This is a genomic window from Nocardia vaccinii NBRC 15922, assembly GCF_001613305.1.
In the GTDB taxonomy this organism is placed as follows: Bacteria; Actinomycetota; Actinomycetes; order Mycobacteriales; family Mycobacteriaceae; genus Nocardia; species Nocardia vaccinii.
In genome coordinates this window covers 1-57,671 of the sequence record NZ_BDCC01000017.1, presented here as the reverse complement: position 1 = coordinate 57,671, position 57,671 = coordinate 1, and the positions used below count along the sequence as shown (strand labels likewise).

Sequence of the window (57,671 nt, the reverse complement as noted above, 5' to 3'; positions counted from 1 at the left end):
GAGGTGTGGAACACCTACGGTCCCACCGAGGCCACGGTGGTGGCCTGCGCTGCCCTGCTCACCGGGCAGGGGCCCGTGCGGATCGGATTGCCGCTGGACGGTTGGGATCTGGCCGTGGTCGACCCGGTCTCGGGAGAGCCGGTGGCCGACGGGGATTCCGGCGAGCTGGTGATCGGCGGCGTCGGCTTGGCCCGTTATCTCGATGTCGCCAAGGACGCCGAGAAGTACGCTCCCATGCCGGCTCTCGGCTGGCAGCGCGCATATCGCAGCGGTGATCTGGTCCGCTTCGACGGCACCGGGCTGCTCTTCCTGGGCCGCGCCGACGATCAGGTCAAGATCGGCGGCCGCCGGATCGAACTCGGCGAGATCGATACCGCATTGCAGAATCTGCCCGGCGTCAGCGGGGCGGCGTGCGCGGTGCGGACCACGAAGGCGGGCAACCGGATTCTGGTCGGGTACCTGGCCAGCGCCGCCCCGGACTTCGATGTCCAGGCCGCTCGCGCGCACCTGGCCGAACAGCTGCCCGCACCCCTGGTGCCGCGTCTGGCGGTCCTCGACGAACTGCCGACCCGGACCTCGGGCAAGGTCGACCGCAATGCCCTGCCCTGGCCGCTGCCCGGTGCCGGCTCGGAACCCGGACCCGCGAGCGAACTCGAAGGCACCGCGCAATGGCTTGCGGGACTGTGGAATTCGATACTCGGCGCGGAGGCCAACGACCCGCGGGCCGATTTCTTCGACCTCGGCGGCGGATCGCTGTCGGCCGCGCAGTTGGTGACCGCGCTGCGCGAGCGTTTTCCCGAGGTGACCGTCGCGGACCTCTACGACCACCCTCGACTCGGCGCGCTCGCGGAGCGGCTCGACGCCGCGGCGCCGGCGGCAACGGTGCTACCGCGCTCCGTGGAACCCACACCGCGCTGGGCACAGTGGACACAGGTGCTCACGCTGGTGCCGCTGACGACGCTGACCGGATTGCAGTGGGTGACTTGGCTGGGCATCGTCACCAATATCGCCGGCTGGTCCGGTTCGCTGCCGTGGCTGCCGGTGCTGTCGTGGTGGTGGCTGGTGGTGGGATTCGTCTTGTTCATCACCCCGCTGGGCCGCATGTCGATCTGCGTGGCCGGGGCCAGGACGCTGCTGTGGGGTGTGCGGCCCGGCAGTTATCCGCGTGGCGGCGCGGTCCATCTTCGACTGTGGGCGGCGGTGCGATTGTCCGAGGCCAGCGGTGCGGAGAACCTGTCCGGCGCGCCGTGGATGGTGCCGTTCGCGCGGGCGCTGGGCGCCAAGGTCGGCGAGGGCGTGGACCTGCACACGCTGCCGCCGGTCACCGGCATGCTCGAACTCGGCGACGGCTGTAGCGTCGAACCCGAGGTCGATCTGTCCGGGCACTGGATCGATGGCGATGTGGTGCACATCGGCGGTATCCGGATCGGCGCGGGTGCGGTGATCGGCTCGCGCTCGACGCTGCTACCCGGTGCGGTGATCGGCAAGAATGCCGTCGTGGCGCCGGGGTCCGCGGTGTTCGGAAAGGTGAAGGCGGCCCAGGAGTGGGCGGGTTCGCCCGCGGTGAAGATCGGCAAAGCCGAACATCCCTGGCCGGCGCGCACCCCCGCGCGGGCCGCGCACTGGGTGATCGCCTTCGGCCTGACCTCGATGGCGCTGGCCGCGATGCCGGTGCTGGGTCTCGCGGTCGGCGGTCTGCTGCTGGCCTGGTGGATTCGCGACGATCGCACGGGTGCGGCCGCCCTCGGGCACGCCTATGCGATGCTGCCGGTCGCCACGGTGCTGAGTCTGGCGGTCTTCGCCGCGGCGACCGTCGTCGCGGTGCGGCTGCTGAGCATCGGCCTGCAGGAGGGCTACTACCCGGTCCGAAGCCGGGTCGGCTGGCAGGTGTGGACCACCGAACGCCTGATGGACTCCGCGCGAACGTTCCTGTTCCCGCTGTACGCGAGCCTGCTGACGCCGGTGTGGCTGCGTCTGCTCGGCGCGGATATCGGCAAGGGCGTGGAGGCCTCGACGGTGCTGTTGCTGCCCAAGTTCACCACCGTCGCGGACGGCGCGTTCCTGGCCGACGACACCATGATCGCCAGTTACGAACTGGGCGGCGGCTGGATGCGCATCGGTGCGGCGAAGGTGGGCAAGCGGGCCTTCCTGGGTAACTCGGGTATGACCGCACCGGGCCGCCGGGTGCCGAAGAACGGTCTGGTCGCGGTCCTGTCGGCCGCGCCGGAGAAGGCCAAGGCGGGCTCGTCGTGGCTGGGCAGCCCGCCGGTTCGGTTGCGGCGCGCCGCCGGTGACTCCGATACCGCGCGCACCTTCGATCCGCCCGCGCGGCTGCGGGTGGCGCGCGGCATCGTCGAGACCTGCCGGTTGCTCCCGGTGATGGTGACCTTCGGCATCGGTCTGGGCGTGCTGTTCACCCTGGCCTGGGCCGCCGCGACCGTCGGATACTGGTTCGCGGCACTGGCTTCCGGTGTGGTCCTGCTCCTTGCCGGTGTATTCGCCGGTGCCTGTGCGGTGACCGCGAAATGGCTGCTGATCGGCCGGATCGAGCAGGTGGAGCATCCGCTGTGGAGTTCGTTCGTCTGGCGCAACGAGGTGTCGGACGCCTTCGTGGAAACCGTTGCCGCGCCGTGGTTCGCCCGCGCGGCCACCGGCACCGCGGTGATGAACATCTGGCTGCGCGGCCTGGGCGCGAAGATCGGCCGCGGTGTGTGGTGCGAATCCTATTGGCTCCCCGAGGCGGATCTGGTGACGCTCGGCGACGGCGCGACCGTGGAACGCGGATGTGTAGTGCAGACACACCTGTTTCATGATCGGATCATGGCCATGGATACGGTGACACTCGAGGCGGGGGCCACGCTGGGCCCGCACTGCGTGGCGTTGCCCGCGGCGCGGATCGGCTCCGGTGCGACGGTCGGCCCGGCATCGCTGGTGATGCGCGGTGATACGGTTCCCGATTCGACCCGGTGGCAGGGCAATCCGATCGCGCCGTGGCCGGACAGGCAGGGGCGTCGTTGATGGTGGACAAGTTCTACCTGCCGCCCATCGACGAATATCTCCCGCAGAACGGCAATCGCGGCTACCGGGTCTCCCGGTACGAGCTGGATCTGGTCTACAAGGTGTCCAGCAACCGGCTCTCCGGCCGCGCGACGATCACCGCCGTGACGACCGCGGTGCAGCCGCGGTTCGCGCTGGACCTGTCGCAATCACTCGGTGTGACAAAGGTTTTCGTGAACGGGGCCAAGGCCGCGAAGTACACCCATCATCGCGGCAAACTCACCGTCACTCCTGCGCAGAAGGTGCCCTCGGGCGGCGCCCTGGTCATCGCGGTGCAATACGGGGGCACGCCCGCGCCGGTGCGCGGACCGTGGGGTGAGGTCGGCTGGGAGGAGTTGACCGAGGGTGCGCTGGTGGCCAGTCAGCCCAATGGGGCCGCGTCCTGGTTCCCGTGCGACGACCACCCGAGTTCCAAAGCCAGCTACCGGATTTCGATCACCACGGACTCGCCCTACTACGCCGTCGCCAACGGCGCGCTGGTGCGTAAGCAGACCAAGGCCAGCCAGACCACCTGGGTGTACGACCAGCCCGAGCCGATGGCGAGTTATCTGGCGACGATCCAGATCGGGCCGTATCGCAAGTATCGGGTCGGTTCGGTGCACGACGACGTGTCGATGCAGGCCGTGCTGCCCGCGCGTCTGCGGGCGAACTTCGATCACGACTTCGGCCGGCAGCCGCGGATGATGGCCGAGTTCACCGAGCGTTTCGGACCGTATCCGTTCGGGTCGTACACGGTTGTGGTCACCGACGACGACCTCGAGATTCCGATCGAGGCGCAGGGGATGTCCATTTTCGGAGCGAACCACTGCGACGGTCGGCGCGGGGCCGAACGCCTGGTCGCGCACGAGCTGGCGCACCAGTGGTTCGGCAACAGCCTGACCGTGGGGCAGTGGCGCGACATCTGGCTGCACGAGGGTTTCGCCTGTTATGCCGAGTGGATCTGGTCCGAGGCCAGTGGCGGCCCGAGCGCCGACGATCTCGCCCGCGCGGCACGGCACGACCTCGCCCGCTCACCGCAGGACATCGTGATCGGCGATCCGGGCCCTCGGCTGATGTTCGACGACCGCGTCTACAAGCGCGGCGCGCTGACCCTGCACGCCCTGCGGCTGTCCCTCGGCGATCCCGGATTCTCGAGTTTGTTGCGGGAATGGACTGCGCGCTACCGGCATTCGACGGTCAGCACCGAGGACTTCGCCGATCTGGCCGGGCGGTACAGCACCGCATCGCTGCGGCCGCTGTGGAACCGGTGGTTGTACGACACCGCGCTGCCGGAGCTGCCCGCGCCCGGCGTGGCGAGGTAGCGCGCGAGCTGATCGTCACCGCGGTCGCTCAGGCGTCGGGGACGTTGCGCGCCAGCTCGTCCAGCCATGCGGTCGCGGCGGCGTCGCTGGGTGCGCGCCAATCACCGCGCGGGGACAGCGATCCGCCCGAGCCGACTTTCGGCGCGTTGGGCAGCGTCGAGCGTTTGAACTGGCTGGTCTGGACGAAGCGCCGAAGGAATTCCGCGAGCCAGTGTTTGATCGTGGGCAGATCGTATTCGTGCCGGTCGGCCTCGGGAATCAGATCAGGCCACGGACCGCGGGTGCGGTCGGACCAGGCGTGCCGGGCCAGATAGGCGATCCGGCTGGGCAGATAGCCGAATCGCAGCAGGTAGTACAGATGGAAGTCCTGCAGTTCGTACGGCCCGACCATCGCCTCCGAACTCTGGCCGGGCTGGTCCTGTGCTGCCGGATCATCCTGTGCCGCAACGGGTACGAGTTCGGGGGAGATCTCGGTCTCCAGGATCGAACGCAACACCTCGTCCGCGTCCGGGCCGAGTTCGCCGGTCCGTACCGCCCAGGCGATCAGGTATTTGATCAGGGTCTTGGGCACCGAGGCGTTGACGCTGTAGTGCGCCATATGATCTCCGACGCCGAAGGTGCACCAGCCCAGCGCCAGTTCGCTCAGATCACCGGTGCCGATGACGATCGCGCCGTTCTGATTGGCGAGGCGGAACAGGTGCGAGGTGCGTTCTCCGGCCTGGACGTTCTCGTAGGTAACGTCGTACTGCGGAATACCCTGGGCCGCAGGGTGATCCAGATCCCGTAGCATCTGGGTGGCCGAGGGCCGGATATCGATCTCGTGCGCCGAGACGCCCAGCGCCCGCATCAGCCGATGCGCATCGGTGCGTGTGCGTGAACCGGTGGCGAAGCCGGGCATGGTGTACGCCAGCACATTCGAGCGCGGCAGGCCCAGCCGGTCCATCGTCTTCACCGCGACGATCAGCGCCAATGTCGAATCCAGTCCGCCGGACACGCCGATCACCACGCGCTGTGATCCGGTCGCGGCCAGTCGGGTGCTCAGGCCCGTCACCTGGATGTGGTGCACCTCCGCGCAGCGTTCGTCGCGGACCGCGGAATCGGCCGGCACATAAGGAAATCGGGGAATGGTCCGGCGCAACGTGAGCGCATGGGCCGGCACCGGCAGCTCCACCTCGATGCGCCGCATATCCGCCAGCCGTTCGCGGTGATCGTGCACGTTGTCGGCGAAACTGGTCATCCGCAGCCGGTCCGCGGCCAGTCGGCGCAGATCCAGATCCGCGGTCACCAGCTGCGGGGTCTCGGTGAAACGCTCGCCCTCGGCGAGCAATTCGCCGTTTTCGCACACCAGAGCCTGACCGTCCCAGGCCAAATCGGTGGTGGATTCGCCGAATCCGGCGGCCGAATACAGATAGGCCGCCACATACCGAGCGGAATGCGAGGCGCACAGCTGCCTGCGATAGTCGGCCTTGCCGATGACGATATTGCTCGCCGACAGGTTCACCAGTACGGTGGCCCCGGCCAGGGCTGCGAAACCGCTGGGCGGCAAGGGAACCCAGCCGTCCTCGCAGATCTCCAGGTGAAAGACCAAACCCGGGACGTTCGTCGCGGCGAAGAGCAGATCCGCCCCGAACGGAACGCGCTGTCCCGCCACGGTGATGTCCTTGTCGAGCGCCTCGCGCGCGGCGGCGAACTGCCGCTTCTCGTAGAACTCGCGATAATTGGGCAGATAACTCTTGGGCGCCACCCCGAGAATCCGGCCCCGATCGATCACGATCCCGCAGTTGAACAGCCGCCCCTGCGCCCGCACCGGCGCACCCACCAGGAGCACCGTCTCGATCCCGGCGCTCTCCTCGACGATCCGCCGCAGCGCCTGTTCGACGGCGTGATCGAGTGCGTCGGAATGGAACAGGTCGTCGGCGGTGTAGGCGGACAGCCCCAGTTCGGGGAATACCGTCAGCACCGCCCCGTCCGCGGCAGCGCGCCGCGCGAGCGTCACGGTCTGCTCGGCGTTGTGGGCCGGATCGGCGACACGCACCTGCGGCACCGCCACGGCCACCCGCGCGAACCCGTGCCGATACAGTGAATCGAACGGCAACTGCATTTCACCAACCCCTTACCCGCGGTGCGGTGATCATGATCGCCTTGAAATCTACGGCATCCACGCCGTGTCACGACCGCTACCACTAGGGCGCCGGGCTGCCACCGCTACATATCACCCTCCGCCATTTCCGCGGCGCCGCCCCGCAGCCGACGCTCCGACCGGCGGCCGCGCCAGTACGACACCCCCGCGCCGACCGCCGTCAGGACCGCCGCATAGGCCAACTGCCCGCCGCCGAACGAGACCGCGGCGACGACGGCCAGCACCCCCGCGACGAGCAGACCCAGCACCCGGCGCCATCCGGTGAACAGTCGCGCGTACGCCAGCGCGCACAGCAGGTACAGCAGGAAGAAGTTCTTCCCCGCCACCGACAGCAGTCCACCGAGCGTCGCCCAGCCCCGTACGCTGCTCGCGATCACGACGAAAAACACTGCCGCGCAGGCTAGTACGGCGATCCGTGGATTGCCTCCACCGGAAATGCGGGCCAGCGGCCGCGGCAGCAGGCCTTCCCGGGCGCTGGACATGACCAGCCGGGACGCCCCCCATATCGCCCCGGCCAGATTCGCCAGGATGATCACCACCCCGAGCAGCGCGACCACCCCTCCGGCCGCCGGGGAGCCGATGCGGGTGACGATCGCCTGGATCGGCGCACTGTCCGTGGTGGCCGCGTGCGCGGACAGCAGGCTCTGCACTCCCAGCGCCAGCATCAGATACATGGCGGTGACGATCAGGAAGCTGATCACCACCACGCGCGGGAAATCGCGGCGCGGATGCACATACTCCTCGGTGGTGAACGACAGCATCTCCCAGCCGGTGAAGGCGAAGTAGACCACGCCGATCGCACCCGCTCCCGTGACCACCGCCGACGCGCTCGCCGGCGGCAGATGTCCGGCCGGGGAGGTATGTGCCAGCGCGAGCACGCCGACGGCCAGCAGGCCGGTGGTGAGGACGATCGCGAGCGCGATTTGCACACCGGTCGACAGCCGCACCCCCGCGAATACGATGGCCGCGGCGACGGCCAGCAGTACGGCCGCGGCCAGCGGGATCGGGATGCCGCTCAGTCCGGGCAGTACGGTGAGATATCCCGCTCCGGTCAGTGCGATCGATGGGATGCCCAGGCCGAACGTGCCGATCGTGAGTAGTTCCACGCCTGCCGCCGAATGCCGCCCGAAGGCCATTTGGACGAATCCGGCGACCCCGCCCGCGCCCGGATACCGCGCGCCGAGCCGGGCGAACACGATCAACAGCGGCACGGTGACCGCCGCCGCCAGCACCCAGGCATACAGCGCCGCATTTCCGGCCTGCCGATAGGCGATGCCGGGCGAGACCAGCGCACCGCTGCCCACCACGATCGTGATGGCCAGTGCGGTCGCGCCCGGCAATTTCAGATGTCCCCGCAGCCGAGCCCCCTCGGTGGTGTCCGAGGGGGCTACCGCGGCTGTGTCGCCGGTGGTCATTGCGACGTCCGCGCGAACGACGGTGCGGGGCATGGCCGTTCGACGGGATCGAGGAATGTCGTCACCGCCGCCCGCCCGTTCTGCGGCCGGATCATGTACACCGCCCCCCGCGGGCCCGCCACCGAACCGTGCCGGGTGCCCTTGGGCAGGGTTATCCACGTGCCGCGTTCGCAATGCCGATGTCGATAGCGGCCGTTGTCGTCGATCCAGAACAGCAGAGCCTCACCGCGCATGATGAAAAGCTCCTCGTCCAGGCTGTGGTGATGCCATTCGTGCACCTTCCCGGGTTGATCGTGCTGCAATTCGAAACTTCCTTGTTCGGGGAGCAATTCCAGGAGTGCGGAACCCAGCCGCGGCACTGCGTCGAAGCTGAACGACGGGCTCATTTCGCCTCCTTCGCCTCGTGCGTGAACGGACAGCGGCCCGAGCCCGGGCCCCGGTTGTCGTCGTCCAGGAAGTACTGCGTCCACTCGCGGTTCCGCGAATCGCCGAAATTGCCCAGCAGCGGAGTCGGCGGTACCTCGTCGTAGGCGCGCAGCCGCTGGCGAATGATGGTGCGCGCGTTCCGGCCTTGCGCGCTGTCCGGTGTGAGGTCGTCGAAGACGAACCTCGGCTGGAAGGTGATGGCGAAGTATTCGAAATAGCGACTCTGCCGTCGGGCGTGCGCCGGCGTGTTCGCGACCACGAACAGCGGCATTCCCGCGAAACTGAACTCCCAGAACGGATCATCGGCATCGGTGGCGATGTCCGGGGGCCAGGGATCGGTGTCGGCGGTATGCAATCCCTGCAGCACCTCCCAGAACAGGCGCTCGTAATCGGCGATCGAATGGTGCTCGGCGCTCGGCTCGAAAAAGGCCACCAGCGAGGTTCGTTTGCCGAGCGAGGGTGCGACTCCGGCGTATTCGGTCAGAGCCTGCGCGAGGGTGCGAACGCCGGTGTCCGCGGGGACGAAGGTGTACCGCAGCGAGCCGCGGCGCACCGCGTCGACGCCGAATATGCAGGGGAACAGTCGATTCCGATCGAGCATGCGGCGATTGAAGCAGTCTAGAGCGTTCTGCTCCCAGACGCGGATGCGAGGCTCGGTCGGCTCGCTCAGCAGGCTGGTGGCAGTGGCGTATTCAGGAGTCACCGTGGACCTTTCGCGCTCAAGCACGGACAGAGGCAACAGCCCCTGTGGTACGCCAACCACGAGCATCATTTCTGATCGCGTTGTCCCACAGTGATATTCAAATCGGCCAAATGTGATCCATTAACGGTCACTTGTCCGGGCGGCCGGCGCGCGCCGCGGTCTCGGCCGCACCCGCCCACGAGAAACGGCCCGCTTTGGTCTAATCACAGGCATGTACGTCGCGGCAGTGCTGATCTACGACGGTATGTGGGCCTTCGACTTCGGGGTGGCGGTCGAGGTCTGGGGCATCGACCGGACCGACGCGGGGGGACCGGCCTTCGAGTTGCGCCGCTGCTCGGTCGCGGCACGCACGGTGGACGGCGACTCCGGGATCTCGGTGCGCGCCACCCACGACCTCGAGGGCCTGCGTACCGCGGACCTGATCCTGGCGCCCGGCCGCAACGACGATACGGCCCCGATCGATCCGTGCATCGCGGACGCGCTGCGCGAGGCGGTCGATCGGGGTGTGCCGGTCGTCGGCCTGTGCGGCGGCGCGTTCACCCTGGCCCAGGCCGGAATCCTGGACGGCCGCCGGGCGACCACCCACTGGCTGCTCATCGACCGGATGCGGGAGTTGTTTCCCGCCGTCCGGGTGGAACAGGAGGATCTGTACATCGAGGACCACGGCATCTGGACCTCGGCGGGCACCGCGTCACTGATCGATCTGTGCCTCCATCTGGTGCGGATCACCCACGGTGCGAAGGCCGCGACGCTGATCGCGCACCGCATGGTCACCCCACCCCACCGCTCGGGCAGTCAACGCCCGTACATCGACACCCCGCTGCCTCCGGACCATCGAACCCCCGATCCCTTTGCGACAGTGATGGATTGGGCGAAGGTCAATCTCCAGCAACGTCTCACCGCCCGCCAGCTGGCCGAGATGGCCCATATGTCCGAGCGCACCTTCACTCGCCGCTTCACCCAGGTCACCGGTGCCAGTCCACAGCAATGGCTCCGCCATCAACGCCTGCTGCAGGCGCAGCATCTGCTGGAGAGCACTCACCTGTCGGTCCAGACCGTAGCCCTGCGAACAGGTTTCGGCTCACCCGCCCTGCTTCGCCGTCACTTCACCAACCATTTCTCCACCACCCCCACCGCCTACCGCCGCGAATTCCAGAATGCGCCGAACAGCGCCGGAACATCCACTTCCGGCGACGCCTGATTCAGCGGTGCGGTGCGCGAGCCGATGCGCTCGCAGGGCGGCCGAACGCTATTCGCGGGAGGTTTGTTCGCGCAGGCGAGCCAGGGTTTTCGCGAGAATCCGGGAGACGTGCATCTGCGAGATGCCCATGCGCTGCGCGATCTGCGTCTGGGTCATCGATTCGAAGAAGCGCATGGTCAGGATGCGACGCTCGCGTTCGGGGAGGCCGGCCAGCAGCGGGCGGATCGCCACGTACTCCTCGACCCGGTCGAACTGCGATTCCTCCTCGCCCAGGGTGTCCAGCAGCGAGGCCTCGGTATCGCGACCCACCGACACCGCGTCGATCGAACTGGGCTGGTAGGCGTTACCGGCGATGACCGCCTGGGTCACCTCGTCCGGATCGATGTCGAGTTCGGCGGCGATCTCCTTGGCGGTGGGGGAGCGGCCCAGCGACTGCGACAGCGCGTCGATCGCCGAGCCGATGCGCAGGTGAGTCTCCTTGACCCGGCGGGGAACTCGCATCGCCCAGGTGTTGTCGCGGAAATAGCGCCGCACCTCGCCCATGATCGTGGGCACCGCGAAGGACAGGAAATTCGAGCCGCGCGAGATGTCGAACCGGTCCACCGCGTGCACCAGACCGACCCGGGCGACCTGGGTGAGATCGTCGAAAGGCTCACCGCGGCCGCTGAATTTGCGCGCGATGTGATCGGCCAGCGGGATGCACCGGCTGATCAGCTGGCTGCGTAGCTCCGCACGCCGGTCGCTGCCCTCCTCGGCTGCGGCCAGACGCTCGAAAAGGATTGCGACATCGTCGTATCCGGAGACGGACTGGGTGACCTCCTCGACCTCGTCGGCGGCCACCTCCTCCTCGGACGTGGTCTCCTCGGGTTCCCGGGCTGCACGGCCGTGGGTGGCGGTCGAGTTCTCGGGGGCTTGCGGGTCGCGAGAGTCCACGGCGTCGCCGGATCCGAGCACGGTGTCCTCGTCCGCCACTATGCCTTCCCCCGGGCCCGCCGGAATTCCACGATCGTCGGGTAGCCGGAAGCGGTCTGGTCGAAGGGATCCTGGGTGGCCTGCACCTCGTCGGTGAGGGTGCGCAGCACATGCCAGCCGAAGCTGCGTTCGTCGGGTAGGCCCTGCGTGGCGGCGATACCGCGCACGCGCACCAACAGATCCGTGTCGCCGACGGAGAACCGGCATTGCAGTGTGGTGTCGGGGGCCGCGAGGCCGATCAGCGTCGAGCACACCTCGTCGACCGCGAGCCGGACGTCGGCCACCTCGTCCAGGGTGAAATCGCTGAGTAGAACCAGGGTTTCGGCGAGCCCGCGAACAATCGGGAGTTGCGACACGGCCGCGGCCACGCCGATCTCCACCGGGGTGCCACGCAATCCCTGTTCCGCCGAAATATTGATCACAAGGTGAAGGCTACCCACACAACCCGGCCGCAATCGAATCCGTGCCCGAATTGCGGCACTCGTCCGCGAGGTCGAAGCCCCAGCGGTCGCGGGCGGCCGGAACGGTGGGCGGGCTGCGACGGCCGGGCCGGGCGCACGATGACGGGCCGCTACACTTCGCGCTGTGTCCGCCTCCGATACCTCCAGCACCGAGACCGCCACCCGCACCGCCACGGATTTCCGCCGTCCGGCCCCGATGATCGCGCCTTCGATCCTGTCCGCCGACTTCGCCAATCTCGCCAGGGATACCGCGGAGGTCGCGGGCGCGGACTGGGTGCACGTCGATGTGATGGACAACCATTTCGTGCCGAATCTGACCCTCGGCCTGCCCGTGGTGCAGAGCCTGCTGAAGGCGACGGATCTGCCGCTGGACTGCCATCTGATGATCACCGATCCGGGCCGCTGGGCTCCGCCCTACGCGGAGGCCGGTGCGTACAACGTCACCTTCCACGCCGAGGCGACCGATGATCCGGTCGCGGTGGCGCGCGATATCCGCGCGGCGGGCGGTAAGGCCGGGCTGGCGGTGAAGCCGAACACCCCGATCGAGCCGTACCTGGAGATCCTGCGAAGTTTCGACACGCTGCTGGTGATGAGTGTCGAGCCGGGTTTCGGCGGGCAGTCGTTCATCGCACACGTGCTGGACAAGGCGCGCACCGTGCGCCGGCTGGTGGACTCCGGCGAGCTGCGCCTGATCGTCGAGATCGACGGCGGCATCAATATGGACACCATCGAGCTGTCCGCCGAGGCGGGCGTGGATTGTTTCGTCGCCGGATCCGCGGTCTACGGCACGTCCGATCGCGCGGCGACCGTGGAAGCCTTGCGCCGCAAGGCGATCGAAGCCGCCGGCTAGTCGGCTCGATCACCGCTGCCGGGTGTGCGGCCGGGCCGACCCGCCGGATGCGGTGCGGGTGGCCTCGATCACCGTGTCCAGCGACGGCACCGCATCGGACCGGCCCGGCGGCTGAATCCAGACGCGGTATCCGGTGCGCTCGTCGTCGGCCGAGGGCAGCACCACCGGGCTGCCCGCGCAGGCCACGGTCGTGTAGAGCCGGAACAATTCGGCCGCGACCGCGGTGCTCGGGGTGCCCGGACCCGTGATGAACGTCCATCGATGCGCGCGCGGATGGTGGACGATCGGTCCGGTGATGCCGGCCCGGCTCAGTTGCTGCCGAACGTGTTCGCCGAGGTCCTCGGGCATGGTGACGGCGCCGTAGCGCGCGCCGACCTCGAGCAGGATGTGGTGCGACGCCGGATCGACCGATGCCGGCAGGTGAGCTTCACAGCGATATCGCACGCAGCGATTTTCGAGTGCTGAATCGAGAATCGTGGTCACGCCGCACCCCCGTCTGTGTAGTCGTTCAACCTTGATCCGGCCCGTACGAGCCTCAACCTTTCCTTCGTCGAAACGCGGAAATGAACCATGGGAACCAACTGCATAACAATGCTGCTTCCGATCGGTTCGAAACGCAAGTGTGAGGTGTGAGCGCGTCACGAACTGGGTAAATAGCCGGTTGGAGTTGTGCTGCGACCCAGAATATCGATCCGTTGATTCGGGAAATGCTCGAATTGGAGGCCGCAGCCTCGATGAATCGCGTAATTCGCGATTTGTTTCCCGATTCTCTCGCGAATTCCGCGGCTGTATTCGGCGAACTCCGGGACGTTTCGGCCGCGGCGTCGGCTTCTGCCCGATTCGCCGGGGTGGCGGTCCCGAACCCGCGGAGCGGGACGGCCCGGTATCGCGGCCGGACCGGCCTGGTTAGGCTGGGGACATCCCGTTCCGGCAGGGAATATCGCCCGCCGTCCGGGCTGTTGCCGAAGGCGAGTACCGGGGTAGAAGGAGAGCGGGCATGTTCACAGGCATCGTCGAGGAACTCGGCGAAATCGTGGCGGCCGAGCCGCTGGCCGATGCGGCGCGGCTGACCATCCGCGGCAAGCTGGTGACCTCCGATGCCCGGCACGGCGACTCCATCGCCGTCAACGGCGTATGCCTGACCGTTGTCGACATCGTCGACGGCGACAGCTTCACCACCGACGTGATGGGCGAGACGCTCAACCGGTCGAGCATCGGCAAACTCGATCTCGGTGCGAAGGTGAATCTCGAGCGCGCCGCCGCGGTCGACAGCCGCCTCGGCGGGCATATCGTGCAGGGCCACGTCGACGGCACCGGCACCATCCTCTCGCGCAGCCCGCAGGAGAACTGGGAGGTCGTGCGCGTCTCGGTGCCCGACGCGCTGGCCCGCTACGTCGTGGAGAAGGGCTCGATCACCATCGACGGCATCTCGTTGACGGTGTCGGGACTGGGCGCGGACGCCGAAGGTGAACCTGGTCACCTCGATTGGCTCGAGGTCTCGCTCATCCCGACCACCCGCGAGCTCACCACGCTGGGGTCCGCCCCGGTAGGGACAACGGTCAACCTCGAGGTGGACATCATCGCGAAGTATGTGGAGCGCCTCATGCAGCGCGGATAGTTCGGGTGGCGAACCACCCAGCCGGGCAACGCCGTACTGTAATTGGCATCCATATCGAGACGGAGCACAGCAGACGTGACCAGGTTCGACACCATCGAGCGCGCAGTCGCCGATATCGCCGCCGGTAAAGCGGTCGTCGTCGTCGACGACGAGGGCCGGGAGAACGAGGGCGACCTCATCTTCGCCGCGGAGAAAGCCACCCCCGAACTGGTGGCCTTCATGATCCGCTACACCTCCGGTTACATCTGTGTGCCGCTGACGGGAACCGATTGCGACCGCCTCGGCCTGCCGCCGATGTACTCGATCAACCAGGACAAGCACGGCACCGCCTACACCGTCTCGGTGGATGCGCGCGAAGGGGTCACCACGGGTATCTCCGGCGCGGATCGCGCGCGGACCATGCGCCTGCTCGCCGATCCGTCGGCCACGGCCGATCAGTTCAACCGGCCCGGACATGTGGTTCCATTGCGCGCCAAGGAAGGTGGGGTCCTGCGCCGCCCCGGGCACACCGAGGCCGCGGTGGATCTGGCTCGCCTGGCCGGGCTCTCGCCGGCGGGCGTCATCTGCGAGATCGTCAGCCAGAAGAACGAGGGCGATATGGCCCGCACCGAGGAGTTGCGGGTCTTCGCCGACGAACACGAGCTGGCGTTGATCTCCATCGCCGACATGATCGCCTGGCGCCGCAAGCACGAGAAGCAGGTCGAGCGGATCGCCGAGGCGCGAATCCCCACCCGCTACGGCGATTTCAGGGCCGTCGGCTACAAGAGCATCTACGACGAGGTCGAGCACGTCGCGCTGGTGCTGGGCGACGTCGCGGTGGACGGCGGCGAGGACGTGCTGGTGCGGGTGCATTCGGAATGCCTCACCGGTGACGTGTTCGGATCGCTGCGCTGCGACTGCGGCCCGCAGCTGCACGCGGCCATGGAGATGGTCGCCGCCGAGGGCCGCGGCGTGGTGCTCTACATGCGTGGGCACGAGGGCCGCGGCATCGGGCTGATGCACAAGCTGCAGGCCTACCAGTTGCAGGACAACGGCCACGACACCGTCGATGCGAATATCGAGCTGGGCCTGCCCGCCGATGCCCGCGACTACGGCACCGGCGCGCAGATCCTGGTCGATCTCGGCATCACCTCGATGCGCCTGCTGACCAACAATCCGGCCAAGCGCGTCGGCCTGGACGGCTACGGGCTGAGCATCACCGAGCGGGTGCCGATGCCGGTGCGCGCCAACGCCGAGAACCTGCGGTACCTGCGCACCAAGCGCGACCGCATGGGCCACGATCTGGTCGGGCTCGACGACCTGGACCTGGGCGAGACCGCGCAGTAGAACCGCCGTGCCGTGTTGTGCGGCTACAGGAAGGAATGCAATGAGCGCAGCGCAGCGGAGTGAATCATGGATGCAGCGCGCACCGCGCACGACGGAGCCGAGCGCCAGCGAGGTGGAGTTGTGAGCGGTACCGGTGTACCTGCTTTCGAGCTCGACGACGCCAAGGATCTGAAGGTTGGCATCGTCGCGTCGCGGTGGCACAGCACGATCTGCGACACGCTGCTCGGCAACGCCGAGCGGGTGACCCGAGCGGCCGGTGTGGATCAGGTGACCATGGTGCGCTGCGCCGGGGCGATGGAACTTCCGGTGGTCGCGCAGGCGCTGGCCCGCACGCACGACGCGGTGATCGCGCTGGGCGTCGTGATCCGCGGTGAGACACCGCATTTCGAGTACGTCTGCGATGCGGTGACCGCCGGGCTCACTCGCGTCTCGCTCGACGAGGGGACCCCGGTCACCAACGGGGTGCTCACCGTGAACACCGAGGCGCAGGCGCTGGATCGGGCCGGGCTGCCGGAGTCCGCCGAGAACAAGGGTGAGCAGGCCGCCGCGGCCGCTCTGGACGCTGCGCTGACGTTGCGCGCGCTGCGGCAGGCAGCCGGCGTGCCCGCGTCCGGCCCCGAGGCGGCAGCGGAGCGCAACCACGCAGGGCCCGCGGGCATGCTCCAGGAACTCTGATCCGATGACGCCGGTCGTCCGAATCTGGAAACGCACTCCGCAGGCGTCGGCCGAATCTGCCGACGCGGGTTGGGATCTGGAGGTGCGCCCGCGGCGCGCGGTGCGGACTTCCCGCATCGTCGCCGCGGTGATCGCCGTCGTGTTCGTCCTCGCCGGAGTGCTGTCGAACCACAGCCGCACCGGGGTGAATTTCCGCGGCGCGGATCAGGTGGCGGTCATCGTGTTCGGGCTGCTGCTGGCCGCCGCGGTACTCCTGCTGACCCGGCCGCGGGTGCGGGTCGGCGCGCGGGGTGTGGTCGTGCGTAACATCCTGGGAGACAACCAGTTCGCCTGGAAGGACATCCTCGGGGTGTCGATTCCGGACAAGAAGGCTTGGGCCAGGCTGGAATTGGTGGGCGACGAGTACGTGCCCATGCTGGCGATCCGGGTCAACGACAAGGATCACGCCGCGCGGGCTCTGGACCGTTTCCGCGAACTGGGCGCGAAATACACAGCGGCCCGAGAGAAGTAGGTTCGACTGCGGTCCGGGACGCCGCCGCGCCGGGCCCGGATTCGCCGAGTTCGTCAGGTCGGGGCATGTGCCGACGCTCGGCCGGCCGGCCCCACCCCGGTGGCTCCGCAACGATGGTGCGACCGGGCCTCGGCGTGGCGCACCGTCCAGGTAGGGCCGGTGCGGCCTCGCGATCTCGGATACGTCGCCGCTGGTGTCCTGGGCTCGGGTATTCGCCGGGCTTGCCCGCCTGTGCGCACAGGCGGGCAGCTGCTCAGTTGGTATCTCCCTCGACCGCACCCTCACGGCGCGGATCGGCCCCGCCGATCCAGCCGTCGGGCGTGCGTTTCAGGGCGCTGAGCCCACTGGATTGCTGAACCACGGACACCTGGTGGCCCATGGCGCGCAACTGCTGAACCAGCGGGTTGTGATCACCGTTGTCGGTGGCGTCGATATCCGGATCCTCACCGCCGATACCGGTGACCGGGGTGTTGGACGCCCCGAAATCGGCCAGCGAAACCGCCTGCTGCGGGTCCAGTCCCCAATCCAGCAGTCCGACAATGGTTTTCACGACGAACTGCGGAATCATGCCACCACCCGGCGAGCCCGTGACGTAGCTGAGCTGTCCGCGTGACCCGTCGGGCTTGCGGTCGAACACCAGCGTGGGGCTCATCGAGCTACGCGGGCGCTTCCCGGGTTGCACCCGATTGGCGACCGGAGTGCCGTCGGCGGCGGTGGGAGTCGCGCTGAAATCGGTGAGCTGGTTGTTCAGTACGAAGCCGTCGACGATGTGGAACGAGCCGAACGCCGATTCGACGGTGGTGGTCATCGTGGCGGCATTGCCGTATCGGTCCACCACCGAGATGTGGCTCGTACCGTGTTCGGGTTGCTGCGGCCCGGCCGCCACGGGAACCGGGCCGAAGTCGCCGGGCTGTGCGGTGCCCATGCTGTGCGCCGGATCAATCAGTGCCGCACGCTGTTTCAGATAATTCTCGTTCAGCAACGTGTCGGGCGAGTTGCCCGGGAGCGGGACGAAATCGGGATCGGCGACGTATTTGTCGCGGTCGGCGTATGCGAGACGTTCTGCCTCGGAGATCAGGTGCACCGCGCGGGCAGTGGGAATTCCGCCGTTGCGATCGAGGTGCTGTGGCGCGAGGGAGGCCATGTCGAAGTTCTGCAGGATGCCCAGGGCCGAGGCCACGGTGATACCGCCGGAGGACGGGCCGGGCATGCCGCACAATTCGTGTGTGCGATAGTCCGTGCAGATCGCGGTGCGTTTCTTCGCCTGGTAGTTGCTCAAATCCGCCAGGGCGAGCTGTCCGGGGGTGCGTCCCGCCGACGTGGTCGCGGTGGCCGCCACGATGTCCTGGGCGATCGAGCCGGTGTAGAAGGCGTTCGCGCCGGAGGAGGCGATCGCGCCCAGCGTCTTGGCCATCGCGGGGTTGGTGATGGTGGTGCCGGCGGGTTTCGGCGAGCCGTCGGGGCGCAGGAAATATGCCCTGGCATTGTCGTCGCGGGCGAGATCCGAAGCGGAGGCGGCGATTTCGGCGGCCATGCGCGGACTGATCGCGAATCCTCGATCGGCCAGATCGATTGCCGGAGTGAACAGGTCGCGCCAGGGCTTTTTGCCATGGTCGGCGTGTGCCCGCTCGAGCAGCCGCAGTACGCCGGGCACGCCGATGGACCGGCCGCTGGCGCGGGCGCTCGGCTGGGGTGTGGTCCGGTCGGCATCGCTCACCCAGCGCAGATAGTTCTCCGTCGCGGCGGCGGGCGCGGTCTCGCGGCCGTCGTAGGCGTCGACGCTCCTGGTCGCGGCGTCGTAGTAGAGCAGGAACGCCCCACCGCCGATGCCGGTGGCCTGCGGCTCAACCAGACCCAGCACCATCTGCACCGCCACCAGAGCGTCGGCGGCGGTCCCGCCCGCCGCGAGCACCCGGCATGCCGCCTGGGTGGCTATGGGATTGGCGGCCGATACGGCGAAGGTGTGGGTGCGCACCGGTGTCATATCGGTGCGGTATCCGGTGCCGACCTCCGGATTGTTGGCGATATCGCCGACTGCGGTCGGCGCGGCCGCGACGACGTGGGTGCCGTTCTGCGTATCGGCGCAAGGGCCGCTCGCGCCGCTGGACTGGTCCGAGCAACCTGTCAGCAGACCTGAGATGAGTAGCAGGGTGGCCGCGGTTGCGCTGGCGAGGTACCGAGTGCGCGTCATCATCGGACTGTATCGTCGAATCGGCGTCGCGGTGCTGCCAGAGCCGGGAAGCCAATTGCGTTGGCGCTCGGCTACTTTTGTGCGGGCGTCATTCAGCGCCGACACCACTGCCATCGAGCGGTAGCTGTGCCCGGCAGAGGTCGATATGCGTCACCTGGCTATCAACCGGGTAACCTCTGCCTTCGACCATCGACCGTGAAGGACCGAACTGTCATATGACCGAGGTACGGAGCAAGGATTTCCTCGGCGCGGAGGACAGCGGCTATCACAAGAGCCTCAAACCGCGTCAATTGCAGATGATCGCCATCGGCGGGGCGATCGGCACCGGGTTGTTCCTGGGCGCCGGTGGCCGCCTCGCCAGTGCCGGGCCGGGACTGTTCCTGGTCTACGGCGTATGTGGCATCTTCGTCTTCTTCATTCTGCGAGCCCTCGGGGAGCTGGTGCTGCACCGGCCCTCGTCCGGATCGTTCGTCTCCTACGCACGCGAGTTCTACGGGGAGAAGGCGGCCTTCATCGCGGGCTGGATGTACTTCCTGAACTGGTCGATGACCGGGATCGTGGATACCACCGCGATCGCGACATACTTCCACTACTGGGGCGGGTTCCGGTCCATCGCGCAGTGGGTTCTCGCGCTGATCGCGCTGGTCATCGTGCTGAGCATCAATCTGGTCTCGGTGAAGTGGTTCGGTGAGCTGGAGTTCTGGGCGGCGCTGGTGAAGGTCGTGGCCCTGGTCGCCTTCCTCCTGGTCGGCGTGGTCTTCCTGGCGGGACGGTTCACGATCCAGGGAGCCGGTACCGGCTTGGGGGTGATCGGCCACAGCGGCGGCTGGTTCCCGACCGGCGCGCTGCCGCTGGTCACCGTGACCTCCGGTGTCGTATTCGCCTATGCCGCAGTGGAAATGGTGGGAACCGCGGCCGGTGAGACTGCCGAACCGGAGAAGATCATGCCGCGGGCGATCAACTCGGTGATCATGCGTATCGCGGTGTTCTACGTGGGCTCACTGATTCTGCTGGCGCTGCTGCTACCCTACACCGCCTATTCCAAGGACGAGAGTCCGTTCGTCACCTTCTTCTCCAAACTCGGCGTGCCGCATGCCGGTTCGGTGATGAACTTCGTGGTGCTGACGGCCGCCTTCTCCAGTCTCAACGCCGGGCTCTACTCCACCGGACGCATTCTGCGCTCGATGTCGATGAACGGCAGCGCGCCGACGTTCACCAGCCGGATGAACCGCCGCGGCGTGCCCTACGGCGGGATCCTGCTGACCGCGGTGGTCGCGCTGTTCGGTATCGGGCTCAACTACCTGGTGCCCTCGCAGGCGTTCGAGATCGTGCTCAACGTGGCTTCGCTCGGCATCCTCGCGTCCTGGGCGACGATCGTGCTGTGCCAATTGCAGATGTGGCGGTGGTCGCGCGCCGGGCGGGTGCAACGGCCCAAGTTCCGCATGTTCGGCGCGCCCTACTCGGGCATCGCCACGCTGCTGTTCCTGGCGGCCGTGCTGGTATTGACGGCGTTCGATTATCCGGTCGGCACCTGGACCGTGGCCAGTCTCGTGATCATCGTCCCGGCGCTGGTCATCGGCTGGTTCGCCGCGCGCAAGCGGGTGCTGGCCATCGCGTATCAACGTGAGGGGTACACCGGGGAGTACCCCGTCGTCGCCAATATTCCTGTCGACGGTGAGGGGCGCTCCTAGGCCGGGACGGTGCGGTCGCTGCGGACCTGCCAGCGGCCGTCGGTGCGGGTCAGCCGGATCGGATGGTCGAAGCAGACGCTGATGTTCTCGCTGGTCAGCACGTCGTCGACCGGTCCCGCGGCGATTCGCCGGCCGTCGCGCAGCAGCATGGCGTGCGTGATGCCGGGCGGGAGTTCCTCGAGGTGGTGGGTGACCAGGATCGAGGCCAGTTCCGGATGCGCGGTCTGCAAGCGGCCGATCCGATCGATGAGCTGTTCGCGCCCGGCCACGTCGAGTCCGGTGGCGGGTTCGTCCAGGAGCAGCAGGCTCGGGTCGGCCATGAGAGCGCGCGCGATCAGCGCGCGGCCGCGTTCGCCCTGGGACAGGGTGGGCCAGCGCGCGTCGCGGCGATGGGCGACGCCGAGCAGCTCGATCAGCCGGTCCGCCTCGGCGATCTGCTCGGCGGTCGGCGTCCAGCGCTGCTGCAGATCGGCGGTGTTGGTCAGCCCCGTCAGCACGACCTCCCACACGCGCAACGGATAGGGCAGGGTGTGTCGCGGATCCACATGCCCGATCGAGGTGCGCAGCTCGCGCATGTCCACCCGGCCCAGTCGCTTGCCGAGCACCTCGACCGTGCCGCGGGTGGGATGTTCGAAGGCCCCGGCCATCTTCAACAGGGTGGTCTTGCCCGCGCCGTTGGGGCCCAGCAGCGCCCAGTGCTCGCCCGCGCGCACGGTGAGCGAGATATCGGACAGGATCGGGTTGCCGTTGCGCACGAAGTCGACGGCGCCGACCTGCAGGATGGGGGAGTCGACCATCTGTCCACGGTAACAAGTCCTCAGACAAGCTGATAGGTGATCTGGGTCATGGGATGACTTCGGTACGCTGTGCGGCGTGACCATTCGCGCGGTGCTGTTCGATTTCTCGGGGACGTTGTTCCGGCTCGAAGCCGATGAGAGCTGGGCTCCGGATCTGGTGACAGCCGACGGCCGTCCCCTCGACGTGGCCGAATCGGCCGAAATCCTGGACCGGTTGACCACGCCGGTCCATCAGGCCGTGCGGTTGGACGCGCACCATCAACAGGCCTGGGAGCAGCGGGATCTGGATCCGGCCCGGCACCGCGAGGTGTACCGGGAGGTGCTGCGGCAGAGCGGCGTGCTGGGCGACCCGGCACAGCGGCTGTACGCCCGCATGGTCGACCCGCTGATCTGGACACCCTACCCGGACGCCGGCAAGGTGCTGGAGGCGCTGTCGGGCAACGAGATTCACGTCGCCGTGGTCAGCAACATCCCGTTCGACATCCGGCCGGCCTTCCTCGCGCACGGCTGGGACCGGTACGTCGATGTGTACGCGCTGTCGTTCGAACTCGGCGCGATCAAACCGGATCGGCCGATCTTCGAACGCACGCTCGAGCTTCTGGGCGTTGCGCCCGAGGATGCCTTGATGGTGGGCGACAGCCGCGAGAATGACGGTGCCGCAACCGAACTCGGTTGCGCCTTCGAATGGGTGAACCCACTCCCCACCGCCGATCGCCGGACCGGGTTGCTGGACGCGCTGGCCCGGCACGACGTGCTCTGAAACCGTACCGCCATACCGCGGTCAACATCCGAGCTGATCGGCCAGATCCAGGAAATCCGTTGCGTTGATATCGAATTCGTCCGAGAATTCGATGTCGGCCAGGCTCGGATCGCCGAATTCCTCGGGCCGGGCGACGAACGCGGTCCCGAAGCCGAGCTCGGACGCCGCCCGCAGATCATATTTGTGACTGGCCACCATCATGATCCGCGCGGGTGGCAGACCGAGGTAGCCGGCAGCGGTGCGATAGGCCCGCGGATCGGGTTTGAACGCACCGGCCATCTCGGCGGCGAACACCGCGTGCCACGGGAAGTCGCAGTGCCGGGTGATGCTCACCACCGCGTCGACGTCGGCGTTGGACAGCGTCGCGAGGGTGAACGCCGTGCGCAGCCTGTTCAGTCCGGCGACGGCATCGGGCCAGGGGTCCAGCTTTTTCCACGCCGCGGTGAGTTGCGCGCGGCCGTCGGGATCCAGCTCGATCCCCTGTCCGGCGAGGATCTCATCGAGGGCCGCGCGATAGATCGACGCGACGCCGACCCATGCGCCGGTTCCGGCGTTGGCCCGCGTGCCGCGGAAATACGCTGCGCGCCAGTCGTTCACGAAACCGGCCCAGTCCCGGTCCGGGTAGTGCGGCCCCAGGATGTGCCTGCTCGCGCGGGTGATCGTGGAGTGGAAATCCGTGGCGGTGCCCTGGACGTCGAACAGCAGAGCCTGAGGCCGGTCGGTCATGTCGCGATCCTATTCGCCGGGCGGGCCGGCCGGCCGCACGCCGGGATCAGCGCGGCAGACGAGCCATCGCGCGTCCCGCCGAACGTCCGGAGAAGATGCATCCACCCAGGAAGGTGCCTTCCAGGGCGTTGTAGCCGTGCACGCCGCCGCCGCCGAATCCGGCGACCTCGCCCGCGGCGTACAGCCCCGCGAAAGGCGTTCCGTCCGAACCGATCACCTGGGAGTCCAGGTCGGTCTGGATGCCGCCGAGGGTCTTGCGGGTCAGGATGTTGAGCCGGACGCCGATCAGCGGGCCGTGCGCGGGGTCCAGGATGCGGTGCGGGGGCGCGACCCGGGCGATCTTGTCCCCGAGTGCCCGGCGCGCGTTGGCGATGGCCATGATCTGGGCGTCCTTGGTGTACTTGTTCGCCACCTCCCGGTCCCGCGCGACGATCTGGCGCTCGAGATCGGCGAGGTCGAGCTGCGGGCCGCGGGCGAGCTTGTTCATACCCGCGACCAACTCGGGCAGGGTATCGGCGACGACGAAGTCCACGCCGTGCCGCAGGAACGCATCGACCGGCGGGGTCGCTCCCTTGCTGAGACGGCTCTTGAGCAGCAGGCCGCGGTCCTTGCCGGTGATGTCCGGATTCTGCTCCGAACCCGAGAGCATGAATTCCTTCTCCACGATCGACTGGTTCAGCACGAACCACGAGTAGTCGCATCCGGTGGCCAGGATGTCGCGCATCGAGGCGTTGGTGTCGAAACCGGGGAACGACGGTGCGGGCAGGCGTTTTCCATTGGCGTCGAACCACATCGAGGACGGTCCGGGGATGATCCGGATAGCGTGGTCGGGCCAGATCGGGTCCCAGTTGTGCAGGCCCTCGGTGTAGTGCCACATCCGGTCGCGGTTCACGATCCGCCCGCCCGCCTGTTCGGTGATGCCGAGCATTCGCCCGTCGACGTGGGCGGGGACGCCGGGAATCATCGTCTCCGGACAGGGGCCGAGTCGTTCGGTGGGCCAGTTCCGGCGGATCAGATCGTGATTGTGTCCGATGCCGCCGGAGGAGACCAGCACCGTGGGTGCGCGGAATTCGAACTCGCCGACCACATTCCGCGAGGAGGCCTTACCGCGGTCGAGATCGGTGGGCTCGAGGATTCCGCCGCGCGCGCCGACCACCGCGCCGTCCTCGACGATCAGCTCGTCCGCTCGGTGCCGGAAGGCGAATTCGACCAGGCCGAGCTGTTCGGCGGCCAGGACCGGTTCCAGGAACACCCGCACGACCTCCGGTCCGGTGCCCCAGGTGAGATGGAAGCGCGGGACCGAATTACCGTGGCCGTCCGCGGCGGAACCGCCGCGTTCGGCCCAGCCCACCAGCGGGGTCACCCGCAGGCCCAGATCGTGCAGGTACTGCCGTTTCTCCGTGGCGGCGAACTCGACATAGGCGCGGGCCCAGCGGCGGCCCCACAGATCCTCGTCGTCGCGGTCGAATCCGGCCGAGCCCTGCCAGTCCTGCCAGGCCAGTTCGAACGAGTCCTTGATGCCGAGGCGGCGCTGTTCTGGGCTGTCCACGAAGAACAGTCCGCCCAGCGACCAGAACGCCTGTCCGCCGAGGTTGTTGCGATTCTCCTGATCCAGCACGAGCACCCGGCGTCCGGCGCGGGTGAGTTCGTAGGTGGCCACGAGTCCGGCTAGACCGGCCCCGATGACGATCGCGTCCGGCTGCGGTGACGATGCCACGGGAACTCCTCCGGGTCGGGTGCGCGGACGGGTGGCCGCGCATCGGATACATGAATGTATCGAACTGATCCCAACCTAGCAGACGAGTGGCCGCCGGTAGCCGGTTCTCCGGGTCCGGCTCGTGTCGATCTCGGCAGGTGGTGACCGGTCCGGCGAAATATGTCGGTAGCGCGTGGCATGGTGCGGTGGTGCGTACCATGACCGCCGCCGCGGCCCGCCGGACCGCCCTGGCCGCCCAGGGTTTCGGCGTGCCACGCCCTGCCTCGACCGATCGCCGCGCGGTGCTGCGCGTGCTGGAGAAAACACAGGTGCTGCAACTGGATTCGGTATCCGCGGCGGTACGGGCGCACTACGCACCGGTTTTCAGTCGCATCGGCTCCTACGACCGGTCGCTGCTGGACGAGGCCGCTTGGAGCCATGCCGCGCGACGTCCTCGTCGGCTGGTGGAGTACTGGGCGCACGAGGCCGCGATGATGCCGGTCGAGGACTGGCCGCTGCTGCGCTGGCGCATGGCCCGGTACCGCAACGGCCGGTGGGGTGGTGCGCGTCAGGTGCTCGAACGCAATCCCACGTTGCCCGAGGATGTGCTCGAGGTCGTGCGCGAGTTCGGCGCGTGCACGGCCGGGGAGGTGGAGAAGCATCTCGAACTGGATCGCCCGCGCAGCAAGGACCACTGGGGCTGGAACTACAGCGATACCAAGGTAGTGTGTGAGCAGTTGTTCGCCGTCGGGGAGTTGTCGGTGGGCAAGCGGGTCGGATTCCAGCGCCACTACGACCTCGCCGAGCGAGTTCTGCCACCGCGGGTGCTCGCTCGCGAGATCGATGAGCCCGACGCGGTGCGCGAACTCGTCCGCCGATCGGCCGTCGCCCTGGGCATCGGTACCGAACCGGACCTGCGCGACTACTACCGGCTGCATCGCAGCCAGACCGAACCGGCCATCGCCGATCTGGTGGATTCGGGTGAGCTGGAACAGGTTCGGGTGGACGGCTGGGATCGTCCGGCGTATCTGCGGGCCGGGGCGCGGGTGCCGAGGCGCGTCACCGGCGCGGCGCTGCTGTGCCCGTTCGATCCGCTGATCTTCTTCCGTCCGCGCACCGAGCGGATCTTCGACTTCCACTACCGGATCGAGATCTACACTCCCGAACCCAAACGCGTGCACGGTTATTACGTATTCGCCTTCCTGCTGGACGGTGAGTTGGTGGCACGGGTGGATCTGCGCGCCGAGCGTGCGTCCGGCCGGCTGCTGGTGCCCGGCGCCTTCGCCGAACCGGATCGCGGCACGCCGCACGTCGCCGCCGAACTGGCGCGGTCGCTGCGGGAGTTCGCCGACTGGCTGGAATTGGATGCGGTCGAGGTGGGGGAGCGCGGGGATCTGGCGGGTCTGCTGGCAGCGGTGGTGTCACCGGTCGGCCGAACCCGCGCATAATGCCGCCGCCGGTGCTACTTTCGGTGGATGTCGTGGAATCGGGGGCGGCGCAACGGAATTCTGCGTGGCGGCGCGATGCTGGCCACCGCGATACTTGTGCTGAGCGGCTGTGGCGGAGCGGCGAGCGGACCCTCCGGCGGGCAGGCCGCATCCGGCGCCTGGCCGCCGTCGCAGGGCCGCGGTAAATGCGCGGTCGGCAAGCAGGAGAACGTCCCCGCGACCATGCGCGACGGCGTCGTGCTGAAGGCCGACGTGTACCGGCCGAAGACGGTCGATCCGGTGCCGGTGATCCTGATGCGCACCCAGTACGGCAAGTCCGAGGCCCAGGTGAAGCCGTATCGTTTCCAGACCCCGGACTGGTTCGCCTCGCACTGCTATCTCGTTGTCGTGCAGGACATCCGGGGGCAGGGCGCATCGGGCGGCGGGTTCACCGAATTCGGCAACGACCGCAACGACGGATACGACTCGGTCGAATGGGCCGCGCGGCTGCCCGGCTCCAACGGCAAGGTCGGCATGTACGGATCTTCGTATGTAGGTGCCACACAATGGCTTTCGGCGGTCACCGCACCACCGCACCTGGTCACCATCGTGCCCTCGAACACCGCCTCGGACTATTACGACGGCTGGACCTACGAGGGCGGGGAATTCCGGCTGGCGTTCGTCGAGCCCTGGGCGATGGGGACGATCGCGGCTACCGCCGCGACCAATCGCGGCGATACTGCCACCGCGAAACAGTTGGCGGCCGATGAGGCGCAGTACACCCGCTGGATGGGATACCGGCCGTATCAGCAGTTCCCGCCGATGCATCCGGGCGATCCGGCCGTCGCGCCGTGGTTCTTCGACTGGATACGGCATTCCGCGCGCGACGACTACTGGAAGCAGTGGAGCATTCGCGACCACTATCCGGACGTGAAGGTTCCGGTGCTCGATTTCGAGGGCTGGTACGACGCATTCCTGGCGGGTGGCACCGAGAATTTCAGCGGGATGGCGCGGGCCGGCGGCACCCCGTGGGCCCGGAGCAATCAGCGGCTGGTCATCGGACCGTGGGACCACGTGGGCTGGGGACGTCCGGGCAGCGGCATATCCGCACCGATGCTCGCCGCGGCCGGACCCGCGGGCGACTGCCCGGTCAACGATCTGATGCTGGCCTGGTTCGACCACTTCCTGAAGGGGCAGGACAGCAAGGTCGCCGGGCAGCCCACGGTGGACTACTTCCTGATGGGTGCGAACAAGTGGAAGACCGCGTCCGCGTGGCCGCTGCCGAATACCCGCTGGACCACCTACTACCTGTCCGGTAGCGGCGGCAACGGCGTATCCGGGCGGCTGGGCGCGTTGAGCACCGCGCCGCCGAAGGATTCCCAGCAGCCGGACACCTACTCCTACGATCCGCTCGATCCGGTGCCCAGCGCCGGCGGACACTCCTGTTGCGGGGCGTCCTCCGGGCCGCAGGGGCCCTATGATCAGTACGTCGTCGAACAGCGCTCCGATGTGCTGACCTACACCACCGCTCCGCTGTCCGCCGACACCGAGCTCACCGGGCCGACCGAGGTGAAACTCTGGGCGTCGTCAACCGCCCCGGACACCGACTTCACCGCGAAACTGGTCGCCGTCGCGCCGGATGGGTCCACGGTCAACCTGAACGACGGGATCATCCGGACCCCGTTCCGCGATTCGGTCGACGATCCCACTCCGACCGTGCCCGGACAGCCGTATCAATACACGATCGAGGTCTGGCCGACCAGCTACCTGGTGAAGGCCGGTTCACGTATCCGGGTGGAGATCTCCAGCAGCGACTATCCGCAGTTCGCCCCGAATCCCAATACCGGTCAACCGTTCGGCGCGAATGCCGATACGCAGATCGCGACCCAGACCATCCTGCACGACGCCGCCCATCCCTCCTCGGTGGTGCTGCCGATCATTCCGCCGGGTGGGGCGACGTCGAGCCGATTCCCCATGGACGCTACGAGATAGCGTCGTTCAGGCGGCTTCGGTGGCGATCCGGTCCGCGCGTGCGAGTTCGGCTTCGGCCTCGGCTTGCCGTTCCCATCGCCCGGCCAGCCAGGCGCAGACGAACAACTGGATCTGGTGGAAGATCATCAGCGGCAGCACGATCAGGCCGATCGGGTGCCCGGCGAACAGGACCGTGGCCATCGGCAGTCCACTGGCCAGGCTCTTCTTCGAGCCGCAGAAGATCATCACGATGCGATCGCCGCGATCGAATCCGAACAGCCGGCTCGCGGCCGTGGTCAGCGCCAGCACCGTCGCGAGCACCGCGACGCACACCACGACCACCGCCAGCAGGGACAGCGGCGAAACGCCTCCCCAGACGTGCTCCACCATGCTGTCGCTGAACGCGGCGTAGACCACCAGGTAGACCGAACCGCGATCTACCACCTTGGTGACGGTGGCGTGGCGCATGAGCACCTGCAGCGGCCCACGCAAGACCTGTCCGGCCAGGAACGGCAGCAGCAGCTGCAATACGATCGCCAGGATCGATCCCGCCGACACCGTTGCCTGGCCGGTGGTGTCCATCAACAGCATGACCAGCAGCGGCGTGACGAACACCCCGAGCAGGTTGGACAGCGACGCGCTCACCACCGCGCCGGCCACATTGCCGCGCGCGATCGAGGTGAAGGCGATCGAGGACTGCACGGTCGAGGGCAGCAGGCACAGATAGAGCAGGCCGGTGTACAGGTCGTCGGTGAGCACCGAGGGGACCAGCAGTCGCAGCGTCAGCCCGATCAGCGGGAAAACCAGGTAGGTCACGGCCAGCACGCTCGAGTGCAGTCGCCAGTGCTTGAGCCCTTCCAGCGCCTCGCGCGGCTGCAAGCGGGCGCCGTACAGCAGGAACAGGATGCCGATCGCGATCTTGGTGGCCCAGCTCAGTACGTCGGCGGCCTCGCCGCGGGCGGGCAGGAGCGCGGCGACCAGGACGGCCACCAGCAGGCCCAGCATGAAGGCGTCGATCCGGAATTTGGCGAGAAGCTGCACAAAGGCACGATACGTTCTGGATGAATGATCGCGAAAGTTGTTCGAACCGATATCTCTGAACGCATATCATGATGAATATGTTCGATCCGGAGCAACTGCGCACCTTCCTGACCGTCGAGCGGGCCGGTGGCTTCACGGCCGCGGGGCGCATTCTGGGACTGCGCCAATCCACCGTCAGCGGCCATATCGCCAAACTCGAGCAGGCGGCCGGGCGGGCGCTGTTCCGCCGGGACACCCGCAATCTGGCGCTCACCGGGGACGGTGCGGCGATGGTCGGCTTCGCCCGCGGCATTCTCGATGCCCAGGCCCACGCCGAACGCTACTTCTCCGAATCCCGGCTGTCCGGGCTGATCCGCCTCGGCGCCTCGGACGATGTAGTGGCCCGGGAATTGCCCGATGTACTGCTGGAATTCCAGCGCAGCCATCCGGGGGTCGACCTGGAGCTGACGGTCGGGCTCAGCGAGACCCTGCGGACCCGGCTCGAGGCCGGGGAACTGGATCTGATGGTGGCCAAGCGGCGGCCGGGGGAGCGGCACGGCGAACTGCTGTGGCGCGACCGGCTGGTGTGGGCGGCGCGTTCGGGCGCGACAGGTTTCGCCGATCCGGTGCCGCTGGTGACCTATCCGCCGCCGAGCATGACCCGGGAGGCGGCGCTGCACGCACTCGAACAGGCGGGACGCACCTGGCGGATCGCCTGTGTCAGCGACAGCCAACTGGGCCTGCGGGCGGCGGTACTGGCCGGGCTGGGTGTCATCGTGCATGCGGAAAGCTTGCTTCCCGCAGGGCTTTTCGCCGTGGCGGACGATCGACTGCCGAAACTGGGCGATCTGGAGTTCGTGCTGCTGCGTCGCCGCAGCCGGTTGTCCGAGCCGGAGCGTGCGCTGTGCGATGCGATCGAGGCGGGCGCCCGGCGCGAACACGCGGCGGCGCCGCGCCGCGCCGGATGAGCGTGTCCGAGTGGGCGCGATCGCCTGTCGGTGTCCGTCGCTAATCTGGTTCCGTGGCAGATCCAGCGACGTACCGGCCCGCGCCGGGCACCATCCCCGTCGATCCCGGTGTGTACAAGTTCCGGGATTCCTTCGGGCAGGTCATCTACGTCGGCAAGGCCAAGAGCCTGCGCAGCCGGTTGAATTCGTATTTCGCGGATATCACCGCGCTGCATCCGCGTACCCGGCAGATGGTGACCACCGCCGCGAGCGTCGAGTGGACCGTGGTCTCCACCGAGGTGGAAGCCCTTCAGCTGGAATACAACTGGATCAAGGAGTTCGATCCGCGGTTCAACGTCCGCTACCGCGACGACAAGAGCTATCCCATGCTCGCGGTGAGTATGAACGAGGAGTATCCGCGGGTATTCGTCTATCGCGGCGCGCGCAAGAAGGGGGTGCGGTACTTCGGCCCGTACGCGCACGCCTGGGCGATCCGCGAGACGGTGGACCTACTGCTGCGGGTGTTCCCGGTGCGCACCTGCTCGGCCGGAGTCTTCAAGCGGCACAGTCAGATCGGCCGTCCCTGCCTGCTCGGCTACATCGATAAATGCTCCGCGCCGTGTATCGACCGGGTCAGCGCCGGGGAACACCGGCGCATCGCCGAGGACTTCTGCGATTTCCTGGCCGGTAAGACCGATCGGATGGTGCGCGAGCTGGAACGCCGGATGCACGCCGCGGCAGAGGATCTGGACTTCGAGACCGCAGCCCGCCTGCGCGACGACGTCCAGGCGCTCCGGCGCGCGCTGGAGAAGCAGGCCGTGGTGCTGGGCACCGGCACCGATGCCGATGTGGTCGCCTTCGCCACCGACGAACTCGAGGCGGCGGTGCAGATCTTCCACGTCCGCGACGGCCGGGTCCGTGGTCAGCGTGGCTGGGTGGTCGACAAATCGGGCGACGCGGTCGACCTCGTCGAGAACGGTGCCGCACAACCCGCCGACGATCGCGGTGCCGAGGCCCCCGGGGCGGATGGTGATTCCGCGGGTGATCGAGAATCCGCGGGCCCCGCCGACGCAGGGGCCTCGACGCAGCGAGGCGATGCTGCCGGGGACGGCGAATCGGGCGGTGAACTCGCCGCGTTGGTCGAGCAGTTCCTCACGCAGTTCTACGGTGAGCAGGCCGCGTTCGCCGAGCAGACTAGTGCGGAGCCCGCCGGTACGGTCGTGCCGCGGGAGGTGCTGGTGCCCGCGCTGCCCGGTGACCTCGAACAGGTGCAGGGCTGGCTTTCGGGTCTGCGCGGTTCGGCGGTGCAGCTGCGGGTGCCCCAGCGCGGGGACAAGAAGGCGTTGATGGAGACCGTCCAGCGCAACGCCGCCGAGGCCCTGGCCCAGCACAAGCTCAAGCGGGCCGGTGACCTGACCGCGAGATCGGCTGCGCTGCAAGGTATTCAGGACGCGCTCGAGCTCGACACCGCACCGCTGCGGATCGAGTGTGTGGACATCAGCCATGTGCAGGGCACCGATGTGGTCGCCTCCCTCGTCGTCTTCGAGGATGGGCTCGCGCGCAAATCCGAATACCGGCACTACGCGATCAAGGAGGCCGCGGGCGAAGGGCGCTCGGACGACGTCGCGAGCATCGCGGAGGTCACCCGCCGCAGGTTCCAGCGACTGCGCCGCGACCTGGAACTGCTCGAGGCCGAGGACAATCCCACGCCGGGCATCGATCCGAAGACCGGCAAACCCCGCAAGTTCTCCTATCCGCCCAATCTGTACGTCGTCGACGGCGGCGCGCCACAGGTCGCGGCCGCGGCGGAGGTGCTGGACGATCTCGGCATCACCGACGTCGCGGTGATCGGTCTGGCCAAACGCCTGGAGGAGGTGTGGGTACCGGGCGAGCCGGATCCGGTGATCATGCCGCGCAACAGCGAGTCGCTGTATCTGTTGCAGCGAGTGCGCGACGAGGCACACCGATTCGCCATCACCTTCCACCGCAGCAAACGCTCCCGGCGGATGACGGCCTCGGCGCTCGACTCGGTTCCCGGGCTCGGCCAGGCCCGCCGCACCGCGCTGGTCACGCATTTCGGCTCGGTCGCCCGGCTCGAGCAGGCTACGGTGGAGGAGATCACACAGGTTCCGGGCATCGGGGTGGCAACCGCGAAGGCGGTGCTCGCGGCCTTGCACGGCGAATAGGCGCCGCCTGTCAATCGGATGGCACGGTTACGTCTCGATGTCGCCCGGCGCGCGTATCGGGCGCCGGTCAGGGGAAAAAGGCAGGATGATCGCATGAGTGCGAGCAACGGATCCGGTAGGACATGACCAGCGTGGAATCGAACGGTAGTGGGTCGGATGCGTCGGCGTCCTCGGCCGCGCCCGGTTCGCCGGCTGGCCGGGCGGTCGAGGTCGTCATCGTCACCGGGCTTTCCGGCGCCGGGCGCGGCACCGCGGCGCGGGTGCTCGAGGATCTGGGCTGGTACGTGGCGGACAATCTGCCGCCGGAGCTGATCGAGCGGATGATCGAGCTGGGCGTCTCCGCCGATCCGCCCATTCGTCGGCTCGCGCTGGTGATGGATGTGCGCAGCCGCTTCTTCACCGGCAATCTCTCGGCTGTCACCGAGCAGTTGCGGGCCGCGGGTGTGCGCACCCGGGTACTGTTCCTCGAGGCATCCGACGATGTGCTCATCCGCCGATTCGGTTTCGCGCGCCGGCGCCATCCGCTGCAGAGCGAGAGCGCCGACGGCACGCTGTCCGCCGGCATCGCGGCCGAGCGCGCCCGGCTCGACTCGGTGAAAACGGCGGCCGACCTGGTGATCGATACGACCGCCCTGTCGGTTCATCAGCTGCATCGCAAATTGGAGGAGGCGTACGGCGGCGGCGCGCCCAAGGCATTGCAGGTCACCATCCAGTCCTTCGGTTTCAAGTACGGAGTGCCGCTGGATGCGGATATGGTGTTCGACTTGCGTTTCCTGCCCAACCCGCATTGGGTACCGGAACTACGTGAGCACACCGGACAGGACGTGGTGGTCAGTGAGTACGTGTTGTCTCGTCCGGGTGCACAGGACTATCTGCGGACCTGTCGCCACCTGATAGACCTGACGACCGATGGCTACCGCCAAGAGGGGAAGCGTTATATGACCGTGGCAGTTGGCTGCACCGGTGGGAAGCATCGCAGTGTCGCCGTAGCGGAGGCACTCGGTGAGGCGCTCGGCGAAGCGAGCGCGGATCCCGTGCGCGTGGTGCATCGCGACCTGGGGCGCGAATGAGTGCCGAGGGGCCCGATCCGGCCCTGGTCGCCATGGGCGGCGGGCACGGGCTGTACGCGACGCTGACCGCGGCGCGGCGGCTCACCTCGGCCGTCACCGCTGTGGTGACGGTCGCCGACGACGGCGGCTCGTCCGGGCGGTTGCGCGCGGAATTGGGCATGCTGCCGCCGGGTGACCTGCGGATGGCGCTCGCGGCGCTGGCCGAGGAGACCGACGGGGTGTGGGCGCGCACGGTCCAGCACCGTTTCGGCGGAAGCGGCGCGCTGGCCGGACATTCGGCCGGAAATCTGATCCTGGCCGCGCTCACCGAGGTACTCGGCGATCCGGTTGCCGCACTGGACACCGTGGGTTCGCTGCTGCGCTGCACCGGGCGGGTGTTGCCGATGTCCCCGGCCGCGCTCACCATCGAGGCCGACGTGTCCGGGCTCGAGGCCGACCCTCGGGTGAGCCGGTGTATCCGCGGGCAGGTCGCGGTCGCCACGACGCCCGGTAAGGTGCGGCGGGTGCGCCTGATCCCCTCGGACCCGCCGGCGAGCCCCGAGGCCACCTCCGCGATCGAACACGCCGACGTGGTGATCCTCGGTCCCGGATCCTGGTTCACCAGCGTCATTCCGCACGTGCTGGTGCCGGGATTGCATGAGGCGCTGGTGCATACGCGCGCCCGAAAAGTCCTGGTACTCAACCTCGCTGCCGAGCCCGGCGAGACCGCCGGATTCTCCGCCGAGCGCCATTTACATGTATTGTCCCAGCACGCACCGGATTTCGCGGTGGACCACGTGGTGGTGGACTCCGGGTCCGTACCCGAGGGTAGGGAACGCGAACATGTGGCAAGAGCTGCCGAACAGCTGCGTGCGCGGGTAACCTTCGCTGATGTCGCCGAGGCGGGGACGGACCGGCACCACCCTGGGAAGTTGGCCGCCGCACTGGATCAGGTGATCCGGGCGCCCCGGTCGGAATCAGCAGGACTTCGAGTCGAAGGACGGCACATGGGCCAGGATGTGCGGTCCGCGTTGGGTGGAAAGGAGCGGGTCTCGTGGCGATGACAGCCGAGGTGAAAGACGAGCTGAGCCGTCTGTCCGTCTCGCAGGTCTCATCTCGCAAGGCCGAGTTGTCGGCGCTACTACGGTTCGCCGGCGGACTGCACATCGTCGGCGGGCGGGTGATCGTCGAGGCGGAGGTGGATATGGGCTCCATCGCCCGGCGCCTGCGTCGCGAGATCTTCGAGCTGTACGGCTACGGCTCGGATGTGCACGTGCTGGGCGCCGGCGGCCTGCGCAAGACCTCCCGGTACGTAGTGCGGGTGTCCAAGGAGGGTGAGGCGCTCGCGCGCCAGACCGGTCTGCTGGACGTGCGCGGTCGCCCGGTGCGCGGTCTGCCCGCGCAGGTGGTGGGCGGCAGTCTCGGCGATGCGGAGGCCGCGTGGCGAGGCGCGTTCCTCGCGCACGGCTCGCTCACCGAGCCCGGCCGCTCCTCGGCGCTCGAGGTGAGCTGTCCGGGTCCGGAGGCCGCCCTGGCCCTGGTCGGCGCGGCACGCCGGATGGGCATCCAGGCCCGCAATCGCGAGATCCGCGGCACCGACCGGGTGGTGGTGCGCGATGGCGAGGCCATCGGCGCCCTGTTGACCCGGATGGGCGCGCAGGACACCCGGTTGACCTGGGAGGAGCGGCGGATGCGCCGCGAGGTCCGGGCGACCGCCAATCGCCTGGCGAATTTCGACGACGCGAACCTGCGCCGGTCGGCCCGGGCCGCGGTGGCCGCGGCCGCGCGGGTCGAGCGCGCGCTGGAGATACTCGGCGACGATGTGCCCGACCATCTGGCCGCGGCCGGGAAGTTGCGCGTCGAGCATCGTCAGGCCTCGCTCGAGGAGCTGGGCCAGCTGGCCGACCCGCCGATGACCAAGGACGCGGTCGCGGGGCGGATCCGGCGGCTGCTGTCGATGGCGGACCGCCGGGCCAAGGAACTCGGCATTCCGGACACCGAATCCGCGGTCACGGCCGAATTGCTCGAAGACGCCTGAGGCATGAGCCGGCCGATAGCCGTCGTGGTGCGAACAAGCTTGCACCACGGCGGCTTTCGTCACTTTCGCGCGGATCGACCGCTGTTCTGTCGGTCCGGATCGGTATTCTGCTCCGGACGTGCTCGCAATGTCGCGAGGACGGGGTGGTGTCCGGCGTTCTCACCGTGGCCAGGGGCGTGTCCGTGACATGGCGGCCGGGCATTAGGGTGGACCGACAACGGAGAAGAATCCGCAGAAAGCTGAGGAGCGATAACGTGACTGTCCGGGTAGGCATCAACGGCTTCGGCCGCATCGGGCGTAACTTCTTCAGGGCGGTCGAGGCGCAGAAGGCGCTCGGCACAACGGAGATCGAAGTCGTCGCGGTCAACGACCTCACCGACAACGCGACCCTGGCGACCCTGCTCAAGTACGACTCGATCCTGGGTCGCCTGCCGCAGGATGTCTCGCTCGACGGCGACGACACCATCGTGGTCGGCGATCAGCGCATCAAGGCGCTGGCCATCAAGGAGGGCCCGTCGGCGCTGCCGTGGGGCGAGCTGGGCGTCGATGTGGTGGTGGAGTCCACGGGTATCTTCACCGACGCGACCAAGGCCAAGGGCCACCTGGCCGCGGGCGCGAAGAAGGTGATCATCTCCGCCCCCGCCAAGGGTGAGGACCTGACCGTCGTGATGGGCGTCAACCACGACAAGTACGACGGCAGCCAGAACATCATCTCCAACGCCTCGTGCACCACGAACTGCCTGGGTCCGCTGGCGAAGGTGCTGAACGACGAGTTCGGCATCGTCAAGGGTCTGATGACCACCATCCACGCCTACACCCAGGACCAGAACCTGCAGGACGGCCCGCACAAGGATCTGCGTCGCGCCCGTGCCGCCGCGCTGAACATCGTGCCGACCAGCACCGGTGCGGCCAAGGCAATCGGTCTGGTGCTGCCCGAGCTGAACGGCAAGCTGGACGGCTACTCGCTGCGCGTGCCGATCCCGACCGGCTCGATCACCGACCTGACCGCAGACCTGGCCAAGAAGGCGTCGGTCGAGGAGGTCAACGCGGCGTTCGAGGCCGCCGCCCAGGGTCCGCTGAAGGGCATCCTGAAGTACAGCACCGACCCGATCGTGTCGAGCGACATCGTGACCGACCCGCACTCGTCGATCTTCGACGCGCCGCTGACCAAGATCATCGACGACCAGGTCAAGGTGTACTCCTGGTACGACAACGAGTGGGGCTACTCCAACCGCCTCGCCGACCTCATCGGCCTCGTCGGCAAGTCGCTCTGAACGACATGACGGTGAAGACGCTTCAGGATCTCCTGGACGAGGGTGTCGAAGGTCGGGGCGTGCTCGTGCGCTCCGACCTGAACGTCCCCTTGGACAACGGAGTCATCACCGACCCGGGCCGCATCATCGCCTCGGTTCCCACCATCTCCAAGCTGGTCGAGGCCGGCGCCAAGGTGGTGCTGACCGCGCATCTGGGCCGCCCGAAGGGCGAGCCCGATCCCGCGCTGTCGCTGGCGCCGGTCGCCGAGCGCCTGGCACAGGAGCTGGGCCGCAACGTCCAGCTCGCGGGTGACGTGGTCGGCCAGGACGCGCTCGCGCGTTCGGAGGGCCTCACCGACGGCGATGTGCTGCTGCTGGAGAACATCCGCTTCGATCCGCGCGAGACCAGCAAGGACGACGCCGAGCGCGGCAAACTGGCCCGCGCGCTGGTCGAACTTGTCGGCGACGACGGTGCGTTCGTGTCCGACGGCTTCGGCGTGGTGCACCGCAAGCAGGCGTCGGTCTACGACGTGGCCGAACTGCTGCCGCACTATGCGGGCACCTTGGTCGCGGCCGAGGTGGATGTGCTGCGCAAGCTGACGACTGATACCGAGCGGCCGTACGCGGTCGTACTGGGCGGGTCGAAGGTCTCGGACAAGCTGGCGGTCATCGAGGCCCTGGCGCCGAAGGTCGACACCCTGGTCATCGGCGGCGGTATGTGCTTCACATTCCTTGCCGCACAAGGTCTTCCGGTGGGCTCCTCGCTGTTGCAGGAGGAGATGATCGAGACCTGCCGCGGCCTGCTGGACCGGTATGCCGACGTCATCCACCTGCCGCGCGACATCGTGGCGGCCGAGAAGTTCGCCGCCGACGCGGACTCGAAGGTGGTGCCCGCCAACGAGATTCCCGACGGCTGGATGGGTCTGGACATCGGCCCGGATTCGGCGGACCGCTTCGGCGCGCTGCTGACCGAGGCGCGCACGGTGTTCTGGAACGGCCCGATGGGTGTGTTCGAGTTCGAGAAGTTCGCCGATGGCACCCGCAAGGTCGCCGAGGCGATCGTGCGGGCCACCGGGAAGGGTGCGTTCACGGTCGTCGGCGGCGGCGACTCGGCCGCGGCGGTGCGTACGCTGGGGCTGCCGGAAGACGGTTTCTCGCACATCTCCACCGGTGGCGGCGCGTCGCTGGAATATCTGGAGGGCAAGGAACTGCCCGGTATCGCGGTATTGGAGGGCTGAGGCGAGTGGCACGCAAACCGCTCATCGCGGGCAACTGGAAGATGAACCTCAATCATCTCGAGGCCATCGCCCTGGTTCAGAAGATCGCATTCGCGTTGCCGGACAAGTACTTCGACAAGGTCGACGTGACGGTGATCCCGCCGTTCGTGGACATCCGGAGTGTGCAGACCCTGGTGGAGGGCGACCGGCTGCTGGTCACCTACGGCGCGCAGGACGTCTCGGTGCATGAGTCGGGCGCGTACACCGGTGAGATCAGCGCGTCGATGCTGGCCAAGCTGGGGTGCTCGTTCGTCGTGGTCGGGCATTCGGAGCGGCGGCAGTACCACAACGAGGACGACGCGACCGTGCTGGCCAAGGCCAAGCGGGCGCTCGAGTACGGAATCACCCCGATCGTATGCATCGGCGAGGGCCTGGGCGTGCGCGAGGTCAGCGAGCATGTGGCGTACAACCTCGAGCAGCTGCGCGGATCGCTCGAGGGCCTCACGGCCGACGAGATCGCCAAGATCGTCATCGCGTACGAGCCGGTCTGGGCCATCGGCACCGGCCGGGTCGCCACGCCCGCGGACGCGCAGGAGGTGTGCGGCGCGATCCGCGGTGAGCTGGCCGAGCTGGCGAACCCGCAGGTGGCCGCGTCGGTCCGGGTGCTGTACGGCGGTTCGGTGAACGCCAAGAACGTCGGTGAACTGGTCGCGCAGACCGACATCGACGGTGCGCTCGTCGGTGGCGCTTCGCTCAAGGGCGACGAGTTCGCCACCCTTTCGGCGATCGCCGCGGGTGGTCCGCTGCCGTAACGCTCTGTCCCACAACGAGAATCGGCCCGGCCGCGCAGATGCGCGGCCGGGCCGATCGGTTCGGCCGGATGATCAGCCGATACGCGCGACCGCGCTGAGCATGGAAACGGCCTCGGGACGGGGATGGGCGTGCCAGGTTTCCGGACGCCACGTCATCACCGAGGTGATCCCGGGCGGCACCAGATCCATGCCGGTGAAGAAGGGTTCGAATTCGGCGGTGGAGCGCAACCGAAACGGAATTCCGCTGCGCTCGTTGGCCTTGCGGGTCTCGTTCAGGTCCTCCTGGGTGAGGTGATCGTCGGTGCCGTGGGTCATGACGAGGTAGCTGCCGGGAGCCAGCGCATCGCACAGCTGCCGTACCAGCTCGTGCGGCTTCTCCTCGTCGGTGATGAAATGCATGACCGCCACCAGCATCAGCGCTACCGGCCGGCTCAGGTCCAGGGTGGACAGCAGATCCGGATGGGACAGGATGTGCGCCGGATCGCGCACGTCGGCGTCGAGATAGGCGGTGGCGCCCTGGGGTGAGCTGTCCAGCAGCGTGCGGGCGTGCATCAGCACGATCGGATCGTTGTCCACGTAGACGATGTGCGAATCCGGCGCGATGCCCTGGGCGATCTCGTGCACGTTGCCCGCGGTGGGCAGTCCGGCGCCGATGTCCAGGAACTGCCGGATCCCGGCCTCCTCGGTGAGATAAGTGACCGCCCGGCGCAGGAAGTTGCGATTCTCCAGGCAGGCGAAGCGGATCGTCGGAAATGCCTCGGCGACGAGTTCGGCCGATTCTCGATCGGCCTCGAAATTGTTCTTGCCACCGAGCCAGTAGTCGTAGCGGCGGGCCGGATGCGGCGTGGTGACATCGATCCCGTCAGGTGCGAAGCCGTTCGCAGTGTTGTCTTCGCTCACGCTGTCCTCTTTCCTGTCGGCTACTGTGATCATGTCAGGTCGGATAGTGAACCGGTAGCGGCTGTGCCGCACCGTCCGGAAGGCACCCGCATGCAGTTGCATTACAGCCCATACGATTTCGGCGTCCACGAGAATCCGTATCCGTATTACGAACAGCTGCGCGAGCAGGCGCCGGTCTTCCGTAACGAGGCGGACGACTTCTGGGCGTTGTCCCGGCACGCCGATGTCCTGGCCGCTCTTCGCGATTCGGATCGCTTCTCCAGCGCGAACGGGCTGCGGATGGAGCCGGCGTTCTGGGGGCCGCAGGCGGAGCGGTTCTTCTCCTTCGTGGCGATGGATCCGCCCAAGCACACACGGCTGCGCGGGCTGGTGGTGCGGGCGTTCACCCAGCACCGGGTGCAATCGCTCGAGCCGCGGCTGCGGGAGATCGCGCGCGGCCTGCTCGAGCCACTGCTCGAACGCGGCAGTTTCGATCTGATGTCCGAGTTCGCCGGACCGTACCCGACCGAGGTGATCTCCGAGCTGGTAGGTGTGCCCGAGGCCGATCGGGCGATGGTCCGCAAACTCGGCATGGAGATCATGTACACCGAGGAGGAGTCCACCGATCTGCGGCCCGAGGCCATGCAGGCGATCGGCGCCCTGGTCGGCTACTACACCGAGTTGACCGCCGAACGCGCCGCCCACCGCGGTGACGATCTGCTCTCGGGTCTGCTCGACGCCGCCGACGGTGACGACCGGCTCACTCCCGAGGAGATCGTGGGCGTGGTTATCCTGCTGGTCGGCGCGGGTATCGAGACGGCCATGCTGACCCTGGGCAATCTGTGGCATGCGGCCTGGCAACATCCCGATCAGCGCCGGATCGCGCTGGGCGCGCAGTCGCCGTCGCCGGTCGGCCGGATCGAGGACTGGATCGATGAGGCGATGCGGTACGACCCGTCGAGTCAGGTTATTCTGCGAACCACCACCGAGCCGGTGGAACTGCACGGGGTCAAGATTCCCGCCGATGCGCGCATTCTGCTGCTGAGTGGTTCGGCCAATCGCGATCCGCGAGTGTTCGAGAATCCGGATCGGTTCGATCTGGATCGCGACACCGGCGACGCGATGACCTTCGGCAGCGGCCGGCACCACTGCCTCGGATCGAATCTCGGGCTGCTGGAATTGCGTGTCGCGTTGCAGGAGATGGTGTTTCGCATCGCCGACTTCGAGGTCGACCCGGCCGGACTGCGTCGCGTCCATTCCTCGAACAACCGCGGTTTCAACGCGCTGCCCACCACGGTCACCCCGCGCTGATCGCACAGCGCGGGGCAACCCCGCTGACGACCGGTGGCGGCCGAATGCGAGAGCAGTAGACCGCCAACGGCGTGTTCGCCGACGATGGTGTGATGTCGGAGTCACGCCGTGCGCGTCATCCGGTGACCAGCGCGGTGGCCGCGTTCTCGATGGCTGTCTCGTCCAACAGCACGTGGGCGGTGGCCGGGCCCAGGGGAACGAAGCTGTCCGCGCTGGTGACGCGGGTGATCGAGCCGGTGAATCCGGCGTCGATCAGGGCCGTGCAGACCGATTCGGAGATTCCGCCGCTGCGACGGGTTTCGTCGGCGACGACTACGCGGCCGGTGGCGCGGGCGTGCTGCACGATGTCCCCGACGGGAAGTGGTGCGAGCCAGCGCAGGTCGAGTACTCGGGCGTGAATTCCGCGCTGGGACAGGCGTTGTGCGGCACGCAGGCTCATATGTAGGCCGTTGGCGAAGGTGATGATGGTGAGATCGGTTCCGTCGCCGTGGATTCGGGCGCGGCCGATATCGATCGATTCGTCGGCGGGAGTGGCCAGCCAATCGTCGTCGCCGGATTCGTGCAGGTCGCGGGTGTGGTAGAGGGCGATCGGCTCGAGGTAGACGCAGACCCGGCCGTCGACCCGGGCCGCGGCGACGCAGGTGCGCAGCATGGCCGCGGCGTCGTCGGGGCGAGCGGGGGAGGCGATCACCAATCCGGGGATGTCCCGCAGTGCCGCAACGGAATTGTCGTTGTGAAAGTGCCCGCCGAAACCCTTCTGATAGGCGTAGGCGGCGATGCGCACGACCATCGGATTGCGGAACTGTCCGGCGGAGAAGAATTGCAGCGTAGCGGCCTCGCCCCGGATCTGGTCGAGCGCATTGTGCGCATACGCCAGATATTGGATTTCCGGGATCGGCACGAATCCGGCCGCACCCGCACCGAGCGCGGTGCCCAGCACACTCTGTTCGTCCAGTAGCGTATCGAACACCCGCCGCGCGCCGAATCGGCGTTGCAGGCCCTTCGTGACCCCGTACACTCCGCCTTTACGGCCGACGTCCTCGCCGAAGACGAGCAGGTCGCCGTCGCGTTCGAGCAACTGCGCCAGGGTGTGGTTGATCGACTGCGCGAGCGTCATCGCGGGTGTACCCCCGGCTGAATCGGCTTCTGGCGCAGCATGATTCGACGATCCCGAGCCGTGGCTCGCGCGGTCCGGGTTCGCGGGTTCGGCCGGTGCGTGCTTGCGAGTGTCGAAAGCGCGAGCTCCCGGCGGCAGCGCGGGTTCGGGCAACGGGTCGGTGCGCATCGCGTCCGCGCGGACCTGGTCGCGGTGATCCGGTGCGAGGGGTGCGATGACCGCGGCGGCGGAGTCGAGCGTCGCCTCGCCGGTGACCTGTGCGGCGACCCCCGCCACCTCGGCCGCGATGGCGTCGTACCGAGCGATGAGTTCCCGCGCGCCGATACTGCCCGAGCCGACCAGCAGGCGCCCGGTGGCGGTGACCGGGTCGTGGCGCAACTCCTCGGCGATATCGCCCGCGCGGCGATATGCCGATTCCACATCCGAGCCCGCATGGCCGAGCAGCCGGGTGGTGCGCAGGCGGAGGAAGGCCGGACGCCGATTGTCCCGCACCCAGCCCGCCGCCTCGGCCGAAACGGTCAGTGCCGCAAGCAGGTCGGAGCCGTCGACGTCGAAATAGCGCAGACCTGCCCGAGTTCCGTAGGCGCGGCCGATCCAGTCCGGGGGAGTGGGCACGCTCAGACCGATGCCGTTGTCCTCGCAGACGAACAGCACCGGCATCGGAACCCGTTGGTGGGCGGTGTGCACGGCCGTATTGATTGCCCCGGCCGCGGTCGAATGATTGGCCGAGGCATCGCCGAACGTGCATACCACCACCGAATCGGCCGGCCAGGGGGTGAATCTGCCCAACCGGGCGGCCCGGTCGATCGCGAAGGCGAGCCCCACTGCCCGCGGCAGATGGGAGGCGATCGTCGAGGTCTGCGGCAGGATCGCCGCGGGCTTGCTGCCGAACACCTTGTGCCGCCCGCCGGATATCGGATCCGCGGCCGCGGCGACCACGCCCAGCAGCACGTCGCGGATGGGATCGGCGCCACCGACCCGGCGGCATCGATGCACGAAGAACGCGCCCGAACGATAGTGCAGCAGCGCGGGATCGGTCGGGCGCAGCACCGCGGCGAGAGCGGCGTTCCCCTCGTGTCCCGCCGATCCGATGCTGTAATAGCCCCGTCCGGCGGCAGTGAGGGCGCGGGCCGCCAGATCCAGATGGCGGCTCGTGGCCTGCCCATCGAACAGTTCGAGCACCGCGCCCGCGGTGTACGGGCTGCCCGGCAGGACGGATTCGGTTGCGGCGCGGGGGGTTCCGGGCCGCACCGCGGCCACCGCCGCGCGGAACCGCCGATCGAGTTCTGCTTCCCGTTCGTTGCTCACCCGCCCCATGCTGCCCTCCGATAGGTCACCGGGTGCCGGTTTCACTCGGAGCGCAGCATCAGGCCGGTGTTGTTCGCCCGGTTGTGGATGGTCAGGATGTCGGAGTCGACGGTGGCTTCGGTCGCGACGTTCAAGGCTTCCAGGACCTGCTGTTCGACCTGCATGACATCGGGTGCGCACATCATCCGGGTGGCGCCGAGGTGGAAGGTGACGGTCGAGCCGGAGATATCGGCGGTGCCGGTCATCCGGTTGCATCCCGCGCTGCCGGAGACGTGACCGTCGGAGGAGATGGTGAGTGTGGGCCGCGCGGTGTCCAAGGCCTGCGACCGGACCTGCCCCTCCGGTCGCAGCAGTGTGGTGACGACCCACGCGGTCCCGGTCAACGGCAGATCGGGGCGCAACACGCGCTTGTCCCGCAGGGTGACCGTGACGTCGTGCCCGGTGAGGGTGAGCGTGTTGCCGGACAGCGACCATTTCGGCTCGGATCGCAGCAGCGCCGTTTGCCAGCCATCCGCCCCCGCCCTGTCGCCGATACAGGCCATCATGGTCGTCGCCATCCGGGAGACCCGCAGCATCGACCCGTCGAAGGTCACCGATCCATTACTGCTGTTACATCCCGAATCGGCCGAGACCCGCCCGTCGGCGAAGCTCAATGTCACCGGCCCGCCACCCGGGATCGGAGTTCCCCGCACTCCGGTGGAAATGTAGGTGTGCCCCATCGGCGTCGGCCCGGGGCCCGACGATCCGCTCGAACACGCGGCCAGCAGCACACATGCCAGCATCACCGGCGCCCACAGCGCCCTGGCGTCTCGGTCTGCTCGGCGGGGAGACTGCGATCGCGCTGCGGCCGACATGCCGCGATGGTACCGGCGACGATCAATACCGCCTGTCAACCGAACAGGCGCGCCGAGCGCGTCGACCGTGCGAGGGATCACCTGATGCGGGGACCTCGCGGGGTTGCGCATAAACTGTCGGGCATGCGCATGTTCCTGGATATCCTCCTGGTGATCACCAGTGTGTTGCTGGTGTTGCTGGTGCTGCTGCACCGCGCGAAGGGCGGGGGCCTGTCCAACCTGTTCGGCGGCGGTGTGCAGTCGAGCCTGTCCGGATCCACCGTCGTCGAGAAGAACCTCGACCGCATCACCATCTTCACCGGTCTGATCTGGCTGATCGCCATTCTGGGCATCGGCCTGGAGATCAAGTTCGCCTGATCGCGAGCGCACCGGCGGTCGCCACGGCGAGGATGATCGCGGCGATCGCGAAGGCCGTCCCGTACCCGTCACCCAGCACCGGCGTCACCGCCAGCGGACCCAGGACCTGACCCAGGCCGTAGCCCGCGGTCAGCGTGGCGGCGGCGCCGGGGCCGGTCAGTTCACTGCCCACCTCGATCGCGAGCATGGTGATTCCGGTGAACGTCGCCCCGAACAGCGCAGCGGAGATCAGCGCCGACACCACGTCGGTCGACACCGCGGGCAGGACCGCCGACACACACTGCAGCGCCAGGGCGATGACCAGCGCCCTCTCGGGAGACCAGCGTCGGGCGGCCAGATCCCACAGCAGCGTCGCGGGTGCGGCGGCTACGCCGACCACCACCCACATCGCTGTACCGAGTGATCGATGTCCGGGGGACTGCAGCGCGGCCACCAGAAATGTGCCGATCACGATATAACCGAGGCCCTCGAGGAAGTACGCGCCCTGCAACAGCCGCCAGGACCGCACCGATCGTGCGGCGGCAGCGGCTGTGCGGGTCGCGGGCCGGACCTCGAGCCGGAGCGCGGGTGCGAGCAGCAGCGCCGTGAGGGCCGCCGTGCCCAGCCACATCACCTGCCAGGGCACGGCCGTCCCCGCCAGCATCGCGAGTATGCCGGTCAGCGCGATGCCGCCGCCGATGCCGCCGAACGCGATTCCCGCTGCGCGCCTGCGGTTCTCGTGCCCGGCCGCGACGCTCGCGCAGCCGATGAACAACACCGCGCTCGCGATGCCCGCGATCAGCCGCAGCCCGGCGGCCACCGCGACGGGCGCGGGCCAGGCCAGCAACGCCTCGCTGAGCACCAGCGCGGCGGCCGCGGTGCGAAATGCGGTGCGGCCGTTGAGATCAGGGCGTCGGGCCAGCAGGACCGCGCCGATGAGATAGCCCGCGTAGTTGGCGGCGGCGACGGTCGCGCCCGCCCGCGCGTCGAGGCGGCCCGCGGCGATCATCACCGGCAGCAGTGGCGTATAGGCGAATCGGCCGACGCCCATGGCCGCAGCGAGTCCGGCCGCCGCGCGCAGCGGGCTCACGGCCTGTCGGCCGGTGCGAACAGTGGTACTCACATCCGGTGACGCTATTGGCCGAGGGGGTGATTGTGAAATACTTCCTATGCACGATGTATACGCTGGACGTATGGATATGGAGTTGCGTCATCTGCGGGCTTACCTCGTGCTGTGCGAGGAACGGAACTTCACCCGCGCCGCCGCCCGGCTGCACATCACTCAGCCCTCGCTCACCCGCACCGTCCAGCAGCTCGAGCGCATCCTGGACACCCGCCTGCTCGAACGCAGCTCCCGTCGCTTCGAATTATCCTCGGAGGGAAAGGAATTGGCGGAGCGCGCCCGGCGGATCATCGCCGACGTGGACGCGGTGTGCGCCGATCTGCGGATGCGGGCGACCGTGGCCGTCGGCTTCGCCTGGCTGCTGCCCGACACCTGGTTCGCCGCCGCCCGCACCCGGTTCGAGGAGGTCGGCGGGCGATTGGCCATCCACCGCGTGGATGACCCGATCGCGGCACTGGCCTCGGGAGCCATAGATATCGCCCTGTACCGCAAGAACGTCCGGCTGCCATCGACGATGGCCGCGCGGTTGATCGCCACCGAGCGCCGGGTGCTGGCGGTCGCGGCCGATTCGCCGCTGGTACGGTCCGCGCCGCGCTGGCGCGATCTGGCCGGTCATCCGCTCGTGGTGAACACGATCTCCGGCACGACCGACGAAACATCCTGGCCCGCTGGCGATTCCGCTCGCGAGATCGTCACCTGCACGAATTTCGACGAATGGATCGAATTGATCGCCGCCGGACGCGGTATCGGCGCGGTGCCCGAACTGGCCCGTACCCGCGCACCGCATCCAGGGGTGACGTATCTGGACGTTCCGGACGCACCCCCGTCCCACCTCTATCTGGTCTGGCGCGCCAAACCGGCCCCGTCGCGGTCGGTGGCGCGCTTCATCGACATCGCGTGATCGTGCCCGGGAACACCGGGCTCATTCCGGCAATGCGAGAGGTTCGCGGAGCCGGGTATCGGCCTCGACGGCCGCATCCCGACGCATGGTGCGGACCCACACCGCGAAACCCCAGGCCACGAACCCGGCGTAGACGAGATACAACACCGCGGACGGGTAGTAGCCGGCCAGCAGCAGCAGTGGCACGCCGACCAGGTCCACCACGATCCACAGCAGCCAGAATTCGGCGAGGCCGCGTGCCATCCCGTAGGTGGCCAGGACCGAGCCGGTGAAGATCCACGCCTCGGCCCACGGCCCGTACGATCCGAGCCAGGCGAACACCTTCGTGCAGATCAGCGTGCCCAGAATCATCGCGGCGACCAGAATCCAGCGTTCCCGGGCACTCGCCCAGCGCGGTACCACGGCGCGATGTTCGAGTCCGGTTTCTCGCCGGGAGTGCCGGTACCAACCCCACCAGCCGTAGATGCTCACCGCGATGAACATCAGCTGACGTCCGGCCTGGCCGGCCATGTTCAGATGCTGCGGGGTGTTGAACACACCGCCGACGAAGACGGTGAACAGCAATGCGTTCCCGGCGATCCCGACCGGCCACGCCCACACCCGCCGCCGCATCCCGCCGATCGCGGAGGCCAGGCCGAAGCCGTTACCGACGACCTCACGCCAGAGGATCGTCGACCCCGCGATGTGGAGTTCGGCATCGAGTAGCGCTGACACAGGATTCACCTCAGCTGTAACCCCGGGCTCCGGGATTCTCATCCTGGGGCGGTCGGATCGCGCGGCGACTCGACCACCGATCGAGCTGCGGGAACCGGGTTCTACGCTGAACGGGTGTGGGGCCGGCCGCATCCCGGCCCCACACCCGCCACTGTCACGCCCGGGCCAGGCTCAGGCGGCGGTTCTCGTCGTCGAGTTGCAGGATCCGGACGTCGAGCATCGAGCCGACCTGCGGCTCGCCCAGCCACTCCCGCGTGTGCAGCAGGCCGTGGATGCCCGGCGCCACCTCGAGGAACGCGCCGAACGGCACGACCGAGACGACGGTCGCCGCGAGCGCGCTACCCGGGGTGTGGGCGGCACGGAACGCGGCCCATGCCGAAGGCGAAACTGGTTCGTGGGACATGTGATTCACCTCCTCTCGCAGTCCCTGGAGATACCACGGGACGCGTTCGGAGGGCGGGCCTCTGGCCCGCGCCGCGATCACCTCGCGGCCGGGAATCCTGTCTGTGCGCGGCTGGTAGCCGACCCGGCAGTCACGTGGGTGAGATTAGGCCGACGTCGTGTCCGCGGTCAAGTCCGCGGCGGATCTCAGCCCAGCCGCGGAACCCGGCCGTCGACATCGGTGAAACCGTAGGCGTCGGCGAGATCGCTTACCCGCCAAGGCTTCCCGGTACGGGCGCGGCGGTCCGGATCGGCGGCCAGGGCGACGACGGCACGTCCCGGAAAGCGCGGTGTCTCGGCCTCGTTCAGGTCGAAGGCGCCCTCGCCGGGCAGGGTGATCATCCGGCGGCCCTGCGCATCTGCCGGAACCATCTGCAGCAGTTCGGTATTCACGATGCCCGGCCACAGCGAGACGACGGTGACGCCGGTGTCGGCGAGATCGTGAGCCATATCCGCGGTGAGCCGGTCCACCGCGCACTTGGCGACGCCGTAGACGGCGTTGTGGGTGTAGTGCTCGGCTCCGGGGGAGGAGATGTTCACGATCGAGCCGCTCGATTCGATCAGCGCCGGAGCTGCGAAAACGCTGGCCACGTAATGGGATCGGACGCCGATGTCGAAACTCTCGTCCCACGCCTGCGGGGGCACCTCCCAGAACGGGCGGCCCAGCCAGCGCGAGGAGGCGGGCGCGTTGTAGACGTTGTTGACCAGCAAGTCGAGGTGACCGTCATCGGAGCGCACCTTGTCGAACAGGGCCTGCACCGCGTCGTCGTCGGCGTGGTCGCACACATAGGGCACCCCGATGCCACCCAGTTCACCGATCTCGGCGGCGGTCTGCGCCACGGTTCCCGGCAGGCGACCCGGCGTCGCGGATCGGCCCGTGAGATAGACCGTCGCGCCCGCCGCGCCCAGTTCCAGTGCGATGCCCTTGCCGATGCCGCGGCTGGCGCCGGTGACGACCGCGACCTTTCCGGCGAGTATTCCGTTCACGACTTCAGAACACTACCTTGAGATGAGAACACGTTCTAGTTATGGAGGCGGAGTGGAGCCGACGCATCGGCAGGTGAAGACCAACGGGATCCGGATGCACATCGCGGAGCAGGGCGCCGGATATCCGGTGATCTTCTGTCACGGATTTCCGCACGGCTGGTCGGTGTGGCGGCGGCAGCTCGTGGCCCTGGTTACGGCCGGATATCACGCGATAGCTCCCGACCTGCGCGGATATGGGCGCACCGAGGCTCCCGACGGAGTGGAGGCCACGACGAATCAGGCCGTCATCGGCGATCTGCTCGGCCTGCTCGACGAGATCGGGGCCGAGCACGCGGTCTTCGTCGGTCTGGACTTCGGTGCACAGCTGGTATGGGAACTTTCGCTGCGGGCGCCCGAGCGTGTCGCGGCGGTGTTCGTGCTGAACAATCCGTATGCGCCGCGCCCGCCCAAGCCGCCGTCGACATTCTGGACCAAGGCTGCCGAACGACACTTCCTGCATCTGTCGTATTTTCAGACGCCCGGTGTCGCCGACGCCGAACTGGCCGCGCACCCGCGCGAGTTCCTGGCCCGGGTGTACTACTCGCTCAGCGGCGACTACCACTATCTGGACACCTGGAAGAACCCGCCGGGCATCGGCTATCTCGAGGCGCTGCCGCAGGCTCCCGCCCTGCCGTGGTCGTGGTTGTCCGAGGCCGAATTCGATGCCCTGGTAGCGGAATTCGAACGCACCGGATTCACCGGCGGCCTGAACTGGTACCGCGCCCTGGACCGCAACTGGGAGCTGACCGCCGACCTTCCGGCCACCGTGCCGGTTCCCGCCTACTTCCTGTACGGCGAGAACGATCCGGATATGGAGGGCTTCAGCGGTCGAGACCCACTGGCCACGCTCCGCGCGAGCGTGCCGGATCTGCGAGCAATCGAAAAAATCTCCGGCGCAGGACATCTCGTCCAGTGGGAGCGTACCGACGCGGTGAATCAGTTCCTCACCCGGCACCTGAGCGCTCTCGATCCGGCGCACACCTGATCGATTGCGCGGGCCGCGGCTACACCGCCGGACGAGCAGAGCCCGACCTCGCATCGAAGCACGTTGAGGCAAAGGCGAATTCGAAACCGGGGTAGCCGACGCGACCACGAGGACGGGCGGCATCGGACGAGCCGGGACCGGAGGGCACACCGCGATCGGTATTCCCCAGCGCAGCCGACGGCGCCAACTGTGCACCTCGGCCGAGCCCCGGCCGCCTCACCCGACCAGTGTGAGCGGGCGGGTCACCGGGGCAGATTCGCCGCGGCGGGCTCGTCGAGCAACCAGGTGGTCGTCTCGGATCCGACGGCGCCGGCCGACGGGATGTCGGCCGGGTCGGCGCCGCCGACGGCCGCGGCGACCGCCTCGGCTTTCCCGGCGCCGCCGACCACGAGGACGACGTGGCGGGCGCGGCGGACCGCGGGCAGGGTCAGGGTGATGCGCACCGGCGGTGGTTTGGGCGAATTCGTCACCGCCACCACGAGTTCGTGTTCTTCGCGGACCGCATCGGTGTGCGGGAACAGCGAATTGACGTGGCCCTCACCGCCCATGCCGAGCAGATGCAGGTCGAACGAACCGTATTCGGCCAGATAAGCGTGCACGGTGGCCGAGTATTCGGCCGCGGCCTCCACCGGATCCGGATATTCGCCGTCCGAGGTCGCCATCGGATGCACCCGCGAGGGATCCAGCGGCACGTGTTCGAGCAGGGCCTGGCGGGCCTGCAGATCGTTTCGGTCCGGATCGCCCGCCGGAACGAACCGGTCGTCGCCCCAGAACACCTCGAGGCGCGACCAATCGATGCCGCCCGGAGATTTGCGGACCTGCTCGAGCAGTTCGATCCCGGTGCCGCCACCGGTCAGCACGACCGAGGCCACCTTTCGCTCGGCCTGCGCCGCGGTCACCACGGCGACGAAACGCGCCGCGGCGGCCGCGACCAGATTCTCGGTGCTCGGATGGACTTCGACGGTCGGTTCGGACATCGATCACCTCTCGGTTCCGGTTGTCGGCGCATCTGCCGCCCGATCCGGTGCTTCACGAAACAATATGTGCCGCAACGAGTCCGGGCGCGCAGACCTACTCGTAGATCACCTTATCGATGCCCGCGAGAGCCTCGGCGTAGGCCTCGTCGGAATCCAGGCGGCGCAGCTCCTCGGCCAGGCAGTCGTTGGTCTCCCGCCGGGCCAGGGCGAACCGCTGGCCGGGCTCACCGGTGCGGGTCAGGGTGGCGGTGCGGCCGGTCTGCGGTCGCGAGATCGCGATCGAGACGGTGGGCCGATGCAGTTCCACCCGCAGTTCGCCGATGCGTCGGTGTACCGGGCAGCCCAGCCGGGCCGCAAGCCATCCGGCCAGGATGTCCAGCGCGGGCTCCTCCTGCAGACCGGACACCGTCACCGATTCGACCGGCTCGAACGGCGGTTCGTCCAGTGCGGAGGCCAGCAACGCCCGCCAGAACGTCACCCGGCTCCACGCCAGATCGGTATCGCCCTCGGCGTAGGACTGCAGCCGGCCCTTGATCGCGGCCTGCGGATCGGCGGCGAAGGTGGAGTCGGTGATCCGCCGAATCGCCAAGCGTCCCACCGAATCATGCGACGGGAACTGCGGCGCCCCGCGCGGCCACCACGCGACCACCGGCGTATCTGCCAGCAGGAACGGGATCACCATGCTGGATTCGTGATTGACCAGCTCACCCTGCAGCCGAAGCACTATCACCTCGGCCGCGCCCGCATCACCGCCGACGCGGATCTGCGCGTCCACCTTGGTCTCGGCGAACCGGTCTCCGCGAGCGAGCACGATGACGCGGCACGGATGTTCACGGCTGGCATCGTTGGCCGCGGCGATGGCGTCCTCGGCCTCGGAGCTGTCCAGTGTGCACACCACCAGCGTCAGGACCCGGCCCATGGTGACCACGCCGCTGGTCTCGCGCAGTTTGATCAGGCGCTTGTTGACCGACTGGGTGTCGGTGTCCGGCATGTCGACGATCACGGACGCCGCCATTCCCGCCCGCTGCGCGCGAGCATCTCATCCGCCGAGGCCGGACCCCAGGTGCCCGACTCGTACGGTTCGGGTTTGCCGTCCGCGGCCCAGTGCTCGAGCACGGGATCGAGGATGCGCCAGGACAATTCGACCTCCTCGTTGACCGGGAACAGGGACGGCACGCCGAGCAGCATGTCCAGGATGAGCCGCTCGTATGCCTCCGGCGAGGATTCGGTGAACGCCTCGCCGTAGCTGAAGTCCATGTTCACGTCGCGCACTTCCATACTCGACCCGGGCACCTTCGATCCGAATCGCAGTGTGATGCCCTCATCCGGCTGTACCCGCACCACCAGCGCGTTCTGCCCGAGTTCCTCGGTCATGGTCTGGTCGAACGGCAGATGCGGCGCGCGCTTGAACACCACCGCGATCTCGGTCACCCTGCGGCCCAGGCGTTTTCCGGTGCGCAGATAGAACGGCACACCCGCCCACCGGCGAGTTTCCACGTTGAGCGTGATCGCCGCGTAGGTCTCGGTCGTGGACTGCGGGTCGAAACCCTCCTCGTCCAGCAGCCCGACGACGTGCTCGCTGCCCTGCCAGCCCTCGGCGTACTGACCGCGCGCGGTGGTCTCGTCCAGCGGCTCGACCAGTTTCGCCGCCTGCAACACCTTGATCTTCTCGATCTGCAGCTGACGGGGATGGAAGCTGATCGGATCCTCCATCGCGGTCAGCGCCATCAGTTGCAGCAGATGGTTCTGGATCACGTCGCGGGCCGCGCCGATGCCGTCGTAATAGCCTGCGCGGCCGCCCAATCCGATGTCCTCGGCCATCGTGATCTGCACGTGGTCGACATAGCCGGAGTTCCAGATGGGTTCGAACAACTCGTTGGCGAAGCGCAGCGCCAGCAGGTTCTGCACCGTCTCCTTGCCGAGGTAGTGGTCGATCCGGAAGACGGTCTCCTCCGGGAACACCTCGTTCACCAGGGCATTGAGTTCCTTGGCGCTTTCCAGATCGTGCCCGAACGGCTTCTCGATCACCACTCGCCGCCACGGCTTCGGCTTACCCGGGCCCGGATCCTTCGGTTCGGCCAGACCCGTGCGAGAGAGCTGCTTGAGCACCTGCGGGAAGGCGTTGGGTGGAATCGAGAGGTAGAACGCGTGATTGCCGCCCGTGCCGCGCTCCTGGTCGAGCTGGGCGAGGGTGGTCGCGAGCTGAGAGAAGGCCGCGTCGTCTTCGAAGGTGCCCTGCACGAACCGGATGCCCTCGGCGAGCTGCTCCCACACCTCCTGCCGGAAAGGAGTGCGCGAGTGCGTTTTCACCGCGTCCAGGACGACTTCCGCGAAATCCTCGTCCTTGTAGTCGCGGCGAGCGAAGCCGACCAGCGCGAAACCCGGGGGCAGCAGCCCCCGGTTCGCGAGATCGTAGATGGCCGGCATCAGCTTCTTGCGTGAGAGGTCACCGGTGACACCGAAGATCACCATGCTGCACGGACCCGCGATCCGGGGCAGCCGCTTATCGCGCTCGTCGCGTAGCGGATTGCCCGGCACGGCCGTCGTCTCCTGGCCGGCCATCGTGGTTACCGGCTCCCCTCGAGTTCGGTTGCGGTGGCGGAAAGCAGCTCTTCCCAGGACTTCTCGAACTTGTCCACGCCTTCGCGCTCGAGTACCGCGAACACGTCGGCCAGGTCGATGCCGACAGCGGTGAGCCGATCGAAGATCTGCTGCGCCTCGGCGCCCTTGTTCGAGACCGCGTCACCGTCGAACGTGCCGTGGTCGGCGAAGGCCTCGAGGGTCTTCTCCGGCAGCGTGTTCACCGTCTTGGGGCCGACGAGTTCGGTGATGTACATCGTGTCGGGGTAGTCCGGGTTCTTCACGCCCGTGGACGCCCACAGCGGACGCTGCACGTTCGCTCCGCCCGAGGCGGCCAGATGCGCGAAGGTGGAGGTGTGCGCACCACCGTCGAAGACGTCCTGGTAAGCGGCATAGGCCAAGCGCGCGTTGGCGATTCCAGCCTTGCCGCGCAACTCCAGCGCCTCGGGGGTGCCGATGGTCTCCAGCCGCCTGTCGATCTCGGTGTCCACGCGGGAGACGAAGAACGAGGCGACGGAATGGATCTTGGCCAGATCGTGCCCGGCGATCTTCGCATTGCGCAGACCGTCCAGATACGCGCCCATCACGCTGATGTAGCGCTGCACCGAGAAGATCAGCGTCACGTTGACGCTGATGCCCTCGGCGATGACCTTCGTGATCGCGGGCAGGCCCGGCTCGGTCGCGGGGATCTTGATCAGCAGGTTGGGCCGGTCGACGATCTTCCACAGCTCGATCGCCTGGGCGACGGTCTGGTCGGTGTCGAAGGCCAAGCGCGGATCGACCTCGATGGACACCCGGCCGTCGACGCCGCCGCTGGCCTCGAAGGTGTCGGCGAAGACGTCGCAGGCCGCGCGGACGTCGTCGGTGGTGATGGTGCGGATCGCCGAATCGACATCCGCGCCGCGCGCCGCGAGCTCGTTGACCTGCTCGTCGTACGCGTGCCCCTTGCTCAGGGCGCCCTGGAAGATGGTCGGATTGGTGGTGACGCCGACGACGCTGCGGGTGGCGATGAGGTCGGCGAGATTACCGGACCGGATGCGGTCCCGTGACAGATCGTCGAGCCACACCGACACACCCGCGGCGGACAGTGCGGCGAGATTCTCATTCTGTGTCACTGCGCTTATCCCTTCACCTTGTCGAGTGAACGCTGAGCGGCCTCGACCACGGCGTCGGCGGTGATGCCGAACTCGCGGAACAGGGTCTTGTAATCGGCCGATGCCCCGAAGTGCTCGATCGAGACGTTCTCACCGGCGTCACCCGAGAACCGGTGCCACGGCATCGCGATTCCGGCCTCGACGGTGACGCGAGCCGGCACCTCCGGCGGTAGCACCTGGTCGCGATAGGCCTTGTCCTGTGCGTCGAACCACTCAACACACGGCATGGACACCACGCGGGTGCCGATGCCTTGCGCCTCCAGCCTAGTCCGCGCCTCGACCGCGAGCTGAACTTCCGAACCGGTGGCGATCAGGATCGCCTGCGGTGTGCCCGTGGAGGATTCGGCCAGGACGTAGCCGCCGCGCCGGACGCCTTCGTAACTGGTGCCCTCGAGCACCGGAATGTCCTGGCGGGTCAGCGCCAACGCGGACGGGCCATCGATGTGCGCGCCTTCGGCGGGGGTGAAGTGCGAGTGCCGCTCGGCGCTGTCCAGCTCGAGGATGGTTCGCCAGGCGTACACGGTCTCGTTCGCGTCGCCGGGGCGGACGACGTTCAGGCCCGGGATGGCCCGCAGCGCGGCGAGGTGTTCGATCGGCTGGTGGGTGGGGCCGTCCTCGCCGAGGCCGATGGAGTCGTGCGTCCACACGTAGATCGCCGGGACCCGCATGAGGGCGGCCAGGCGTACCGCGGGACGCATGTAGTCGGAGAACACCAGGAAGGTGCCGCCGTACGGGCGGGTCGGCCCGTGCAGGGCGATGCCGTTGAGGATCGCGCCCATCGCATGCTCGCGCACACCGAAGTGCAGGGTGCGGCCGTACGGGTCGGCCTTCCACATGCCGGTCGAGATCGATGCCGGGCCGAAGCTGGGCGTCTCGGGCATCGTCGTGTTGTTGGATTCGGCCAGATCGGCCGAGCCGCCCCAGAGTTCGGGCAGCACCGGGGCGAGGGCGGCGAGGGCCTTGCCCGAGGCCTTGCGGGTGGAGGTGCCCTTCGGGTCGGCTTCCCAGGACGGCAGCGTCTGGGCCCAGCCCTCGGGCAGGCGCCGGGCCTGCAGACGATCGAACAGCGCCTTGTTCTCCGGGTTGGCCTGCGCCCAGGCGTCGAAGGAGTCCTGCCAGGCGGCGCGGGCGGCCTTGGCGCGATCGGCGGCGTTGTTGCGGGTGTGGCCGATGACCGCGTCGTCCACGTCGAAAGACTTGTCCGGATCGAAGGCCAGGGCCCGCTTGGTGCCCGCGACCTCGTCCGCGCCCAGCGCCGCGCCGTGCGCGGAACCGGTGTTCATCTTGTTGGGCGCCGGGTAGCCGATGACGGTCCGCAGCAGGATGAACGAGGGCTGGTCGGTGACGGCCTTGGCGGCCTCGATCGCGGCCTCGATGGCTGTGACGTTCTCCCCGCCCTCGACGACCTGCACATGCCAGCCGTAGGCGCGGTAGCGTGCGGCGGTGTCCTCGGACAGCGCGATGGCGGTGTCGTCCTCGATGGAGATCTTGTTGTCGTCGTAGATCACGACGAGGTTGCCCAGCTGCTGGGTGCCCGCCAGCGAGGACGCCTCGGAGGTCACGCCTTCCTCGATATCGCCGTCGGAGGCGATGACGTAGATGAAGTGGTCGAACGGGCTCGCGCCGGTCTCGGCGGCCGGATCGAACAGGCCGCGCTCGCGGCGGGCGGCCATCGCCATGCCGACCGCGGAGGCCAGACCCTGTCCCAGCGGGCCGGTGGTGATCTCCACGCCGGCGGTGTGCCGGTACTCCGGGTGGCCGGGGGTCAGCGAACCCCACTTGCGCAGATTCTCCAGATCACCGAGTTCGAGTCCGAATCCGGCCAGGTACAGCTGGATGTACTGGGTGAGGCTGGAATGCCCGCAGGACAGTACGAAGCGGTCGCGGCCGACCCATTCCGGATCGGAGGGGTCCAGCCGCATGACGCGCTGGTACAGCGTGTATGCCAGCGGCGCGAGGCTCATCGCGGTGCCGGGGTGACCATTTCCGGCCTGCTGCACAGCGTCCGCGGCGAGCACGCGGACCGTGTCGACGGCCTTGGTGTCCAGTTCGGTCCAGTCGTCCGGATGGTTCGGCTGGGTGAGGGAGCGGATGTCGTCTGTGACTGACACGACCGGAGTTCTCCTGACCTTCTCGTCAACTTCAGCGGCGGGTTCGGGCTGTTGTGCCCACCACCCTAGAGGCCGCGTGTCGGAGTGTGGCAGGAACCCTGCTGGATCGGCGTTCGTGTCCGAATCGACCGCGGCAGGTACGTGATCGCCGAGCTGACGCCGATGTCTCGTGGCCGCGTCGTGCTTGCGGCAGGGCAGGATTCGCGGCGGGCGGTGCCCGAGCGCATCCCGCCTGGGTCTACCATCGTCTGTAGTAGTCGGCCGCGCCGCCGGTGTGTGCCCTGGTCCAGGGTAGTACCGCCGAGCCTGGCGCGCTGAGAGTTCCGTTACCGGATCGAGCACCACCTGCGAGGAGAGACAGTGCGGATTGGGCAGCAGCCGGATGGGCGTAGCGCCGCATTCGCTCCGGCCATGCGCAGGCTGAGGACGGCCACGCCGGCCGCACCGGGTGAGGCGCACGGCTCCTCCGGGACGGCGCTGGCTGATCGTGTCACCGGCACCGGGCCGTTGTCGGCGTTCGCCCGCCGCGTGCTGGCCTATATCGCGCTGACCAAACCGCGCGTGATCGAACTGCTGCTGGTCGCGACGATCCCGACGATGCTGCTGGCCCATCGCGGCCATGTCGACATCGGGCTGATCCTTGCCACGCTGTTCGGCGGCTGGATGGGCGCGGCGAGCGCGAACACGCTCAACTGTGTGGCCGACGCCGATATCGACAAGGTCATGAAGCGAACCTCGAAGCGGCCGCTCGCCCGCGAGGCGGTGCCGACGCGCAACGCGTTCGTCTTCGGCCTCACGCTCGGCATCGGGTCGTTCGCCTGGTTGTGGTGGCAGGCGAATCTGCTGTCCGGCCTGCTGGTCGTCGCGACGATCCTGTTCTACGTCTTCGTGTACACCCTCGGGCTCAAGCGTCGCACCTCGCAGAACGTGGTGTGGGGCGGCGCGGCCGGATGTATGCCGGCGCTGGTGGGCTGGTCAGCGGTGACCGGCACGATCGGCTGGCCCGCGATCGTGCTGTTCCTGGTGATCTTCTTCTGGACGCCGCCGCACACCTGGGCGCTGGCCATGCGCTACAAGGAGGACTACCGCGCGGCCGGGGTGCCGATGCTGCCGGTGGTGGCGACCGAGAAGGCCGTCACGAGGCAGATCGTGATCTACACCTGGCTGACCGTATTGGCCACGCTGGCACTGATTCCGGCGACGGGCGTCATCTACGCGGCGGTCGCGCTCGTAGCGGGCGCCTGGTTCCTGCTCATGGCGCATCAGCTGTATTCCGGTGTGCGCCGGGGCGAATCGGTCAAACCGCTGCGGCTGTTCCTGCAGTCGAACAACTACCTCGCGGTCGTATTCTGCGGCCTGGCAGTGGATGCCGTGCTCGGCTGGCACACTGTAATTTAGGCCTCCGCTTCGCTGCGGC

Annotated in this window: 49 protein-coding genes (1 of these 49 running past the window's edge); 25 read left to right on the top strand and 24 right to left on the bottom strand. The window is 68.0% G+C overall.

The features are described from left to right. On the top strand, window positions 1-3,018 hold the 3' portion of the coding sequence (locus tag NV1_RS12615; protein WP_084525327.1) for a Pls/PosA family non-ribosomal peptide synthetase. 906 nt of this gene lie to the left of the window's left edge; the window shows 3,018 of its 3,924 coding nt (coding positions 907-3,924); its start codon lies off the left edge, out of view; the stop codon is at window positions 3,016-3,018. Beyond that, window positions 3,018-4,358, top strand: a complete 1,341-nt coding sequence (locus NV1_RS12610) for a M1 family metallopeptidase (protein ID WP_067890504.1) — start codon at window positions 3,018-3,020, stop codon at window positions 4,356-4,358. Before NV1_RS12615 ends, NV1_RS12610 begins: the two co-directional genes overlap by 1 nt. 28 nt (window positions 4,359-4,386) lie before the next feature. On the opposite strand, the gene NV1_RS12605 is transcribed toward NV1_RS12610, so the two are convergent. The 4 genes from NV1_RS12605 to NV1_RS12590 form a co-directional block, all read right to left on the bottom strand. Then, the gene (locus NV1_RS12605) at window positions 4,387-6,459 is read right to left on the bottom strand and encodes an NAD(+) synthase (RefSeq protein WP_067889918.1); all 2,073 of its coding nucleotides are present in this window, start codon (window positions 6,457-6,459) and stop codon (window positions 4,387-4,389) included. Between the two features lie 104 nt (window positions 6,460-6,563). Beyond that, a complete protein-coding gene (locus tag NV1_RS12600) occupies window positions 6,564-7,913 on the bottom strand; it encodes an APC family permease (RefSeq protein ID WP_067890498.1) in 1,350 nt (449 codons plus the stop codon). Then, window positions 7,910-8,299 carry a cupin domain-containing protein gene (locus NV1_RS12595; RefSeq protein ID WP_218026965.1) on the bottom strand — a complete coding sequence of 130 codons (390 nt, stop codon included), beginning with the start codon at window positions 8,297-8,299 and terminating at the stop codon, window positions 7,910-7,912. The genes NV1_RS12600 and NV1_RS12595 overlap by 4 nt, the downstream gene beginning before the upstream one ends. Then, window positions 8,296-8,940, bottom strand: coding sequence for a YqcI/YcgG family protein (locus NV1_RS12590; RefSeq protein ID WP_218026964.1), 645 nt, complete (start codon window positions 8,938-8,940; stop codon window positions 8,296-8,298). Before NV1_RS12590 ends, NV1_RS12595 begins: the two co-directional genes overlap by 4 nt. 313 nt (window positions 8,941-9,253) lie before the next feature. Here NV1_RS12590 and NV1_RS12585 point away from each other — a divergent pair, with 313 nt between their 5' ends. Then, window positions 9,254-10,243: a GlxA family transcriptional regulator gene (locus tag NV1_RS12585; protein WP_157116858.1), complete on the top strand. Its 990-nt coding sequence runs from the start codon at window positions 9,254-9,256 to the stop codon at window positions 10,241-10,243. Window positions 10,244-10,291: 48 nt separating this feature from the next. Here NV1_RS12585 and NV1_RS12580 read toward each other — a convergent pair whose 3' ends face one another. Together NV1_RS12580 and NV1_RS12575 are read right to left on the bottom strand one after the other, a co-directional pair. After that, the gene (locus tag NV1_RS12580) at window positions 10,292-11,083 is read right to left on the bottom strand and encodes a SigB/SigF/SigG family RNA polymerase sigma factor (RefSeq protein ID WP_067890486.1); all 792 of its coding nucleotides are present in this window, start codon (window positions 11,081-11,083) and stop codon (window positions 10,292-10,294) included. Window positions 11,084-11,214: 131 nt separating this feature from the next. Continuing rightward, window positions 11,215-11,637 (bottom strand): ATP-binding protein, encoded by a 423-nt coding sequence (locus NV1_RS12575; RefSeq protein ID WP_067889911.1) that lies wholly within the window; start codon window positions 11,635-11,637, stop codon window positions 11,215-11,217. A 235-nt stretch (window positions 11,638-11,872) separates the two neighbouring features. Between NV1_RS12575 and rpe the strand changes: the two genes are divergently transcribed. Then, window positions 11,873-12,526 (top strand): ribulose-phosphate 3-epimerase, encoded by a 654-nt coding sequence (gene rpe / locus NV1_RS12570; protein WP_067890483.1) that lies wholly within the window; start codon window positions 11,873-11,875, stop codon window positions 12,524-12,526. A 9-nt stretch (window positions 12,527-12,535) separates the two neighbouring features. Here the strand turns inward: rpe and NV1_RS12565 are convergent, their stop codons facing one another. Continuing rightward, a complete protein-coding gene (locus NV1_RS12565; protein WP_245713688.1) occupies window positions 12,536-12,970 on the bottom strand; it encodes a hypothetical protein in 435 nt (144 codons plus the stop codon). Window positions 12,971-13,523: 553 nt separating this feature from the next. On the opposite strand from NV1_RS12565, the gene NV1_RS12560 reads away from it, so the two are divergent. From NV1_RS12560 to NV1_RS12545, 4 genes are all read left to right on the top strand, one after another. After that, a complete protein-coding gene (locus NV1_RS12560) occupies window positions 13,524-14,144 on the top strand; it encodes a riboflavin synthase (protein WP_067889907.1) in 621 nt (206 codons plus the stop codon). Window positions 14,145-14,219: 75 nt separating this feature from the next. Continuing rightward, window positions 14,220-15,470: a bifunctional 3,4-dihydroxy-2-butanone-4-phosphate synthase/GTP cyclohydrolase II gene (locus NV1_RS12555; protein WP_067889899.1), complete on the top strand. Its 1,251-nt coding sequence runs from the start codon at window positions 14,220-14,222 to the stop codon at window positions 15,468-15,470. 120 nt (window positions 15,471-15,590) lie between these two features. Beyond that, window positions 15,591-16,145, top strand: coding sequence for a 6,7-dimethyl-8-ribityllumazine synthase (gene ribH, locus NV1_RS12550; RefSeq protein ID WP_084525348.1), 555 nt, complete (start codon window positions 15,591-15,593; stop codon window positions 16,143-16,145). Between the two features lie 4 nt (window positions 16,146-16,149). Then, window positions 16,150-16,656 carry a PH domain-containing protein gene (locus NV1_RS12545; RefSeq protein ID WP_067889896.1) on the top strand — a complete coding sequence of 169 codons (507 nt, stop codon included), beginning with the start codon at window positions 16,150-16,152 and terminating at the stop codon, window positions 16,654-16,656. A gap of 253 nt (window positions 16,657-16,909) precedes the next feature. Here the strand turns inward: NV1_RS12545 and ggt are convergent, their stop codons facing one another. After that, window positions 16,910-18,847, bottom strand: a complete 1,938-nt coding sequence (gene ggt, locus NV1_RS12540; RefSeq protein WP_067890480.1) for a gamma-glutamyltransferase — start codon at window positions 18,845-18,847, stop codon at window positions 16,910-16,912. Between the two features lie 215 nt (window positions 18,848-19,062). On the opposite strand from ggt, the gene NV1_RS12535 reads away from it, so the two are divergent. Next, a complete protein-coding gene (locus tag NV1_RS12535; protein WP_067889893.1) occupies window positions 19,063-20,538 on the top strand; it encodes an amino acid permease in 1,476 nt (491 codons plus the stop codon). Here NV1_RS12535 and NV1_RS12530 read toward each other — a convergent pair. After that, a complete protein-coding gene (locus NV1_RS12530) occupies window positions 20,535-21,335 on the bottom strand; it encodes an ABC transporter ATP-binding protein (RefSeq protein ID WP_067889891.1) in 801 nt (266 codons plus the stop codon). The genes NV1_RS12535 and NV1_RS12530 overlap by 4 nt on opposite strands. A 76-nt stretch (window positions 21,336-21,411) precedes the next feature. Between NV1_RS12530 and NV1_RS12525 the strand changes: the two genes are divergently transcribed. Continuing rightward, window positions 21,412-22,095 carry an HAD family hydrolase gene (locus NV1_RS12525; RefSeq protein ID WP_067889888.1) on the top strand — a complete coding sequence of 228 codons (684 nt, stop codon included), beginning with the start codon at window positions 21,412-21,414 and terminating at the stop codon, window positions 22,093-22,095. A 21-nt stretch (window positions 22,096-22,116) separates the two neighbouring features. Here the strand turns inward: NV1_RS12525 and NV1_RS12520 are convergent, their stop codons facing one another. Continuing rightward, complete coding sequence (locus NV1_RS12520) at window positions 22,117-22,821, bottom strand: haloacid dehalogenase type II (protein WP_067889885.1); 705 nt, start codon at window positions 22,819-22,821, stop codon at window positions 22,117-22,119. A 46-nt stretch (window positions 22,822-22,867) separates the two neighbouring features. Further along, window positions 22,868-24,538, bottom strand: a complete 1,671-nt coding sequence (locus tag NV1_RS12515; protein WP_067889882.1) for an FAD-binding dehydrogenase — start codon at window positions 24,536-24,538, stop codon at window positions 22,868-22,870. 188 nt (window positions 24,539-24,726) lie between these two features. Between NV1_RS12515 and NV1_RS12510 the strand changes: the two genes are divergently transcribed. After that, on the top strand, window positions 24,727-25,965 hold the full coding sequence (locus NV1_RS12510) for a winged helix-turn-helix domain-containing protein (RefSeq protein WP_067890475.1): 1,239 nt from the start codon (window positions 24,727-24,729) through the stop codon (window positions 25,963-25,965). Between the two features lie 27 nt (window positions 25,966-25,992). Further along, window positions 25,993-27,936: a CocE/NonD family hydrolase gene (locus NV1_RS12505; RefSeq protein ID WP_373864607.1), complete on the top strand. Its 1,944-nt coding sequence runs from the start codon at window positions 25,993-25,995 to the stop codon at window positions 27,934-27,936. Window positions 27,937-27,942: 6 nt separating this feature from the next. Here NV1_RS12505 and NV1_RS12500 read toward each other — a convergent pair whose 3' ends face one another. Next, complete coding sequence (locus NV1_RS12500) at window positions 27,943-28,956, bottom strand: bile acid:sodium symporter family protein (RefSeq protein ID WP_067889878.1); 1,014 nt, start codon at window positions 28,954-28,956, stop codon at window positions 27,943-27,945. A gap of 71 nt (window positions 28,957-29,027) precedes the next feature. Between NV1_RS12500 and NV1_RS12495 the strand changes: the two genes are divergently transcribed. The 8 genes from NV1_RS12495 (at window position 29,028) to tpiA (ending at window position 38,437) form a co-directional block, all read left to right on the top strand. Continuing rightward, window positions 29,028-29,903: a LysR family transcriptional regulator gene (locus NV1_RS12495; protein ID WP_067890469.1), complete on the top strand. Its 876-nt coding sequence runs from the start codon at window positions 29,028-29,030 to the stop codon at window positions 29,901-29,903. A 53-nt stretch (window positions 29,904-29,956) separates the two neighbouring features. Then, window positions 29,957-32,068 carry an excinuclease ABC subunit UvrC gene (gene uvrC, locus NV1_RS12490; protein WP_067889875.1) on the top strand — a complete coding sequence of 704 codons (2,112 nt, stop codon included), beginning with the start codon at window positions 29,957-29,959 and terminating at the stop codon, window positions 32,066-32,068. 122 nt (window positions 32,069-32,190) lie between these two features. Beyond that, window positions 32,191-33,138: an RNase adapter RapZ gene (gene rapZ, locus NV1_RS12485; RefSeq protein WP_084525325.1), complete on the top strand. Its 948-nt coding sequence runs from the start codon at window positions 32,191-32,193 to the stop codon at window positions 33,136-33,138. Beyond that, the gene (locus NV1_RS12480; RefSeq protein ID WP_067889873.1) at window positions 33,135-34,181 is read left to right on the top strand and encodes a gluconeogenesis factor YvcK family protein; all 1,047 of its coding nucleotides are present in this window, start codon (window positions 33,135-33,137) and stop codon (window positions 34,179-34,181) included. The genes rapZ and NV1_RS12480 overlap by 4 nt, the downstream gene beginning before the upstream one ends. Beyond that, window positions 34,172-35,155 (top strand): DNA-binding protein WhiA, encoded by a 984-nt coding sequence (gene whiA, locus NV1_RS12475; protein ID WP_067889870.1) that lies wholly within the window; start codon window positions 34,172-34,174, stop codon window positions 35,153-35,155. Before NV1_RS12480 ends, whiA begins: the two co-directional genes overlap by 10 nt. Before the next feature lie 254 nt (window positions 35,156-35,409). Then, on the top strand, window positions 35,410-36,429 hold the full coding sequence (gene gap, locus NV1_RS12470) for a type I glyceraldehyde-3-phosphate dehydrogenase (protein WP_067889869.1): 1,020 nt from the start codon (window positions 35,410-35,412) through the stop codon (window positions 36,427-36,429). A gap of 5 nt (window positions 36,430-36,434) precedes the next feature. Then, the gene (locus NV1_RS12465) at window positions 36,435-37,646 is read left to right on the top strand and encodes a phosphoglycerate kinase (protein WP_067889866.1); all 1,212 of its coding nucleotides are present in this window, start codon (window positions 36,435-36,437) and stop codon (window positions 37,644-37,646) included. Window positions 37,647-37,651: 5 nt separating this feature from the next. Then, entirely contained in the window at window positions 37,652-38,437 is a 786-nt protein-coding gene (tpiA, locus tag NV1_RS12460; protein ID WP_067889864.1) for a triose-phosphate isomerase, read from the top strand. Between the two features lie 72 nt (window positions 38,438-38,509). Here tpiA and NV1_RS12455 read toward each other — a convergent pair whose 3' ends face one another. After that, window positions 38,510-39,337, bottom strand: coding sequence for an SAM-dependent methyltransferase (locus NV1_RS12455; RefSeq protein ID WP_245713687.1), 828 nt, complete (start codon window positions 39,335-39,337; stop codon window positions 38,510-38,512). Window positions 39,338-39,427: 90 nt separating this feature from the next. On the opposite strand from NV1_RS12455, the gene NV1_RS12450 reads away from it, so the two are divergent. Next, window positions 39,428-40,627 (top strand): cytochrome P450, encoded by a 1,200-nt coding sequence (locus tag NV1_RS12450; RefSeq protein ID WP_067890463.1) that lies wholly within the window; start codon window positions 39,428-39,430, stop codon window positions 40,625-40,627. Between the two features lie 115 nt (window positions 40,628-40,742). Here NV1_RS12450 and NV1_RS12445 read toward each other — a convergent pair whose 3' ends face one another. Then, a complete protein-coding gene (locus NV1_RS12445; protein WP_067889858.1) occupies window positions 40,743-43,061 on the bottom strand; it encodes a thiamine pyrophosphate-dependent enzyme in 2,319 nt (772 codons plus the stop codon). A 32-nt stretch (window positions 43,062-43,093) separates the two neighbouring features. Then, window positions 43,094-43,906, bottom strand: a complete 813-nt coding sequence (locus NV1_RS12440; RefSeq protein WP_169813323.1) for an META domain-containing protein — start codon at window positions 43,904-43,906, stop codon at window positions 43,094-43,096. Between the two features lie 123 nt (window positions 43,907-44,029). On the opposite strand from NV1_RS12440, the gene secG reads away from it, so the two are divergent. Continuing rightward, on the top strand, window positions 44,030-44,263 hold the full coding sequence (gene secG, locus NV1_RS12435) for a preprotein translocase subunit SecG (protein WP_040824989.1): 234 nt from the start codon (window positions 44,030-44,032) through the stop codon (window positions 44,261-44,263). On the opposite strand, the gene NV1_RS12430 is transcribed toward secG, so the two are convergent. After that, window positions 44,250-45,365, bottom strand: coding sequence for a YbfB/YjiJ family MFS transporter (locus NV1_RS12430; RefSeq protein ID WP_067889852.1), 1,116 nt, complete (start codon window positions 45,363-45,365; stop codon window positions 44,250-44,252). The two genes, secG and NV1_RS12430, sit on opposite strands and share 14 nt — an antisense overlap. A gap of 70 nt (window positions 45,366-45,435) precedes the next feature. Here NV1_RS12430 and NV1_RS12425 point away from each other — a divergent pair, with 70 nt between their 5' ends. Continuing rightward, complete coding sequence (locus tag NV1_RS12425) at window positions 45,436-46,266, top strand: LysR family transcriptional regulator (RefSeq protein WP_067889849.1); 831 nt, start codon at window positions 45,436-45,438, stop codon at window positions 46,264-46,266. A 21-nt stretch (window positions 46,267-46,287) separates the two neighbouring features. Here the strand turns inward: NV1_RS12425 and pnuC are convergent, their stop codons facing one another. The 3 genes from pnuC to NV1_RS12410 all read right to left on the bottom strand — a co-directional run bounded on the left by pnuC (window position 46,288) and on the right by NV1_RS12410 (window position 48,408). Continuing rightward, window positions 46,288-46,989 (bottom strand): nicotinamide riboside transporter PnuC, encoded by a 702-nt coding sequence (gene pnuC / locus NV1_RS12420; protein ID WP_067889845.1) that lies wholly within the window; start codon window positions 46,987-46,989, stop codon window positions 46,288-46,290. Between the two features lie 145 nt (window positions 46,990-47,134). Continuing rightward, a complete protein-coding gene (locus NV1_RS12415; RefSeq protein WP_067890459.1) occupies window positions 47,135-47,383 on the bottom strand; it encodes a S1 RNA-binding domain-containing protein in 249 nt (82 codons plus the stop codon). 185 nt (window positions 47,384-47,568) lie between these two features. Continuing rightward, window positions 47,569-48,408 carry an SDR family NAD(P)-dependent oxidoreductase gene (locus tag NV1_RS12410; protein WP_067889842.1) on the bottom strand — a complete coding sequence of 280 codons (840 nt, stop codon included), beginning with the start codon at window positions 48,406-48,408 and terminating at the stop codon, window positions 47,569-47,571. Between the two features lie 22 nt (window positions 48,409-48,430). On the opposite strand from NV1_RS12410, the gene NV1_RS12405 reads away from it, so the two are divergent. Then, window positions 48,431-49,432 carry an alpha/beta fold hydrolase gene (locus NV1_RS12405; protein ID WP_067889839.1) on the top strand — a complete coding sequence of 334 codons (1,002 nt, stop codon included), beginning with the start codon at window positions 48,431-48,433 and terminating at the stop codon, window positions 49,430-49,432. A 242-nt stretch (window positions 49,433-49,674) separates the two neighbouring features. On the opposite strand, the gene pgl is transcribed toward NV1_RS12405, so the two are convergent. From pgl to tkt, 5 genes are all read right to left on the bottom strand, one after another. Next, a complete protein-coding gene (pgl, locus tag NV1_RS12400; protein WP_067889836.1) occupies window positions 49,675-50,409 on the bottom strand; it encodes a 6-phosphogluconolactonase in 735 nt (244 codons plus the stop codon). 94 nt (window positions 50,410-50,503) lie between these two features. Next, complete coding sequence (gene opcA / locus NV1_RS12395) at window positions 50,504-51,412, bottom strand: glucose-6-phosphate dehydrogenase assembly protein OpcA (RefSeq protein ID WP_174557435.1); 909 nt, start codon at window positions 51,410-51,412, stop codon at window positions 50,504-50,506. Further along, complete coding sequence (gene zwf, locus NV1_RS12390) at window positions 51,409-52,971, bottom strand: glucose-6-phosphate dehydrogenase (protein WP_067889830.1); 1,563 nt, start codon at window positions 52,969-52,971, stop codon at window positions 51,409-51,411. The genes opcA and zwf overlap by 4 nt, the downstream gene beginning before the upstream one ends. A 5-nt stretch (window positions 52,972-52,976) precedes the next feature. Then, the gene (gene tal, locus NV1_RS12385; RefSeq protein WP_067889828.1) at window positions 52,977-54,104 is read right to left on the bottom strand and encodes a transaldolase; all 1,128 of its coding nucleotides are present in this window, start codon (window positions 54,102-54,104) and stop codon (window positions 52,977-52,979) included. A gap of 5 nt (window positions 54,105-54,109) precedes the next feature. After that, the gene (tkt, locus tag NV1_RS12380) at window positions 54,110-56,254 is read right to left on the bottom strand and encodes a transketolase (RefSeq protein WP_067889825.1); all 2,145 of its coding nucleotides are present in this window, start codon (window positions 56,252-56,254) and stop codon (window positions 54,110-54,112) included. A gap of 411 nt (window positions 56,255-56,665) precedes the next feature. Here tkt and NV1_RS12375 point away from each other — a divergent pair, with 411 nt between their 5' ends. Next, the gene (locus NV1_RS12375) at window positions 56,666-57,652 is read left to right on the top strand and encodes a heme o synthase (RefSeq protein ID WP_245713685.1); all 987 of its coding nucleotides are present in this window, start codon (window positions 56,666-56,668) and stop codon (window positions 57,650-57,652) included. The last annotated feature ends 19 nt before the right edge of the window (window positions 57,653-57,671 follow it).

Coding starts and splice junctions, on each gene's coding strand:
- NV1_RS12610 (WP_067890504.1), top strand. CDS start 3,018: ATGGTGGACAAGTTCTACCTGCCGCCCATCGACGAATATCTCCCGCAG.
- NV1_RS12605 (WP_067889918.1), bottom strand. CDS start 6,459: ATGCAGTTGCCGTTCGATTCACTGTATCGGCACGGGTTCGCGCGGGTG.
- NV1_RS12600 (WP_067890498.1), bottom strand. CDS start 7,913: ATGACCACCGGCGACACAGCCGCGGTAGCCCCCTCGGACACCACCGAG.
- NV1_RS12595 (WP_218026965.1), bottom strand. CDS start 8,299: ATGAGCCCGTCGTTCAGCTTCGACGCAGTGCCGCGGCTGGGTTCCGCA.
- NV1_RS12590 (WP_218026964.1), bottom strand. CDS start 8,940: ATGCTCGATCGGAATCGACTGTTCCCCTGCATATTCGGCGTCGACGCG.
- NV1_RS12585 (WP_157116858.1), top strand. CDS start 9,254: ATGTACGTCGCGGCAGTGCTGATCTACGACGGTATGTGGGCCTTCGAC.
- rpe (WP_067890483.1), top strand. CDS start 11,873: ATGATCGCGCCTTCGATCCTGTCCGCCGACTTCGCCAATCTCGCCAGG.
- NV1_RS12560 (WP_067889907.1), top strand. CDS start 13,524: ATGTTCACAGGCATCGTCGAGGAACTCGGCGAAATCGTGGCGGCCGAG.
- NV1_RS12545 (WP_067889896.1), top strand. CDS start 16,150: ATGACGCCGGTCGTCCGAATCTGGAAACGCACTCCGCAGGCGTCGGCC.
- ggt (WP_067890480.1), bottom strand. CDS start 18,847: ATGACGCGCACTCGGTACCTCGCCAGCGCAACCGCGGCCACCCTGCTA.
- NV1_RS12535 (WP_067889893.1), top strand. CDS start 19,063: ATGACCGAGGTACGGAGCAAGGATTTCCTCGGCGCGGAGGACAGCGGC.
- NV1_RS12530 (WP_067889891.1), bottom strand. CDS start 21,335: ATGGTCGACTCCCCCATCCTGCAGGTCGGCGCCGTCGACTTCGTGCGC.
- NV1_RS12520 (WP_067889885.1), bottom strand. CDS start 22,821: ATGACCGACCGGCCTCAGGCTCTGCTGTTCGACGTCCAGGGCACCGCC.
- NV1_RS12505 (WP_373864607.1), top strand. CDS start 25,993: ATGTCGTGGAATCGGGGGCGGCGCAACGGAATTCTGCGTGGCGGCGCG.
- NV1_RS12495 (WP_067890469.1), top strand. CDS start 29,028: ATGAATATGTTCGATCCGGAGCAACTGCGCACCTTCCTGACCGTCGAG.
- rapZ (WP_084525325.1), top strand. CDS start 32,191: ATGACCAGCGTGGAATCGAACGGTAGTGGGTCGGATGCGTCGGCGTCC.
- NV1_RS12480 (WP_067889873.1), top strand. CDS start 33,135: ATGAGTGCCGAGGGGCCCGATCCGGCCCTGGTCGCCATGGGCGGCGGG.
- NV1_RS12465 (WP_067889866.1), top strand. CDS start 36,435: ATGACGGTGAAGACGCTTCAGGATCTCCTGGACGAGGGTGTCGAAGGT.
- NV1_RS12450 (WP_067890463.1), top strand. CDS start 39,428: ATGCAGTTGCATTACAGCCCATACGATTTCGGCGTCCACGAGAATCCG.
- NV1_RS12445 (WP_067889858.1), bottom strand. CDS start 43,061: ATGGGGCGGGTGAGCAACGAACGGGAAGCAGAACTCGATCGGCGGTTC.
- NV1_RS12440 (WP_169813323.1), bottom strand. CDS start 43,906: ATGTCGGCCGCAGCGCGATCGCAGTCTCCCCGCCGAGCAGACCGAGAC.
- secG (WP_040824989.1), top strand. CDS start 44,030: ATGCGCATGTTCCTGGATATCCTCCTGGTGATCACCAGTGTGTTGCTG.
- NV1_RS12425 (WP_067889849.1), top strand. CDS start 45,436: ATGGATATGGAGTTGCGTCATCTGCGGGCTTACCTCGTGCTGTGCGAG.
- NV1_RS12415 (WP_067890459.1), bottom strand. CDS start 47,383: ATGTCCCACGAACCAGTTTCGCCTTCGGCATGGGCCGCGTTCCGTGCC.
- NV1_RS12405 (WP_067889839.1), top strand. CDS start 48,431: ATGAGAACACGTTCTAGTTATGGAGGCGGAGTGGAGCCGACGCATCGG.
- pgl (WP_067889836.1), bottom strand. CDS start 50,409: ATGTCCGAACCGACCGTCGAAGTCCATCCGAGCACCGAGAATCTGGTC.
- zwf (WP_067889830.1), bottom strand. CDS start 52,971: ATGGCCGGCCAGGAGACGACGGCCGTGCCGGGCAATCCGCTACGCGAC.
- NV1_RS12375 (WP_245713685.1), top strand. CDS start 56,666: ATGCGCAGGCTGAGGACGGCCACGCCGGCCGCACCGGGTGAGGCGCAC.